The sequence below is a fragment of the Bacillus sp. Hm123 genome, assembly GCF_051842975.2.
Taxonomy (GTDB): Bacteria; Bacillota; Bacilli; order Bacillales; family Domibacillaceae; genus Bacillus_CE.
Map to the genome: position 1 here is coordinate 3,548,538 of NZ_CM200277.1, position 49,568 is coordinate 3,598,105.

The 49,568-nt window shown below is 38.4% G+C and carries 48 protein-coding genes, 4 tRNA genes and 3 pseudogenes (1 of these 55 only partly in view); 7 read left to right on the forward strand and 48 right to left on the reverse strand.

Annotated features, from left to right (window positions below; all coding sequences use genetic code 11):
• Positions 1–393 carry the end of an alkyl hydroperoxide reductase subunit F gene (ahpF, locus tag ACSVDJ_RS18445; RefSeq protein ID WP_439167862.1) on the forward strand. The gene continues 1,137 nt to the left of window position 1, outside the view, so 393 of the gene's 1,530 nt are visible here — the last part of the coding sequence; its start codon lies off the left edge, out of view; the stop codon is at positions 391–393.
• A 92-nt stretch (positions 394–485) separates the two neighbouring features.
• On the opposite strand, the gene ACSVDJ_RS18450 is transcribed toward ahpF, so the two are convergent.
• Entirely contained in the window at positions 486–1,478 is a 993-nt protein-coding gene (locus ACSVDJ_RS18450; RefSeq protein WP_439167863.1) for a hemolysin family protein, read from the reverse strand.
• A gap of 311 nt (positions 1,479–1,789) precedes the next feature.
• Between ACSVDJ_RS18450 and ACSVDJ_RS18455 the strand changes: the two genes are divergently transcribed.
• The 3 genes from ACSVDJ_RS18455 to ACSVDJ_RS18465 all read left to right on the forward strand — a co-directional run bounded on the left by ACSVDJ_RS18455 (position 1,790) and on the right by ACSVDJ_RS18465 (position 4,179).
• Positions 1,790–1,975: a hypothetical protein gene (locus ACSVDJ_RS18455; RefSeq protein ID WP_439167865.1), complete on the forward strand. Its 186-nt coding sequence runs from the start codon at positions 1,790–1,792 to the stop codon at positions 1,973–1,975.
• Between the two features lie 55 nt (positions 1,976–2,030).
• Positions 2,031–2,972, forward strand: coding sequence for a Na/Pi symporter (locus tag ACSVDJ_RS18460; protein WP_439167867.1), 942 nt, complete (start codon positions 2,031–2,033; stop codon positions 2,970–2,972).
• 238 nt (positions 2,973–3,210) lie between these two features.
• The gene (locus ACSVDJ_RS18465) at positions 3,211–4,179 is read left to right on the forward strand and encodes a Na/Pi symporter (RefSeq protein WP_439167869.1); all 969 of its coding nucleotides are present in this window, start codon (positions 3,211–3,213) and stop codon (positions 4,177–4,179) included.
• Between the two features lie 87 nt (positions 4,180–4,266).
• Here ACSVDJ_RS18465 and ACSVDJ_RS18470 read toward each other — a convergent pair whose 3' ends face one another.
• Positions 4,267–4,509 (reverse strand): hypothetical protein, encoded by a 243-nt coding sequence (locus tag ACSVDJ_RS18470; RefSeq protein WP_439167871.1) that lies wholly within the window; start codon positions 4,507–4,509, stop codon positions 4,267–4,269.
• A 249-nt stretch (positions 4,510–4,758) separates the two neighbouring features.
• Between ACSVDJ_RS18470 and ACSVDJ_RS18475 the strand changes: the two genes are divergently transcribed.
• The gene (locus tag ACSVDJ_RS18475; protein WP_439167872.1) at positions 4,759–5,820 is read left to right on the forward strand and encodes an endonuclease/exonuclease/phosphatase family protein; all 1,062 of its coding nucleotides are present in this window, start codon (positions 4,759–4,761) and stop codon (positions 5,818–5,820) included.
• A gap of 135 nt (positions 5,821–5,955) precedes the next feature.
• Here ACSVDJ_RS18475 and ACSVDJ_RS18480 read toward each other — a convergent pair whose 3' ends face one another.
• From ACSVDJ_RS18480 to ACSVDJ_RS18610, 27 genes and pseudogenes are all read right to left on the reverse strand, one after another.
• Positions 5,956–6,426, reverse strand: a complete 471-nt coding sequence (locus tag ACSVDJ_RS18480; RefSeq protein ID WP_439167873.1) for an HAD family hydrolase — start codon at positions 6,424–6,426, stop codon at positions 5,956–5,958.
• A 40-nt stretch (positions 6,427–6,466) separates the two neighbouring features.
• A pseudogene (locus tag ACSVDJ_RS18485) lies at positions 6,467–6,715 on the reverse strand (methylated-DNA--[protein]-cysteine S-methyltransferase); the annotation flags it as partial.
• 250 nt (positions 6,716–6,965) lie between these two features.
• Entirely contained in the window at positions 6,966–8,156 is a 1,191-nt protein-coding gene (locus ACSVDJ_RS18490) for an RNA-guided endonuclease InsQ/TnpB family protein (protein ID WP_439167875.1), read from the reverse strand.
• A 321-nt stretch (positions 8,157–8,477) separates the two neighbouring features.
• On the reverse strand, positions 8,478–9,242 hold the full coding sequence (istB, locus tag ACSVDJ_RS18495; protein WP_439171295.1) for an IS21-like element IS643 family helper ATPase IstB: 765 nt from the start codon (positions 9,240–9,242) through the stop codon (positions 8,478–8,480).
• Positions 9,242–10,786, reverse strand: a complete 1,545-nt coding sequence (istA, locus tag ACSVDJ_RS18500) for an IS21 family transposase (protein ID WP_439171296.1) — start codon at positions 10,784–10,786, stop codon at positions 9,242–9,244. Before istA ends, istB begins: the two co-directional genes overlap by 1 nt.
• 267 nt (positions 10,787–11,053) lie before the next feature.
• Complete coding sequence (locus ACSVDJ_RS18505; protein ID WP_439171294.1) at positions 11,054–11,524, reverse strand: peptide-methionine (S)-S-oxide reductase; 471 nt, start codon at positions 11,522–11,524, stop codon at positions 11,054–11,056.
• A 447-nt stretch (positions 11,525–11,971) separates the two neighbouring features.
• Entirely contained in the window at positions 11,972–13,144 is a 1,173-nt protein-coding gene (locus ACSVDJ_RS18510; RefSeq protein WP_439171293.1) for a DUF262 domain-containing protein, read from the reverse strand.
• Between the two features lie 14 nt (positions 13,145–13,158).
• Positions 13,159–13,350: a hypothetical protein gene (locus ACSVDJ_RS18515; protein ID WP_439171292.1), complete on the reverse strand. Its 192-nt coding sequence runs from the start codon at positions 13,348–13,350 to the stop codon at positions 13,159–13,161.
• A gap of 74 nt (positions 13,351–13,424) precedes the next feature.
• Positions 13,425–14,548, reverse strand: a protein-coding gene (locus ACSVDJ_RS18520; RefSeq protein ID WP_518619624.1) for an IS3 family transposase whose coding sequence is annotated in 2 segments (ribosomal slippage) — positions 13,425–14,269 and positions 14,269–14,548 — 1,125 coding nt in all. Because the reading frame shifts where the segments join, the coding sequence is not laid out codon by codon here.
• Positions 14,549–14,584: 36 nt separating this feature from the next.
• Positions 14,585–15,595: an FRG domain-containing protein gene (locus tag ACSVDJ_RS18525; RefSeq protein WP_439171059.1), complete on the reverse strand. Its 1,011-nt coding sequence runs from the start codon at positions 15,593–15,595 to the stop codon at positions 14,585–14,587.
• Between the two features lie 135 nt (positions 15,596–15,730).
• Positions 15,731–16,210, reverse strand: a complete 480-nt coding sequence (rlmH, locus tag ACSVDJ_RS18530) for a 23S rRNA (pseudouridine(1915)-N(3))-methyltransferase RlmH (RefSeq protein ID WP_100401307.1) — start codon at positions 16,208–16,210, stop codon at positions 15,731–15,733.
• A 519-nt stretch (positions 16,211–16,729) separates the two neighbouring features.
• Entirely contained in the window at positions 16,730–16,888 is a 159-nt protein-coding gene (locus tag ACSVDJ_RS18535) for a CxxH/CxxC protein (protein WP_094834694.1), read from the reverse strand.
• A gap of 69 nt (positions 16,889–16,957) precedes the next feature.
• Complete coding sequence (locus tag ACSVDJ_RS18540) at positions 16,958–18,154, reverse strand: S1C family serine protease (RefSeq protein WP_439171057.1); 1,197 nt, start codon at positions 18,152–18,154, stop codon at positions 16,958–16,960.
• 137 nt (positions 18,155–18,291) lie between these two features.
• On the reverse strand, positions 18,292–19,083 hold the full coding sequence (gene yycJ / locus ACSVDJ_RS18545; protein WP_100401305.1) for an exodeoxyribonuclease YycJ: 792 nt from the start codon (positions 19,081–19,083) through the stop codon (positions 18,292–18,294).
• 20 nt (positions 19,084–19,103) lie between these two features.
• Entirely contained in the window at positions 19,104–19,892 is a 789-nt protein-coding gene (locus tag ACSVDJ_RS18550) for a two-component system regulatory protein YycI (protein ID WP_439171056.1), read from the reverse strand.
• The gene (locus ACSVDJ_RS18555; RefSeq protein WP_439171054.1) at positions 19,879–21,204 is read right to left on the reverse strand and encodes a YycH family regulatory protein; all 1,326 of its coding nucleotides are present in this window, start codon (positions 21,202–21,204) and stop codon (positions 19,879–19,881) included. The genes ACSVDJ_RS18550 and ACSVDJ_RS18555 overlap by 14 nt, the downstream gene beginning before the upstream one ends.
• Entirely contained in the window at positions 21,201–23,024 is a 1,824-nt protein-coding gene (walK, locus tag ACSVDJ_RS18560; RefSeq protein ID WP_439171053.1) for a cell wall metabolism sensor histidine kinase WalK, read from the reverse strand. The genes ACSVDJ_RS18555 and walK overlap by 4 nt, the downstream gene beginning before the upstream one ends.
• Before the next feature lie 6 nt (positions 23,025–23,030).
• Positions 23,031–23,741: a cell wall metabolism response regulator VicR gene (vicR, locus tag ACSVDJ_RS18565; protein WP_439171051.1), complete on the reverse strand. Its 711-nt coding sequence runs from the start codon at positions 23,739–23,741 to the stop codon at positions 23,031–23,033.
• Between the two features lie 391 nt (positions 23,742–24,132).
• Positions 24,133–24,205: transfer RNA gene (locus ACSVDJ_RS18570), tRNA-Phe, on the reverse strand.
• Positions 24,206–24,329: 124 nt separating this feature from the next.
• Positions 24,330–24,406 (reverse strand) — tRNA-Asp (locus tag ACSVDJ_RS18575).
• 32 nt (positions 24,407–24,438) lie between these two features.
• A tRNA-Glu gene (locus ACSVDJ_RS18580) sits at positions 24,439–24,513 on the reverse strand.
• A gap of 12 nt (positions 24,514–24,525) precedes the next feature.
• Positions 24,526–24,601: transfer RNA gene (locus ACSVDJ_RS18585), tRNA-Lys, on the reverse strand.
• A 263-nt stretch (positions 24,602–24,864) separates the two neighbouring features.
• Entirely contained in the window at positions 24,865–26,157 is a 1,293-nt protein-coding gene (locus tag ACSVDJ_RS18590) for an adenylosuccinate synthase (RefSeq protein ID WP_439171050.1), read from the reverse strand.
• A 182-nt stretch (positions 26,158–26,339) separates the two neighbouring features.
• Positions 26,340–27,689, reverse strand: coding sequence for a replicative DNA helicase (dnaB, locus tag ACSVDJ_RS18595; protein ID WP_439171049.1), 1,350 nt, complete (start codon positions 27,687–27,689; stop codon positions 26,340–26,342).
• A 99-nt stretch (positions 27,690–27,788) separates the two neighbouring features.
• Positions 27,789–28,238, reverse strand: coding sequence for a 50S ribosomal protein L9 (gene rplI, locus ACSVDJ_RS18600; protein ID WP_439171047.1), 450 nt, complete (start codon positions 28,236–28,238; stop codon positions 27,789–27,791).
• The gene (locus tag ACSVDJ_RS18605; protein WP_439171067.1) at positions 28,235–30,205 is read right to left on the reverse strand and encodes a DHH family phosphoesterase; all 1,971 of its coding nucleotides are present in this window, start codon (positions 30,203–30,205) and stop codon (positions 28,235–28,237) included. Before ACSVDJ_RS18605 ends, rplI begins: the two co-directional genes overlap by 4 nt.
• Positions 30,206–30,241: 36 nt before the next feature.
• Positions 30,242–31,183, reverse strand: a complete 942-nt coding sequence (locus tag ACSVDJ_RS18610; protein ID WP_439171046.1) for a YybS family protein — start codon at positions 31,181–31,183, stop codon at positions 30,242–30,244.
• 255 nt (positions 31,184–31,438) lie between these two features.
• Between ACSVDJ_RS18610 and ACSVDJ_RS18615 the strand changes: the two genes are divergently transcribed.
• Positions 31,439–31,606, forward strand: coding sequence for a hypothetical protein (locus ACSVDJ_RS18615; RefSeq protein WP_439171043.1), 168 nt, complete (start codon positions 31,439–31,441; stop codon positions 31,604–31,606).
• 68 nt (positions 31,607–31,674) lie between these two features.
• On the opposite strand, the gene ACSVDJ_RS18620 is transcribed toward ACSVDJ_RS18615, so the two are convergent.
• The 10 genes and pseudogenes from ACSVDJ_RS18620 to ACSVDJ_RS18665 all read right to left on the reverse strand — a co-directional run bounded on the left by ACSVDJ_RS18620 (position 31,675) and on the right by ACSVDJ_RS18665 (position 39,607).
• Positions 31,675–32,649 (reverse strand): methyl-accepting chemotaxis protein, encoded by a 975-nt coding sequence (locus ACSVDJ_RS18620; RefSeq protein WP_518620712.1) that lies wholly within the window; start codon positions 32,647–32,649, stop codon positions 31,675–31,677.
• Positions 32,644–33,702, reverse strand: a pseudogene (locus ACSVDJ_RS18625) (cache domain-containing protein); the annotation flags it as partial. The pseudogene ACSVDJ_RS18625 and the gene ACSVDJ_RS18620, both read right to left, overlap by 6 nt.
• Before the next feature lie 131 nt (positions 33,703–33,833).
• On the reverse strand, positions 33,834–34,784 hold the full coding sequence (locus ACSVDJ_RS18630; protein WP_518620714.1) for a methyl-accepting chemotaxis protein: 951 nt from the start codon (positions 34,782–34,784) through the stop codon (positions 33,834–33,836).
• Positions 34,782–35,804 (reverse strand): annotated as a pseudogene (locus tag ACSVDJ_RS18635) (cache domain-containing protein); the annotation flags it as partial. The pseudogene ACSVDJ_RS18635 and the gene ACSVDJ_RS18630, both read right to left, overlap by 3 nt.
• Positions 35,805–36,030: 226 nt before the next feature.
• On the reverse strand, positions 36,031–36,267 hold the full coding sequence (gene rpsR / locus ACSVDJ_RS18640; protein ID WP_095480132.1) for a 30S ribosomal protein S18: 237 nt from the start codon (positions 36,265–36,267) through the stop codon (positions 36,031–36,033).
• A gap of 26 nt (positions 36,268–36,293) precedes the next feature.
• Positions 36,294–36,824: a single-stranded DNA-binding protein gene (gene ssb / locus ACSVDJ_RS18645; RefSeq protein ID WP_439171042.1), complete on the reverse strand. Its 531-nt coding sequence runs from the start codon at positions 36,822–36,824 to the stop codon at positions 36,294–36,296.
• Between the two features lie 69 nt (positions 36,825–36,893).
• The gene (gene rpsF / locus ACSVDJ_RS18650; protein WP_439171041.1) at positions 36,894–37,184 is read right to left on the reverse strand and encodes a 30S ribosomal protein S6; all 291 of its coding nucleotides are present in this window, start codon (positions 37,182–37,184) and stop codon (positions 36,894–36,896) included.
• Positions 37,185–37,300: 116 nt separating this feature from the next.
• A complete protein-coding gene (ychF, locus tag ACSVDJ_RS18655; protein ID WP_439171040.1) occupies positions 37,301–38,401 on the reverse strand; it encodes a redox-regulated ATPase YchF in 1,101 nt (366 codons plus the stop codon).
• A 101-nt stretch (positions 38,402–38,502) separates the two neighbouring features.
• The gene (locus ACSVDJ_RS18660; RefSeq protein WP_439171039.1) at positions 38,503–38,706 is read right to left on the reverse strand and encodes a DUF951 domain-containing protein; all 204 of its coding nucleotides are present in this window, start codon (positions 38,704–38,706) and stop codon (positions 38,503–38,505) included.
• Between the two features lie 4 nt (positions 38,707–38,710).
• A complete protein-coding gene (locus tag ACSVDJ_RS18665) occupies positions 38,711–39,607 on the reverse strand; it encodes a mechanosensitive ion channel family protein (protein ID WP_439171063.1) in 897 nt (298 codons plus the stop codon).
• A 171-nt stretch (positions 39,608–39,778) separates the two neighbouring features.
• On the opposite strand from ACSVDJ_RS18665, the gene yyaC reads away from it, so the two are divergent.
• The gene (gene yyaC / locus ACSVDJ_RS18670; RefSeq protein ID WP_439171038.1) at positions 39,779–40,414 is read left to right on the forward strand and encodes a spore protease YyaC; all 636 of its coding nucleotides are present in this window, start codon (positions 39,779–39,781) and stop codon (positions 40,412–40,414) included.
• A 33-nt stretch (positions 40,415–40,447) separates the two neighbouring features.
• Here the strand turns inward: yyaC and ACSVDJ_RS18675 are convergent, their stop codons facing one another.
• The 9 genes from ACSVDJ_RS18675 to rpmH all read right to left on the reverse strand — a co-directional run bounded on the left by ACSVDJ_RS18675 (position 40,448) and on the right by rpmH (position 48,921).
• Positions 40,448–41,296 carry a ParB/RepB/Spo0J family partition protein gene (locus ACSVDJ_RS18675; protein ID WP_439171037.1) on the reverse strand — a complete coding sequence of 283 codons (849 nt, stop codon included), beginning with the start codon at positions 41,294–41,296 and terminating at the stop codon, positions 40,448–40,450.
• Complete coding sequence (locus tag ACSVDJ_RS18680; RefSeq protein WP_439171036.1) at positions 41,289–42,050, reverse strand: ParA family protein; 762 nt, start codon at positions 42,048–42,050, stop codon at positions 41,289–41,291. The genes ACSVDJ_RS18675 and ACSVDJ_RS18680 overlap by 8 nt, the downstream gene beginning before the upstream one ends.
• A 137-nt stretch (positions 42,051–42,187) precedes the next feature.
• On the reverse strand, positions 42,188–43,051 hold the full coding sequence (gene noc, locus ACSVDJ_RS18685; RefSeq protein ID WP_439171035.1) for a nucleoid occlusion protein: 864 nt from the start codon (positions 43,049–43,051) through the stop codon (positions 42,188–42,190).
• A 119-nt stretch (positions 43,052–43,170) separates the two neighbouring features.
• Positions 43,171–43,887, reverse strand: a complete 717-nt coding sequence (gene rsmG / locus ACSVDJ_RS18690; RefSeq protein ID WP_439171033.1) for a 16S rRNA (guanine(527)-N(7))-methyltransferase RsmG — start codon at positions 43,885–43,887, stop codon at positions 43,171–43,173.
• A 24-nt stretch (positions 43,888–43,911) separates the two neighbouring features.
• Positions 43,912–45,801 (reverse strand): tRNA uridine-5-carboxymethylaminomethyl(34) synthesis enzyme MnmG, encoded by a 1,890-nt coding sequence (gene mnmG, locus ACSVDJ_RS18695; RefSeq protein ID WP_439171032.1) that lies wholly within the window; start codon positions 45,799–45,801, stop codon positions 43,912–43,914.
• 18 nt (positions 45,802–45,819) lie between these two features.
• Positions 45,820–47,205: a tRNA uridine-5-carboxymethylaminomethyl(34) synthesis GTPase MnmE gene (gene mnmE / locus ACSVDJ_RS18700; protein WP_439171031.1), complete on the reverse strand. Its 1,386-nt coding sequence runs from the start codon at positions 47,203–47,205 to the stop codon at positions 45,820–45,822.
• Positions 47,206–47,551: 346 nt separating this feature from the next.
• The gene (gene spoIIIJ, locus ACSVDJ_RS18705) at positions 47,552–48,310 is read right to left on the reverse strand and encodes a YidC family membrane integrase SpoIIIJ (RefSeq protein WP_439171029.1); all 759 of its coding nucleotides are present in this window, start codon (positions 48,308–48,310) and stop codon (positions 47,552–47,554) included.
• 26 nt (positions 48,311–48,336) lie between these two features.
• The gene (rnpA, locus tag ACSVDJ_RS18710; RefSeq protein ID WP_439171027.1) at positions 48,337–48,708 is read right to left on the reverse strand and encodes a ribonuclease P protein component; all 372 of its coding nucleotides are present in this window, start codon (positions 48,706–48,708) and stop codon (positions 48,337–48,339) included.
• A gap of 78 nt (positions 48,709–48,786) precedes the next feature.
• On the reverse strand, positions 48,787–48,921 hold the full coding sequence (gene rpmH, locus ACSVDJ_RS18715) for a 50S ribosomal protein L34 (RefSeq protein WP_100401286.1): 135 nt from the start codon (positions 48,919–48,921) through the stop codon (positions 48,787–48,789).
• Between the last annotated feature and the right edge of the window lie 647 nt (positions 48,922–49,568).

Consider the following 49,568-nt stretch of genomic DNA (forward strand, 5'->3'; position numbering starts at 1 on the left):
CCGGAATTAAAAGCTGATCAAGTCTTACAAGAGCGCCTTTACAGCCTACCGAACGTAACCGTATTAAAGAACGTTCAAACAAAAGAAATTACCGGTACTGACAAAGTAAACGGCATTTCTTACATCGACCGTGAAACAGAAGAAGTTCACCACGTTGAATTAGAAGGTGTCTTCGTTCAAATTGGTCTCGTCCCTAACACAGACTGGTTAGGTGAAGATTTTGAACGTACGCGCATGGGTGAACTCATCATCGACAAACACGGCGCAACAAACATCCCTGGCGTCTTCGCTGCTGGTGACTGTACAGACAATGCTTATAAACAAATCATTATCTCTATGGGATCTGGAGCAACTGCCGCTTTAGGAGCGTTTGATTACTTAATTCGAAATTAATAAAGTAATAGAAAGAAGCCACTGTGGGATCTGCAGTGGCTTCTTTTACGCTTCGGTTTCAGAAATTGGACGATAAGCATTTAATCATTTTTTTAGACACCATCATGTTCGTCCCAAATCTCCCCTACCAATATTTCGAGAATATCTTCAAGAGTGATTAACCCTAAAGTTTTTCCGGTTTCATCAACAACGATAGCCATTTTCGTTTTCTTTCTTTGAAGTTTAGAAAGTAGAGAAGCAATACTCATTGCCTCTGTCACAAACAAGGTCTGTTTCAATAGGTTCATAATATCAGGTTCATGATCTTCGATAAGCCAAGCCAGGAATTCACGCTCCGTTATATAGCCGATAATATGATCGATATTTTCTTTGTAAACGGGAAGCTTCGCATATCTCTCTTGTAAAAAAACTTTTTTAATTTCTTCTCTTGTCCTATTTACTTCTACAGCAACCATACTAGTAACAGGAATATACATTTCACCCACCTTCATTTCCTTTAATTCGAGCGAACGATGAATCAAATCTCTCTCAGCTTTGTCAATCCCGCCCTCTGTTTCACTAATGTCCGCCAATATTTTTATTTCTTCCTCTGTAATCGAAGGAAGTTGCTGTTCATTCTCGTATGCTTTAGAAACATATTCTTTCAACTTTCGGCTCAGGTAATTAAACGGCGTTAAAAGCTTTATATTCAAGAATAAAATATCAGCGTACTTTAACGATAACTTCTCAGCATTCTCCTTTGCTATCGATTTGGGCAAAATTTCGGCAAATATTAAAATAATAAGTGTCATGATAAATGTACTGACAACAAGTCCAGTTCCTGTGCCGAAAGTTTGCGTTGCCACAGTTGTCGCAACGCTAGTAGCAGCTATATTTGTAATGTTATTCCCTACTAATATAGTAGATATAGCATCATCGAAATTTTCAGAAATATATAAAGCTTTTTTGCTGCCTGGTTTGTTTTTAGTAACATAATATCTTAACCTAAGTTTATTAACACTTGAATAAACCGTTTCTGCCCCTGAATAGAAAGCAGATAAATAAAGGAGAATCACGAGAAAAAGAATTGAACCGACAATCGTCACTTTATAACACTCCTTTCAATTAAATTAATTTATTTTTCACAGAACCTCTCTATTTCAATATATGAATAAATCAGAAAGGGGATTGTACTTATAGGGGAAATCAGAAGTTTTGTTCACCAAAAAGAACAATTAATTTGGAGATACCTAGGTTTCCTTTGTGACAAAATTAATCTCAATCAGTGAGGGTCTTACAGCCCGTTAATGCGGGATAACACCTTCCTGAGCGATGCCGCACATTTTTTCAACAGTAATTGTTTGCCTAAACATTTTAAAGGTTGAAACATATATTAATTGCAAAAGGAGGTGATCTCATGCTAGAAATGATCGGGTATATTTTGCTAGTTGGATTATTTGTTCTTGAAATAACTCTACTAAGAATAGTTTTTGCCCGCCAATCCAAGAAAGAACTTAATACCTTTGTGGAAGGCTGGGACTCTACTCAAAAGCAACATGAAACTGTAAAATCAAAAGCTACAAATCTTGTTATCAATAAATAAAGCAACGCATATGTGATAAGAGGATCAATAAATTAATTGCAAAGGAGGTGAGGGATTGCTCAGTTTTTTTCTATTATTAACCTTCCTAGGAATCTTTATTTCTGGAATGCTGTTATTAAGATCTGGACTATTTAACCTGTCAGCAGATTCTCTTCAAAAATGGCTTGTTACATTTACAGACGCTCCATGGAAAGGCTTGCTTACTGGGACTATCATTACAGCTATTCTGCAGAGTAGTTCTGCTGTAACAGTTATTACCATCGGTCTAATATCGGCCGGAATACTAACTTTCCGACAATCTATTGGGATCATACTAGGGACTAACATCGGTACGACGGTCACCGTCGAAATTATTGCGATCGATATTGATTCACTCATTATTCCAATAGCAGTTGTTGGCGGAGTCTTGGCGTTAATGAAAAACAAAAACTTTCGTAATTCAGGGTTCGCAATACTTGGCTTAGCCGCTGTTTTTGGAGGAATGTGGGGATTTGAATATGTAGCAGCTCCATTGAAGGAAATGGAAGCAGCCTATCAAACCCTTCAATCTATAGATGATAATCATTTCTATGGGATTTTAGTTGGAACGATAATTACAGCCATTGTTCAATCAAGCAGTGCTGCTACTGGAATGGTAATGGGATTTCTTTCCGCAGGTTCCATGGACTTATCTACAGGAATTGCACTTGCACTAGGGGCAAATATAGGTACTTGTGTAACTGCATTATTCGCTGCACTAGTCTCACATGGAAAGGCAGAACGACTTACCGCCTATGCTCATATTTGGGTAAATATAATCGGAGTCGCAATATTCTTCCCTTTAATCGGGCTCCTTGCTACGATTGGACAACAATTAGCCACACACCCAGATGTACAGCTCGCACATATTAGCGTTATCTTTAATGTTGTTACTTCACTTCTTTTCCTTCCATTTGCAAACAAATTCGGAAATTTACTTTTGAAAATCCACGATCGCAAAAAAGAAATTCCATCATAAAATTCACTTTATCCTGCAGCATATTCTCCATTGGAAAAGAAATATCCAGTAACTATTAGCAACCACTTACCCTTATTACTTCTAATAAAAAAATAGAGAATTTGTCTTCTTCAAGGTTTAGAATTTCCCGATGAAGAAGACAAATTCTCATTTTATTACTTCTATATAAGTTATTCATTTATTCGTCTAATCATCTGTTGTAATTAGGACATATACTAGTGACAAAGGGGGTGATGGCATGCTCCAGTTATTATTATTTTATGAGGAAATTTACCATTTTTTAATATTTTTTATTTTTATAGGATTATTTATTTATGGAATGGCGATTTTGCGGTCTGGACTATTTAACTTGGCTGAAGAATCTCTTAAAAAACGGTTAGTTACATTACTAGATTGCCCTTGGAAAGGTTTTATAACAGGTATTTTGATGACAGCTGTTCTACAAAGCAGTTCTGCCGTAATGATCATGATAATCGGTTTAATTTCAGCTAGATTACTGACATTTCCTCAATCTATTGGGATTATACTTGGGACTAATATCGGTAAAAATATAACAAATGAGATCATTACGATAAATATTGACTTTCTAATTATTCCGCTCGCCGTTATTGGAGGCATTCTTGTATTTATAAAAAAGGAAAACGTCTATAACACCGGTCGTATATTGCTTGGATTGGCTGCCATTTTTGCTGCTATGTGGGGGTTTGAATACTCAGCAGGCATATGGAAAAACATGGACATAATTAAACAACTCCTTCTAGCTATAGATAAAAGTCATGTTTATGCTCTTTTAGCTGGGATGATAACTACAGGGACGATCCAATCAAGTAGTGCTACTATAGGAATCATCATGGGGTTCCTTTCAGCAGGGGCTATGAAGTTAGATACAGGAATTGCAATGATGCTAGGCGCAATGATGGGTACATGTGCAAATGTATTATTTACGGGTTTTGTCTCAGGTGGAAAGGAAGAAAAACTCGCTGCCTATGCTTATACTTGGGTTAATGTAGTAGGAGTTGCAGCGTTTTATCCTTTAATTGGATTTCTCACTACTATTGTACAACAAATTTCCGCTCATCCAGACGTTCAGCTCGCACATGCAGGAGTTATCTTGCATATAGTCACTTCAACTATTTTTTTACTATTTGCAAATCAATTCGGAAGATTGATTTTAAAGATTCATGGCGGCAGTAACAACCGTGCCTAAAGACGATTATTTCATAAATAAACTACCTTTCTCCAATTGGTTCTGGAAAAAGGTAGTTTATTTGTTATCTGTTCATATTACTAGAGCTTATCCTCTATCTTCTTGTTCTTCTTGCTCTTCAGCCGCAAACTCAAACTCAATCATGTCAATCCTTTCAGCTATCGCCACAAAAACACTATTCGATTTATTAGTGAAAAAAGCTAAACCTGTAATTCTATCATATTTCACAAATTCTTCTACAGTTGATATATCTTCACCATTCATCATTAGTTCTCTTATAGCTGTACCAGGAGGAGTTTCCTCCAATAGTCGACAGATATGATTAGACAAATTGATGCCCCCTTTACATTAAGTTACTACAATATATTCCATTTATTTAGAATTTGTTTGTGCGTTTTTTAGAGGATTAAAAAATATGTATTTGACATTACTTTCACTGATCGTGAGACAGGCGAAGAAGCTCTTTTTTGTTGTTTTATTCATTTATTTTATCCTCGTACTCAGCTTGAATGCAGGCCTTTTATCATATACTATGAAACATGCACTAAATTTAATTAAAACATTACAGGAGCTTACAAAATGAAAAAATTACTAAAAGTATTCCTTATTTTAATAGGAATTATTGTAGGAGGATTAGGCGGATTTTTAGCCTATATGACGGTTACCAATAAGAAGCATGAAAACGTTGAAAAAGTGCAAGTAACAGCCAATACAGAAAAAGTATTACCGGTTGGAGAACCGTTTAAAACGACCACCTTTAATATTGGCTACGCTGGCTTAGATAAAGATCAAGATTTCTTTATGGACGGCGGCAAAGGCTCCCGTTCTAGCAGCAAAGAGCAAACTGAAGAGAATTTAAAGCATATGCTTCAATTCATGCAAACAGAGAAATCAGATTTCCTGTTGCTTCAAGAAGTAGATACAAAGGCTCTACGTTCCTATAATATTAATCAACTAGATTATATGGAAAAGGGCTTAAAAGGGTATGCATCGACATTTGCATTCAATTACAATTCTCAATGGGTACCCGTCCCGATTCAAAAGCCGATGGGGTCTGTGGAAGCTGGTTTAAGTTCTTTTTCCACTTATAAGATAGAGGAAGCAACGAGATTTCAACTGCCAGGCCAAGAGCCGTGGCCAAAGCGATTATTTGAATTAGATCGTTGTATCGTTGAGCTTAAAATCCCTGTAGAAAATGGAAAGTTTTTGAGATTAGTTAACCTTCATTTATCTGCTTACGATAAAGGTGGAAAAATTAGAGGCCAACAAGTCGAGTTTTTAAAGTCTTATATGAATAAGCATTATAAAAATGGCGATTACGTCGTTCTTGGTGGAGATTGGAACCAGCTTTTATCCGATGTACAATTAAAGGACCCAGAATTTAAAAAGAACTGGCCCGAGTGGTTAGTACAGCTACCGAAGAATTTCAATGAAGGCGGATTCCAATGGGCCGTCGATCCAACTGTATGGACAGTTCGTGACGATGTGAAGAAGTATGTAGAGGGAGAAAACTTTGTCACCATTATTGATGGATTTATCGTTTCCCCTAACGTAGAAATTGTGAACGTTCAAGGCCATGATTTGAAATTTGAACATAGCGATCATAATCCTGTAAGTACAACGCTTCGATTAAAAGAGTAACAAGATAAACAAAAACAGCAGCGAAAGAGCTTGTTAATCTCTTTCGCTGCATTTTTTTATGACATTAAAATTTTTGTATTTTAGAAAAGTCTGAACTAGTACTACTACGCTGTCTAGCTATTATTGAGAATATTTTTATCCTCTTAAAGTTGCAATGATTCTATTTGGTTTCAATATCAACTCAAAAGCTTCTTCAATATTCTTACATACAATGTCAGCTTTCATTAAAGATTTTGCGGAACATCCTTCTTCTCCGATTACTATAATTGATATGCCGCAAGCTTCAAACATTTGTCCGTCATTAAACCCATTCCCAATACATATACATTGTTCTGCTCCAAGTTTTTCTGCAATTTCTCTTTTATTTTCTGCAGCATTTGAGTTATCAAATACCTGTATTTCAATAGGCATATTAACACATTGACTTCTTGCAGTACCATGAGTATCAGCAGTTACTAACTGTACTCTTATTCCTTTTTTATTAATAGCCTCTATTTTCTCTTTTACTGAAGGAATAACTTTACCATCACAAGCTATAGTTCCATTATAGTCTAATAAAAGATTTTTAATTTTTATAAGTCCTCTTCCTGGTATATTAATCTCCACTATAAACCTCTCCTTATCCTTAGTTTATACATCCACACTATTAGTCATAGGCGTTTCTTTGGTGTGCATTTTTATTTTTAATAGATTTCTCATGCTGAAGCAGCCATTCCTTTCTCCATAGACCACCTGCATAACCAGTTAATTTTCCTGTGGAACCAATAACTCGATGACAAGGAATGACAATGCTTAACTTATTTCTACCATTCGAACTCCCTACGGCTCTAACCGCTTTTTCATTTCCGATAAAAGTAGCTATGTCCATATAAGATACAGTTTGAGCATAAGGTATTTTGGATGAACCTCCCCCACCTATCGCTTCGCACTTGAGGTAGGGGTTTCTTGTCGATCCCCTTGATATCAGAAGCTGGACAATGTCCATAGGTGTACACGACACCCTCGTCTTTCTCAGGGACTGACGCTCCCATACGGAAGCAGTGGTCTTGACGCAAGATATCTCTCGACAGCTTGCTGCCACCGTAAGCAACAGAGAGAGAATCGAAGACACGGTCATCTCTCTCTGGGGCGGTTCTACCCATCTACTACGCCTGTACAGGACGTAGATACGTGATGTCAGTTAGCATCACTTCTCGAAACTTCCCGTGCAAATACTGGGATAAGATATTCCCTGCACCGTGGACATCCCGATGCCGTTCATAGCCGCAAGAGCATTGATAGTTTCGTGAACGGACTTTGTTTCGTTTTCCACAAGCAGGACATGCTTGCGTCGTGTAGGCTTCGTTTTCTTTTGATAAGGAGACACCGGCCGCCTCTAATTTATAAACCAACTGTTTTGCGAGTTTCCCAAAACTCCAGTTGCTGAGTTTTTGGTTCATTTGTTTGGAGCGGAGGCGTTTTCGTTTTTTGTTTCGCTTGCTTGTGTGTCGCTGGACGCCTTCCACATCGCCAAGAGCGACATGCCCGACCTTTTGTTCCACGCACCAGTTCACAAAAGCACGAGTCGTCTTATGCAGGAGATCCCCTAGCTGTCGTTCACTTTTGGAGAGAATGTACTTTTTTGCTCGATTGTATTGGCGCCATTTTCTCGATCCTTTTTGACACCGACTCATGAGAATTTGTAGTTCTCTCACTTTTTTGTTTCGCAACCGGTGAATGCTACGCATCTTTCTGCCCGAAATCACTAGCGCTTGTCCGCTCGTACTGACGGCGGCAATCGTATGAATCTCACCTGGATCAATCGCGGCTGTATGACCGTCTTGAATCGATACAGGGTTAATGCCGTCTTCATACGACAAACAGGCATGCCATCGACCGTCGTAGACGAGTTCTACTTCTTTGACTAGACCATTAGGGACGGACGAAAGCTTCAACACGAGCGGTGTCTGTTGTTTTCCTTGCCATCTTCCTAAGCTAAGTATCAGTTTCCGTCCTTCTAACACGAAGGATTTGTCGACCCATTTAGGATGAAACACGAATTTTTCTTTGTATGGATATCGGATGGACTTGTTCGTTTTACGAGCTTGACGAACCCCTTCTCGGGCACGCAAAAACTTGTGGCACACCGCTTGAATTGTCTGACTATGAAGAGAATACAAGCCTTTGAGTTCAGCTTGAAGGTCACTTTTGTTAATCCACTTGCCGTGAATCCGGTAATAATACCGAGCCAGCTGCACACAGTCATTCCAAATCGTTCCGCAGATCCGACGTATATGAAACAACTGTTGAAGCGTGGACTGTGGCGCTGAAAAGCCCGTTTTCAACGTTCGATACATGAGATCCCCTCCCTTGTCATCATTATAAAACGAATGTATGTTCCTATCAAGAACAAATGGAAACTTTCATCCTTTTTTCTTTCGACAAAGTTCGGGAGGTCCTCAACGAAACGCTTTTCGGCTGTGCCGAACCGTGATTCATCCCCTCCCTACTCGCTGGGTTATGCCCTTCACGCTCCTTGAGGAAGAGGACTTCTCTCGGATTATGTTAAACTCATTAAAAAACCTATCATTCATCGACAAAAATCGAGGAGTGACAGGGAATGAAATAATAAATTGTAGACGTCAAGTCGATTTTTACACTTTTTGCTCGTTTCCTTTTTACACTTCTGCTGAAAAAATGCTTTTCCGATTTTTCATCCGATGACTGTCCTCATCTTCCGCACCACGTATAACTTCCACACGATGAAGTAAGCGATCTAAAATAGCTGTGGTGATTCCTTGATCTCCAATTAAATTACCCCATTCATCTGGACTTTTATTTGAAGTTAGGATAATCGAACTTCGTTCGTATAAATGATTAATCAAATGAAAAAATAAGTTTGCTTCTCGCTGATCCATCGCCATATACATTAAATCATCGATAATCACGAGATCGGCATTCCTAATCCGTTTGAGCTGAACTTTGGATTTATTCAGATATTCTTCTGTCTTTAAAAGCTGCACAAGCTCGCCCATTGTAGCGAAGTAAACATTGAATCCTCTGTATACGGCTTCGAGTCCCAGTCCAATGGCGATATACGTTTTCCCAATGCCAGGAGGACCTAGGAGAATTAAATTGTACTGTTGCTCTAGCCAACTTAATTCTCTAAGTTGAGTAAGTTGACGGGCCGTCAGAACGTTTTGACCTTTCAGTTCGAATTCATCTAATGACTTCACGAAAGGGAAGCGTGCCCATTTCATTCTTTTTTCAAGGCTTTTCGCTTCACGTTTTCCTAATTCATATCGTGTTATAGATGCTAAGAATTCTAAGTAGGTCCACGATGCTTTTTCCGCTTCGCGAAGAAGCTGTGGCAGCTCCTCCGCAGTCTCTGATAAGCGTAACTGACGAAATTGATCTTGTAATTCATGCACAGTCCTGTTCATTATGCCCGACCTCCTAAAATACTGGTATACGCATTTAAAGAACGGGTGGAAGCCTTAATATGAGAATGTTTTGGCGAATTATTATGAAAAGATTGTACTTCTTTCATCGCTTCATCATGCAATGTATCAAGGTGGTGAGCGATATCACGAAAATCATTCGCATTGTATAGTTTCTCTGTCATGCATTTAGTCAACACGGTATCAATTAATACTGGATACTGTTGAATCACCTTCTGGATGATCGCAAACTGGTCTCGACGATACCTCGGGTATCTTTGGCTGATCTTATTAAAATAAGCAGCTGCCTGTGTCGGATCTTCAAAGTAAGAGATTAGACGTTGCTTAAGTTCTTCAATCCCTTTCGAACGATCACGGGTATGATGGCGGTTTTGAATAAGTTTTCCTTTTTCTGAGCTAATAATGTGTTCGGCAATGATTTTACCATTTGCTTCTTTTCGTATCACGAGTGTTTGTTGCTCGTCGCCTATCACTTCAACCCATACAAGATTTTCAGTCATTGTTTGATAAGTCCCAAGTGGGACGGAATAACGGTTTGACTTATAACGAATCGTGTTGTCCTTACTTACACTTCTTGTTATACTTTGTTTGTTGCTACTTTCATATGAAAGTAACGAAGGGACTGGCTGTAAGTGTTGCTTTTCGAGGAGAAACACTTCTACTGGTCTTTTTTTCGTTGTTTGGTGAACCTGATGGTTCCCGGTACGTTGAAGCCACTGTAATGCTCGATCATTCCAATCTTCTATGTTGCTAAACACCCGACTGTCTGCGAAATTGCCTTTTATGTATTTCACTACATTTTCAATCATCCCTTTAGATTCCGGATCGGCTCTTCTGCACAAGTAGATTTTGAATTTTCGTTCATTCACATAACTTTGAAACTCAGCTGTTAAAAGTAGCTGTCCTGCATTTTCACTCACTGTGATTAAATGATCCTGATCATAGACGATTTCTTCTGTTCGTCCTCCGTAAAACTGGAATGCATTTTCATGACATCGAATCGCATCTCTTGTGGTAAATGGACGTGCCTGCCATTCCATATATTTATGCCTGGAATGAGCGAGTACAAAGGCAATAAAGTACAGTTTGATTTCTTTGTTGTCCATTGTCTTCTGTTTTGTTTCGCCCCAGTCTACTTGAAGTTGTTTTCCCATTGGTTGTTCAGGAACTGCTTCATATTGACGTACAATAACCTTTTTCTCAATCTGATAAAATTCACGAATGTCTTTCACATAAGATCTCACAGTACTTCCACCGACCAATAGGTCGGGATATCTCTCCAAAAGCCAATCATGAATTTGAGCACTACTCAGGTGAGGATACTCTTCTAGCCAGGCAAGTATCCAGTCTTTATAGGGATCTAGTTTTTTCTTCTTCCCCAAAAGTTGTTCAGTGTAAACTCTTGCCTCATCAAATGTCATTTCTAAATATTTATAAACAGTTGGTCTTGAGATCTTAAGCTCCTTAGCGATTTGTGCTACTTTAAATTTTCTTCTATGCAGTTCATGAATCTTTATATACAACACTAACTTCTCCTCCAAAACCCTAACCTCCAGTAAAATAGCGTTAACATCTATTTTACTAAAGTAATAGGTTGATAGAGCAAAAGTGTAAAATCCTATCAAGCGAAAACTGTCAACTTTATTCTAGCGTTTACATAAATTTGGATAGACTTTTCTTTTTATCATTTACACATACAGAAATAGTATCGCTACCGCTTTCGTTCGCACTTTCAGCAGTTGCATCAATTCTTGTCGGTTTGTAATGCATAAACCATCTTTTAATATTCTTCCTTACTTATATCTACTTAATATCTCTTTTGGAATATGACAATAATCATTTGGACATCTAGCTAACCTATCTTGGTGTTCTTCTGCACTTCTCACATAGTTTGTAAGAGGTAATACTTCAACAACTATAAGGTCATAATCATTTCTCTCACCAAGAAATGCCTTCGCCTCTGTTAAGTGTTCTGGCTTTTCACTATATACTCCTGTTCTGTATTTCTCTCCAACATCCTGCCCTTGTTTATTCAAACTGTATGGATCAATGATTTCAAATAAATATCCCATTAATTCCTTGATTGTTACAACCGTCGGATCAAATCCTGTTTTTACACATTCGGCATAACCATCATAATCACCCTCAAGTGTATGACTTGTTCCATTAGCTCTTCCCGCTTCTGTAAATTGAACTCCAGGTAAAGTTTTTATAAAAGCTTGTACTCCCCATAAACATCCACCTGCAAAATAAACTACTTCCATATTGTTCTCTCCCTTATACAGCAAAATTGCCCAACAATCCAAGAATGAAGTCCAGTTCTTATTCCAGTTTCGCGCCCTATTGTTAAATTTCCTTCCTAGACCCAATTATCTTTAAAATCATCAATATATTTTCTACTAAAGATAAAGCAGAGATTTCAGCAAGGTCTCTTGTGTCAACAAAGCTTGTTTTTCCCTTGCCTGCTGGAACAAAGATACGATGTTCTTACACAATCTGTCCCGATTGCTGAACAATCTAAAACATTTCCTAAAAAATCAAATAACCTGAGCCCCTATTAATTTGGGAATCAGGCTTCATAATTATGCTTTTTAATTACTGTCTACACTGGTAGTACACAATTTCGAACTGGCATTGTTGTTTTTCCTAAGAAAAAATCTCACTTACTTATGATACGGTTCACCGAGATAGATCTATATGAGGTTTTCATTTCATTTTAGCTTCAAGGATTCAAAATCCCAATTCTTTATATCATTCTTTTCAAATAAATAACTAACCAAATTTTTTGTATTTGTACTAGAGGCATTGTACTCCACATCACCTAACGGGCTTGCTTTAATTATTTGTTGTATTTCGTCTATTAATACTGGACTTTCAATATTAACATCAAAATAGTAAGCTATTGTAGCTAGGACCATTGAGATACCTACATGGTATTTAGACATACGCTTTTCAGTAAGTTTATATATACTGCTCGAGAATGGATATTCTACTTTTTCTGAGATTTTAAGCATCAACAAATTAAATTCCTCAAATTTCTGTTTTAATACCTCTAGATTCTCATTTTCATTATTTTTAAACTGGGCTGCTTTACCTTGTAAAAAGTTATTTGCAATTTCAACCCCATCTTTAGCAGACAAGTCTGGTCCATCTGTTAATATACTCAACAAAATACAAAGTTCTTGATGGTTTTTTTGCTTATCTTTTCTATCTTTTGTAACATTATATATTTTGATTACTCTATCACTTAAAATATCTTTGTCTTTGTTATCCATATGTTTATTCAAAAAGTTAGTAATAAACTGACTTGTACTTGAATAATATGTTGCCATAGCAATTTCATGTTTTTCTAGTGGTTTAGTGTTTCTGTTATATCTTTTAAATAATTCAATTTCTATTTTGTCATCTTCAAAAGGGTAGAATTCCAATATTGATAAGTGGCTACCTAAGATTTTTATCTTATTTTCTCTAGAAAGTTCGGAAAACCTACAATTGGTAAAATCCTCTTTATCTCCTAGTATTTCTAAGTGCTTCAATGGGAATTTGTCTTTAACATACCTATAAATAGCAGTAAGTCGATGTTGGCCATCCATTACATGCCTTAGTTGTATTCCTCTATTACTAGTTCTCACTAAAAATATTTCAGGAATTGGTATTCCTAATATTATAGATTCAATTATTGAAGCCTCTTCAGTCGGAGAAGATCTATATTCTCTTTGATAATCAGGACTTAAAACTATTCCATGCAATACTTCCATTTGTTCCTCATCTGTTAGATTATCAAAACCGTTTTTTATATATTTTTCACCTTTATCTATAAAATTAACTAAATCTTGAACAGAGATTAAGGGTCTTTGATACTCAATTCTTGAATTAATTTTCATAAAATAGCACCTACCTAATCTTCATCATTTAAAAGTTTTATAAACTTAATAGTCTTTACCATATTATCCTTATCAGGATAGATATTCTCAAAAGTAATACCTAAATTAAATAATTCAGATAATATCTTTTGCTTAGATTCTTTATCTATTATTGCAACTTTAGTATAGTTGTTTAACATGGAATCTAATGAATCATTAGGCTCCACCTTCAAAAAGCACCCTTTTTGAAAATGTATTCTTTCATTAGAGTTTGGAATGTCAACACTAACCTGAACAATCTTTATAAGGACTGCTGCTTAAATTCAGTTGGTGTCAGATATCCTAGTGTTTGATGAATTCGAATGTGATTAAACCAGTTCACATAATCCCGTAGTTCAAGATCTAGTTGTTCAAGGGAATGGAAAGTGCGTTGGTACACAAATTCGATCTTAAAGCTCTTGTATGTCGCTTCGGCCACGGCATTATCATACGGACATCCTTTTGCACTAAGTGAACGCTGGATGCCAAATGCTTCTGTTGCTTCGGCCATTAGTTGATTATCGAATTCTGAGCCACGGTCTGTGTGGAATAATTGTACGTTTGTCAGGTTACCTTTAATGTTACTTAAAGCTTGGTAGACAAGTGCTGCGTCTTTACTTGGACCTGCACTGGCACCGACTAATTCACGATTAAAAAGATCGACAAACAAGCACACATAGTGCCATTTTTTCCCGACACGCACGTACGTTAAATCACTAACTAATACCGATAATTCCTTCTCTTGTTGGAATTCACGATTTAATACGTTGGCGATTGCCGTCTCGTTACTTTGTTTCTTTTGTGGTCTGTAATAAGCAACCGTGTAATTCGAGACAAGACCTAAATCCTTCATGATTCCACCTATACGTCGTCTAGAAACCGTCAGGTCTTGTTTCTCTAATTCTTTCTTAATTTTACGTGTCCCATAGTTATTGCGGCTTTGCTTAAAAATCGTATAAATACGCTCTTGTAAGTCTGCTTCCTCCGCTTGTTTTTCGTCATCTTCACGCTTGTGAAGGTGATAGTAGTAAGTACTTCTTGGAATTTGTAGGACGTCACACATGGCTGATACCGAATATTTGTGAGCGTTGTTACGAATCACATCTATTTTCGTCCCATGATCAGCGCGGCTTGCTTTAAAATATCATTTTCCATTCGTAGGCGTTGCACTTCTTTGCGTAGTTCAAGCAATTCTGTTTCTTCTGTCGTACGATTGTCTTCTGCCTTGAAAGATCCTGTTTCCTGATGATTTTTAATCCAACGATCTAATGAAGAAGGCGTAATCTCATATTCTCTCGCAATATCCGCTCGCGATTTTCCGTTTTCATAGAGCTTCACCATTTGCCGTTTAAATTCGGCTGTAAACGTTCGACGTTCTCTTCTCATTTTGACCCGCTCCTTAAGGTTAGTCCTTTTAGTGTACTACCCCTTATAAGAGTTGTCTAACTTAGTGTAGCCTATCCAGTTCCCCACCCTTATAAAATAAGACTTATCTGAGTATGTTCTCTCTTTAGTAGCCTTTAATTCCTTATCTGAGAAATCAACCAATTTAATATCATCTTTAATTACTTCTCTATTATAGGAAAGTGCATCAATGAAATATACTATTGAATGGTTTTCTAAGTAATCAAACTCTTCTACCGCAAATAATAAAGATATGAGATGCGCCTCTGTAAAATCTAGGTAATTGGTAGGTAACCCAAAATGTTGTGCATAAGCTCGAATCTCTTCTTCATCTTTTTTTTCAATAGTATTATCATAAAATGCAACTTTTTGTTTAAAAAAAGATTCATACTTTGAAGAATGACTTTTGAAACTATCTTTATGCATTCTATGCAATGAAGGTAGTAAAGTATAGCTACAATCTTTTTGTCCTCTCGAGACGTAATTTAAATTTTCGAAAGATGTAATGAAATCTATGTATGAAGAAACACTGTTAATTAATACACAGTTCTCTGGTGGAATCTTATTTTTTTTTGATACAGTTTCTATAACGTGTTCCTTTTCCCATGATTCAATTTTTTTCATTTCATTCTTTAGTTTACTATCATCTTCATATACATATTCGATAATAACCTTCCTATCCTGAAATGTAATTGAATCAGGCTCAATCAATTTAGAGAATACTTTCTTTATTTTTAATTCATCTTGTACAATTTGCTCTTTTTCATTACTATGGTCAATAATGTCTACAGAAAAATCTAGTTTGATTAACTTAATCACATCGAACCATTTACTATGGTTATCTGGAGTGGGAAATTCTTCTTTTAGAAAATCCTCTATTTCCTGATCGCTTATACTAGAGATTTCTTTATATTTTATTTTTTCTCTAATAAACACCTCTTTGAACTGTTTAAATTCTGCGGTTTCTAAGTCTATATCCTGAATATCAATATCCTTATTAACTTCTTCTATTATTTCTTTAAGAATCATATTGATTCCCCCTATTCAATTACGGACTCTATAATACCTTTTAGTAATGTTTTACCAATATATTTATTATCTATTTAATATAAAAAAAAGTAAACAGACTTATCTTCTGTTTACTTAGAAACTGAAAAACCGCACTTACTTATGATACGGTTCCCCTCTATTAATCCGAAAACTCCGATAAACCTGCTCCACCAAGATCAACCGCATCAACTGATGAGGAAACGTCATTTTAGAAAATGATAACGTATCATTCGCCCGCTGCATAACATCTTTCCCTAATCCTAGCGATCCCCCAATCACAAAAGCAATTTTACTCTTGCCATAGGTCGCGAGCTGGTCGAGTTGTTTCGCTAGTTCTTCGGATGTTTTCATTTTGCCTTCGATGGCGAGGGCGATGACGTGGGCATCTGGGCTGATTTTGGCGAGGATGCGTTCGCCTTCTTTGTTTTTGACTTGTTCCATTTCGGTTGGGCTTAGTTCTTCTGGCGCTTTTTCGTCGGCGACTTCAATGATTTCAATTTTGGCGTAGGCAGAAAGGCGCTTCGTGTATTCGTCGATTCCTTGCTTTAAATATTTTTCTTTTAATTTTCCAACTGTAATAATTGAGATATTCACAGGTTTCCCTCTCTTTACAAACAATTTACAAACAGGATATCCACAGAAGTTATCCACATATCAACAAAATAATCTGTTTTTTCTTTATTTATCCACTGTTAGTTATTTTAGATTATCATAACATACTGTTGCAACTGGCTTCTATTTATGTACCGAATTCAATCCGAAGATTATCTATATTATCGAATGGCGATTCGTCGTGGAACAGCGGTGCAATTTGACAATATAAAAGTGCGTTCCTTCCGAGAGTATTTAAACTCTAATTCAACTAAAAAATCAGAATGAAAAAGAAGTATTAAAAGGGGGTTTTTCAGGTGTAATACTGTAAATAAAGATCATTAATTTGTGCCTTCCTCAAAAGATGAGGAAGGCTTTTTTTTAAGAGAAAGTCCCCTCTCATAAAAAACCGATCCCCACTAGAAATCGGCCTTTTTTCTAACTATTCACAATGTTAACAACTAATCTAAAGTAGTTTATCCACATATCCACAATACCTATCCACATATAGTGGGGCGAATATTAGTTTGCTACTACATATTCCGCGTTGTTTTGACAATATTCACAGGTTGTGGACAGCTTTTTGTCGTCGTCTAGTTTTTCGATCGTTGGTGACGTTTCGTATTCATCGACAATGACGTCTAATGCAAGTTCGGCATGTTCTTTGCAGCAATAAATCATGGTGTTCAGCTCCTTTTTGTTTTCGAAAAGAAACGCAGAACGGCTTTTGGCGATTCTGCGTACTCTCATTTACATCATTCCTTCTGTCGTCAGTACAACAGTCATTGTTTTCTTTTGGCCATTTCGATAGAAGGTCACTTCCATCTTATCGCCCACTTTTTTATGTGTATACATATATTTGCGAAGCTCTAAAATATCATTGATTTCTTCGTTATCTAGTTTCACAATTACGTCTAGCTCTTGCAAGCCAGCTTTCGATGCTGGTGTGTCTGGATAAACTTGTTCAATCATTGCCCCATCTATTACACCTTCAGGCAGTTTTAATGTTTGTTGTTGATGATAAGCCGGAATTTCGTTGACGTTTCGCAGTTGCACACCCATTGATGGACGTTTCACTTTTCCGTATTTCTCTAAGCTATCAATGATTGGCATTGCATAATTGATTGGAATCGATAATCCGATACCTTCAACCGCTTGCTGAGCAATTTTCATCGAGTTGATGCCGACAACTTGACCGGAAATGTTGACGAGCGCGCCACCACTGTTTCCCGGGTTGATCGCTGCATCTGTTTGCAATACTTCTGCTTGCCAGTCAATCATACCATCTCCGTTAATATCAACGGGAATCGCTCGTTCTAATCCAGAAACAATTCCTTGTGTTACTGAACCAGAGAATTCTAAACCGAGCGGATTTCCGATCGCCATGACAGGTTCACCAATTTTCAATGCTTCCGAATCTCCAAATTCCGCTACGTCTTTCACTTTTTTGCCATCGATTTCGATGACGGCTAAATCAGTCCAAATATCACTTCCACTAATGGTTGCAGGTACTTTAGTTCCATCTGCTAGGGACACTTCTAGCTTTTCGGCCCCTTCTACGACGTGATTATTCGTCACAATGAAGGCTTTGCCTCCCGCTTTTTTATAGATAACGCCAGATCCTGTTCCTGCTGGTTGAGCTGTTCCACCTTCCCAAAAGTTCCCGGATTGAATGTTCGTAATACCGACAACGGCGTTCTCCACTTGATCCACCGCTTTTGTCACATCCGTCGTGACATCCAATGAAACATTTTTCGTTTTTGTTGATGGTTGTGTCGTTTCTTGATTGTCTTCATTTAGCTTGAAAGTATCGGTCATGTTTGAAAAAACGAAGGTAACTAGTAAGGCACCTATAATCATACCAGCCAAACTGGCTAGAAAGTAACCACTTTTTTTAGGGCCGTTCTGATTTCTTCCCGTTCTTCCATGATCGTCGTAATAACCCAAGTATCTCACCCTTTACTGTTAATGTTGTGATTATTTTCCCCATTTAAAAAAATTATAACGCTTCCCATCAAAAATTCAATTAATATGCAAAGCGAAGGAAAAAGACCGCCTTCAAGAATGAAAAGCGGTCTCTCTACTTACAATTCAGTTAAAATTGTTGGTGTTTTCGGATCGGTGTCAAGCAATTCAAACTGCTCACCGACCGGCATATCTTTCATTTCGAGTGTTTGGGTCACACTCATTTTCGCCAAATCCTTCATATTATTGTCTTGACTTAAGTGAGCAAGGTAAATGCGTTTCGTTCGGTCACCGATGACATCACACATCGCCAGTGCTGCATCCTCGTTGGAGACATGGCCGAAATCACCTAATATTCGGCGTTTAATACTCCATGGATAGCGACCCATTCGCAGCATTTGGACATCGTGATTGCTTTCAAATACGTAGGCATCCGCATCTTTAATAATGCCTTTCATCCGATCACTGACGTAGCCTGTGTCTGTGATCAGCACGATTTTTTTTCCTTGATAGTGAAATACATAAAACATCGGCTCGGCGGCATCATGAGAAACGCCGAAGGATTCAATGCTTAAGCCGTTAAAGCTTTTGACTGTTTCCATCTCAAAGATGAACTTTTGTTCCGTATCCACTTTCCCGATAAGGCCGTCCATTGCTTGCCACGTTTTTTCATTCGCGTAGATCGGTAGCTGATATTTTCTCGCTAATACTCCGATTCCTTTAATGTGGTCACTATGTTCATGGGTGACTAATATCCCCGATAAATTTTTGATATCCCGATCAATAGAGGAGAATAAGGATTCCATTTGTTTGCCACTTAAACCGGCATCTACTAAAAAGGAATGTCCATCAGCCTCTACGTAAAACGCATTTCCTGTGCTTCCACTCGCTAGCACGCTAAAATGCAACATCTTGTTCACTCCACTTATTTTTAACTATCTGTTTCATTTGTATAAATCGTTCCATCTAACGCATTGACGTAAATTCTTTCGACTTTGTCGTTACTTTTTATTTTAAAGTACCAAGTAGGGAAGAGTACTTGTGCCTCTGTTACTTTAACGACCGTATAGTAACCAAGCTCGGTATTCGCTATTTCGCTGTTTGGCTTAATGAAACCATTTTTGTAGAGGCTTTGAACTGCTTGAAAGGCTGGAATAATCGTTTCCTTTTGATCATTCTCCTTTACTTGTCCTAAAAGCCTTTGCTCATACTTGATAATGTCTCCATTATCATTCAGTTCAATTTCAAGCCGTCCATTGATGTTTTCAAACAGCTTTTTACTATTAACATGCTGATAGAAAACTGCTTTTTTCTTCTTTTCATCCATGCCCCAATAACGATATTCTTTTCCGTAAACGACATGGTCGTCCACAAAAGAGCGGATGTCTTGGACTTTATTCTCTCCTAATTTCACCGGCTTTTGTAATTTACTATAAACAATCATTTGACTGTCGGAAAGCTGGATTTGCTGATTTTTTAGCTTAGTGAATTCCTTTTTATCGAAGTTTTTCGACTTGGCCGTAATAATGGTTGCCTCAGTAATATCATTAGGTAAGTCTTCATATTCAATATTGTATTCTTTTAGCTTTTCTTCAACTGGCTCCTCTTTCATCGTTGCGTATTGATTGGCGTGATCTTTGTTAAAAAACATGATAAGTAGAAAGATATTTAAAGTTAGAAAAACAGCAATAAAGATTGTTTTTGTTTTACTCCAATCCATGACCACTGTCCTCCATTTCTTCATTCCATAGCAGTTCTTTCCAACGACCATCGTATTTATAAAACCAAGCTGGCTCAAGAACGAGAATTTTATCTGTTTGCAAATCATGGCGCATATGATAGCCAACTGCCATATCTTCTAATAGAGAAATATCAAAATTAGACTGTTGTTTCACTTGATTAAATGCTGTCAAGCTATCCTGCAATTTCACCTCATCCGCTTCAGAGGGAATCGAAATATTTAATGTGAAGTACGGTCGAACATATTTATAAATTTGTTCTTTTCCCCAAACTTGCATGATTTCTGCCATGCCCTGCTCGTTAAACACTGGCTGACCATTAATAAACAACCGATAACTAATTTGCGGAGAGGCTGGGATGGCCTCAAACAATCGATATTGATCCGTCCAACCGCTATGCTCATTAACGAAATTAATGCTTTTATCAATTAAAGTATGCAGCGCTCCACTGCGAACCGCTTCCTGAGCTGGATTGACGTATTCTATCTTCTTGTTATCATGAAGCACTTTCATTAAGCTTGAGCCGTCTGTATACTCTTCTCCGTTCGTTTTTGTTCCTTTTTTCACAATGCTTGGGTCTGTAAATAGGGCGTCTTTAAATTTCAACGTATCAATGTCATCTGGATAATATTTATATCTCATTAAAGACGGGGAACCTTCTGGTAAAAATAGACGACGGTTATCCTCTAACTGCTTGGACAAATAAACATCCCACTCGAGAGCCTGATTGGAATAATTTTTTTTAAATGCACCTAATGTAGCTGACGCAACTTGACTTTCAAATACGAGACGTTCATTCGTTGAGACAAAATAAACGGATGTTTTTTTATCTCTTGTATTCATTCGACTAATCACTATGCGATCGAAAACTGCATTAGGTACGTTCTGATTATTAAATGACCATAATGTATTGATTGTATAAAACGGAATGAACGTCGGGAATACCAATTCCATTTTATTACTTCCATATACTAAACGATCAAATTCTTTATCAGTGGTCGTATCTGAAATGTTTTTCGGTTCATTAAACGTCCATCCTTGTAGTTCTTTCAATATGTTATTGATCTCATTTTCATTTGTTGTACCAAAATGACGGCCTCCATCATGGAATAACACTTTAGATGGTTTAATGAGATCAGCAATTTCCCTCATTTCACCAATAGATACTTCATGAACATAATCATCTTCAATCGTTTCTAAATGCGGCTGATAGTTCCAAGTGCTTAATGTCAAAAGAATGCTAGTAAAAACAAGTACGACTAAAACAATACTTTTGATGTGTTCATAGTTCATAGCCAATCATCCTCTTGAGATAACTCGTATGGCAGCGTAAAGAAAATAGTCGTTCCTTTCCCTTCCACGCTATTCGCCCAAATATCGCCACCATGTGCGGTAACAATTTCTTTAGCAATCGCAAGCCCTAATCCCGTACCACCCATTTTTCGAGTTCTAGCACGATCCACTCGATAAAAGCGTTCAAAAATCCGCTCAAGATTTTTCTTCGGAATCCCCATACCTTGGTCACGGACACTGACGATAATGGCATTGGCTTGTTCCTCCACCTTAAATGTAAGCTTGCCTCCTTGTGGAGAATACTTCAAGGCGTTGGAAATAATATTATCCAGCACTTGTGTCAATTTATCAGTATCGATCTCAACATACATCGGATAGTTAGGTAACTGTCTCTTAAATGTGACATCTTGAGATTTCGTCATTTCAAACCGATCAATAATTCGGTTATAGAATCTCGTGAAATTAATTTCTTTTTTTGTAAGCTGAAAATCACGGCTATCAAATTTAGATAGCTGCAATAAATCATTCACTAGTCGGATCATTCGCTCGGTTTCTGTTTGGGTCACTTCTAGAAAATGAGGCGCAATATCGACATCTTGCCAAGCACCATCCGCTAATGCCTCTAAATAACTCCTCATCGTCGTCAATGGCGTTCTCAATTCATGAGAAACATTCGCCACAAACTCACGACGATCCGCTTCAATTTTTTCTTGCTCCGTAATGTCATGAAGCACAGTAATTAACCCATTCACAAACCCCGTGTCTTTTTGAATAACGGAAAAGTTAGCACGTAAAATATACGGCCCATCTTCATTACTGTAATCTAATATGACCGAATCTTGCTCATTCAGTAAATCTTCAAATGAATACTCTTCCTCTAGACCAAGCACGGACGTAATCGGCTTCGAAATCAATGTTTCACGTGAAACATTTAATAGTTTAGCTCCTGGTTCATTAATGAGAATAACACGGCCTCTTCGGTCGGTTGCAATCACCCCATCCGTCATATAAGACAAAACCGAGGATAACTTTCTTCGCTCTCCCTCCGTCGTGGCTTGAGCTTCTTGAAGTCGCTTCGTTAAATTATTAAACGTGGCCGCTAGCTCACCGATCTCATCTTGCCCGTACACTTTCACCTTTCGAGAAAAGTTTCCTTTTCCAAGTGCGACGGCTTGACGACGCATATCTGTAATCGGTCGGGTAATGGTACGGGCTAACACGACACCTAGAATAGCTGTTACCCCTAGAGCAAGGGCGGTTGCTGAGAATAGGATTTCATTAATCTGATCCATTTGTCCGAATACATTTTCAATCTTTCCAACTAAATAAACCGCACCAATCACTTCTCGATTCGAAATGATGGGGGATGTTAACACCCAAAAACGCTTATTCGTTTGCTTATCGACATACATCTTGTCTTCTTCAGCTCCAACGGACAACGTCCTCTTCACTGAAATTTCCGTTGTTCTTTGACCAAGCGTTCCTTGTTTCGTCGGATCAGATGTACCAATAATTCGGCTACGTGCGTCAATAACCCGCACTTCCGAAATATCAGGACCCGAAAAATCCTCTAATATTTTTTGGATATCCTGCTCCAGCGTCGGCGTATCCTCGGTTCGCTCTTTCAACATCTCTTCCCTTAAATTATATTCCAGCAAATTCACACGTTGCTGCAAAGAGCTTTTAAAATTTGTGACAAGCTTCTTCTCTAATTCATTAACAAAATAAACGCCAATAATTTGCATAGCAAATAAAATAAGTAGCACATAAATTAATACAAACTTTAATTGTATCGAACGGAAAAAACTCACTTTTTTCATTTATGATTACTCCTGTTCAGGATTACGCAAGTAGTAGCCTACTCCTCTTCTCGTTACAATCCAGGATGGGTGACTCGGATTATCCTCAATTTTTTCACGTAAGCGACGAACGGTTACATCGACCGTGCGAACATCACCATAATAATCATAGCCCCAAACGGTTTGCAACAAATGCTCCCTCGTCATCACTTGACCAATATGTTTTGCTAAATAATGAAGCAATTCAAATTCACGATGAGTCAGCTCAATCGTTTCTCCACGCTTAGATACCATGTAAGCATCAGGCAAAATCGTCAATGTACCTACCGTAATTTCATTCGATTCTTCTTCTTCCTCCACCGGCGCAGGGGCCGCTTGATGACGACGTAAATTCGCCTTCACCCGAGCAATCAATTCTCTTGTACTAAATGGCTTTGTCACATAATCATCCGCACCAAGTTCAAGCCCAAGCACTTTATCAATCTCCGAATCTTTAGCCGTTAGCATGACAATGGGCATTTCATATTTTTTTCTTACTTCACGACACACTTCCATACCATCCCGTCCAGGAAGCATAATATCTAATAGAATCAAGTCCGGCTGCACTTCTTCTACCATCTCAACAGCCCGATCTCCATCGTATGCACAATGAACTTCATAACCTTCTTTTTTTAAGTTAAATTGTAGAATATCTGCAATAGGCCTTTCATCATCTACAACTAATATCTTTTTTTGCATCCTGCTCTCCTCTTTTCTTCAAAAGTCAAAAAATATTTACAATCAAATTGTTTAGTGAAGAGGTTATTCCTTTATTTTATCATAAGAAAACACCGATTTCTTCCACTTTTTATTTACTCTCAATCAAGCAAAAAAAGACTGACTCTAAACAATAATATCTACTATTTAAAAGGAGAAAATCCTTTTCATTGAGATATTCTTATGGCTGTCAGCCCTCTCAAAGCGGTCTTCTCAACATAAATACCGCATCTATTAACTGTATCACGAACAGCAACCTTTTTCATCCTTTAATAGGGAATATGAATATATACCCAAATGTTCCTCTCTTGGATCTTTTTCTTTCACAAAAAAAAACACCGCGAGAGTTATAATCATCGCGATGCTTCTTTGATGGCTCAGGACGGAATCGAACCGCCGACACATGGATTTTCAGTCCATTGCTCTACCAACTGAGCTACTGAGCCAAATCAATATGTATTTAACAAAAAAACTGAGCGGCCAACAAAGAGGTTGCTCTTAGAAGTCATGGCCGACTAATGAAAAAATAGGATTCATTAAGTAAACGATAAAAAGTAAATGATTCATTTATGGCGGTCCGGACGGGACTCGAACCCGCGACCTCCTGCGTGACAGGCAGGCATTCTAACCAACTGAACTACCGGACCATAACTATTGATTACTTTTTTTAAATAAAACTTGGTGACCCGTACGGGATTCGAACCCGTGTTACCGCCGTGAAAGGGCGGTGTCTTAACCGCTTGACCAACGGGCCATTCAATAAGAATGGTGAGCCATGAAGGACTCGAACCTTCGACCCTCTGATTAAAAGTCAGATGCTCTACCAACTGAGCTAATGGCTCGAAACAGTGTTTGTTCTTAGCAACGTTGTTAATGTTATCACAAGGTATTTAAGCTGACAATAGATTTTTAAAAAAAATGTCGAAAAAAATTTGACATTAGAAATAGCGTGAGTTGGACAAATTTTAAAAAGAATGGTATAGCCGTATGACTTAAAAACCAAAGAAACACTTCGTAAAGTTGAAGAACCGAGCGGAACACCGAAGAAACAACCAATACACAAAAGCACCGGCTTCCTCGAAAGGAGAAGCCGGTGCTTTTTATCTTAACCTTGTGCCCAAACACTGCGAACAATGTTCGTTTGATTGCGGTCTGGTCCTACTGAGAATGTAGATAACGGAATGCCTGTTAATTGAGAAACACGCTCTACGTAGTGACGAGCATTAACCGGGAGGTCGCTTAATGTTTTGCAACTAGTGACATCTTCTGTCCAACCTGGAAGCTCTTCATAAATTGGCGTACATTCAGCTAAAATATTTAAGTTTGCTGGATACTCTTCAATCACTTGATCGTTGTAACGGTAAGCGACACAGATTTTCACTGTTTCAATACCTGTCAGTACATCGATTGAGTTAAGAGAAAGATCCGTTAAACCGCTGACGCGACGAGCGTGGCGAACAACGACGCTATCGAACCAACCAACGCGACGTGGACGACCAGTTGTCGTACCGTACTCACGACCTACTTCACGAATTTGCTGACCAATTTCATCATGAAGCTCTGTCGGGAACGGGCCATCTCCTACACGGCTAGTGTATGCTTTCGCTACACCAACAACGCTATTGATCTTTGTTGGGCCTACACCAGAACCAATCGTTACCCCACCTGCTACCGGGTTAGAAGATGTTACGAATGGGTACGTACCTTGGTCAATATCTAACATAACGCCTTGAGCGCCTTCAAATAATACGCGACGACCTTCATCTAATGCATCGTTTAACACAACAGATGTATCGCAAACGTATTGTTTAATTTGTTGACCATACTCATAGTACTCATCAAGAATATCTTCAATCTTGAAGCCTTCTGTTTCATAGAAGCGCTCAAGTAAACGGTTTTTCTCTTCTAAGTTGCGAGTTAATTTCTCTTCAAATGCCTTGCGATCTAAAAGGTCGGCCATGCGGATACCGATACGTGCTGCTTTATCCATGTAAGCTGGTCCGATTCCTTTTTTCGTTGTGCCAATTTTGTTGTCGCCTTTACGTGCTTCTTCTACTTCATCAATTTTTAAATGATAAGGAAGAATTACATGGGCACGGTTACTAATGCGCAAGTTATCTGTTGACACATTTTGATCTTGTAAATACTTTAATTCTTGAATTAATGCTTTAGGATCTACTACCATCCCATTGCCGATCACACAAATTTTCTCTTTATAAAAGATACCTGATGGAATTAAATGCAATTTGTATGTCACGCCGTTAAATTTAATCGTGTGTCCCGCATTATTACCACCTTGGTAACGAGCTACTACTTCTGCGTTTTCTGAAAGGAAGTCAGTGATTTTACCTTTTCCTTCATCGCCCCATTGTGTTCCTACTACTACTACTGACGACATGTATAAGCACCTCCGAAGGGTCCCTAAATTTCTTTGTTATGTCAAGCACTTTTTATTTTAACAGGTTAAAGTAAAAGAAGTCAAACTGAAAATACGAACATTTAGTTATTTTGTTGTAAATTTGTTCGTAAAATAGCAAATACCAGCAGTTTTTACCTTTCACTGCTGGTATATCATGTATATTATCCTGTTTCATCGAACCGTCGCTCTAAATTAACAAACTTATTATACTCTTTCACAAAAGCAAGTGAAACCGTGCCTACAGGACCATTACGCTGTTTGGCAATAATGATTTCGATAATATTTTTGTTCTCAGATTCTTTATCATAATAATCGTCTCGATATAAAAAGGCAACAATATCTGCATCCTGCTCAATCGATCCCGATTCCCGAATATCAGACATCATTGGACGCTTATCCTGCCGTTGCTCTACACCACGAGATAGCTGTGACAGAGCAATCACTGGCACTTCAAGTTCACGAGCAAGCGCCTTTAATGACCGAGAAATTTCCGATACTTCCTGCTGACGGTTCTCACCTGAGCGACCACTACCTTGGATAAGCTGCAAGTAATCAATTAAAATCATGCCTAGCCCATGCTCTTGCTTTAAGCGGCGGCACTTGGAGCGAATTTCACCAATACGTACACCTGGCGTATCATCAATAAAAATCCCAGAGTTAGACAAACTTCCCATCGCCATCGTCAACTTGCGCCAATCTTCATCAGTGAGGGAACCCGTCCGCAAATTTTGAGCGTTAATATTCCCCTCGGCACAAAGCATACGCATTACGAGCTGTTCAGCCCCCATCTCCAAGCTGAAGATCGCCACATTTTCATCTGTTTTCGTGGCCACGTTTTGGGCAATATTTAAGGCAAAGGCTGTTTTACCAACAGAGGGACGGGCAGCTACAATGATTAAATCATTGCGCTGGAAACCAGCCGTCATGCTATCAAGCTCGGCAAATCCAGTTGGAATTCCTGTGACATCGCCTTTGCGGTTATGAAGCATTTCAATGTTGTCGTACGTACGCACGAGCACATCTTTAATATTATGAAACGCACTCGTATTTTTCCGTTGTGCTACTTCCATAATGCTTTTTTCGGCTTCACTTAGTAACGATTCTACTTCATCTTCCCGACTATAGCCTTCTTGAGCAATATGAGTCGCTGTGCGAATTAATCGACGTAAAAGTGATTTTTCCTCAACAATTCGAGCATAATATTCGATATTGGCCGCTGTCGGGACTGACTCAGCCAATTCAGTTAAATAGACGACGCCGCCGACATCTTCTAAATCTTTAATAGCTGCTAGCTCTTCTGTCACGGTCACGACGTCAACCGCTTTGCCGTGATCGTTCAGCTTCAGCATATGATTATATATCTTTTGATGGGCGGTACGGTAGAAATCTTCTGGTATCAAAATCTCAGAAGCAACCGTTAAAGCGGATGGCTCTAAGAAAATGGCTCCAAGAACAGCCTGTTCCGCTTCAATACTCTGTGGCGGAATTCGATCTGTCATAACATCGCTCATCGCTTACCTCTCCCTTAAAAACAATCTCATTGATAAAAAAATGTGACCAGAAACATCCGATCACATTTTTTCAACCTTATTATTTTAGCATGAAACGAATTATTTTTCTTCCGTTACATGAACTTTTAATGTGGCAAATACTTCATTGTGAAGTTTCACTGGTACATTTGTGTAGCCTAGAGCGCGAATGCCATCCGATAGATCCATTTTGCGCTTATCAATGGTAATGCTATGTGTTTTCTTCAATTCATCCGCAATTTGCTTCGTTGTGACAGAACCGAATAAGCGACCGCCTTCTCCTGTTTTTGTAGCAATTTCCACTGTTAAAGCTTCTACAACTTCTTTTAATTTTTTCGCTTCTTCTAGCTCTTGCTGAGCCAGCTCCGCTTGTTTTCTTTTTTGAGCATCTAATGTTTTTTTGTTTCCAGCTGTCGCTTCTACAGCTAATCCGTTTTTGATTAGAAAGTTATGAGCGTAACCATCCGCTACATTTTTAACTTCCCCTTTTTTCCCTTTTCCTTTTACGTCTTGTAAGAAAATAACTTTCATTCTTCATGTCCTCCTTCAAAAAATTCATCGATTGCTTTTTGCAGCTGAATTTCTGCATCGGGAATGGTAGTGTCTTTCATCTGGGTAGCCGCATTCGATAAATGACCTCCGCCGTTCAATTGCTCCATGATGACTTGAACATTGACATCACCGAGGGAACGTGCGCTAATTCCAATCGTATTTTGTTCACGATAAGCAATTACGAATGAAGCCTGTACCCCATCCATTGTAAGAAGAGTATCAGCCGCTTGTGCAATCATAACAGCATCATACACAGAGTAGTTGTTTCCTTTGGCAATAGCAATACCATCCCGGTAAAAATAAACCGTTTCAATAATTTGTGATCGTTGAATATACGTATCAATATCCTCTTTCAAAAACTTTTGAACAAGTATCGTATCTGCTCCATGAGCCCGTAAATAAGAGGCGGCATCGAACGTTCTTGAACCAGTTCGAAGGGAGAAACTTTTCGTATCAACTACAATTCCCGCCAATAAAGCCGTTGCTTCTAGCCTATTAATCTTATGCACTTTCGGTTGATATTCAAGTAACTCTGTAATTAATTCAGCCGTCGATGAAGCGTAAGGCTCCATATAAACGAGCAGTGGATTTTTAATAAATTCTTCCCCGCGACGATGATGATCAATGACCACGACCTTCTCAACCTTATTCAGAAGCTTTTCTTCAATGACTAGTGAAGGCTTATGAGTGTCCACAATGACCAGTAACGTATCATCCGTTGCGATATCCAAAGCTTCTTCTGGTGTAATGACACGAGAAGATAAATCTGTACTATCCTTAACTTCCGTCATTAAACGCTTAACGGATGTATCAATTTCTGAAGCATTCAAAACAATATACCCTTCACGGTCATTCATTTCAGCGACGCGTCGAATCCCCATAGACGCTCCAATAGCGTCCATATCAGGATATTTATGTCCCATCACAATTACTTTATCGCTTTCAGTGACTAATTCTTTTAAAGCATGAGAAATCACCCGAGCTCTGACGCGCGTTCTCTTTTCCATAGGGTTTGTCTTTCCACCATAAAACTTTACTTTCCCATTTAATTGCTTGATGGCTACTTGATCGCCACCGCGACCGAGGGCTAAGTCTAAGCTTGATTGCGCTAGATCTCCAAGCTCTGGCAACGATATGTCTCCTTGTCCTACACCGATGCTTAACGTTAAAGAAGCAGCTTGTTTCGCTGTTTTTTCTCGCACCTCGTCCAAAATGGAGAACTTCCTATCTTCTAGCTTCTGTAATATCCTCTGATTAAGTATGGCAAAGAAGCGCTCGGAAGAAACCCTCTTCAAAAAAACACCATATTCTTTTGCCCAATTATTTAATATAGAAGTCACCATACTATTTAAATGGCTACGGGTCTGATCATCCATCCCCTGCGTTAAATCGTCATAGTTATCTAAGTAAATAATCGACACCACTGTTTGTTCTTCCTCTTGTTTCCTAGCAACCTTCATTTGCTCTGAAATGTCGATAAAGTAAAGTAGCTTTTCTTTCGGCTTGATCACCACATTAAATTCCCGTTCATTCAATTGAATGATATCGCCTTTTTCATTTTTAATAATGGGGATAACCGCTTCTGCAAGCTCATATAGAGAATTTCCTGCCAATGTCTCCTTTTGAAAACAGGACAAAAGAAAAGAATTTGCCCATTCTATGTAGTAATCTTCATTATACAAAAGGATCCCTATTGGTAGTTCCATTGTAGCTTCTTCTCCAATTAGCTTCACCTTTTTGGAAAGCGTTGTTACATAAAGCCTAATTTCCTCATGAATCTTTCTCTCCGTCTGAAGCAGGAGAAAAAAAACAATGGTACCTACCGCTAAACCAACTAATGCTATAAACCAGTTGTAAAAAGCAAGTACAACTAATGAGAGAAATAAAACCAACATGATTCCATATAGCAGAAGTTGAATCTTCTGCCGACTGTAGTAAGAAAGCATCATTTCAGCTCCTAAAATTAAAAATAAAGCCACAAATTATGGTTTTTGTTGAAGGCGCTGTCGCAAATCAAAACCTAAGTCAATTATACCTAATAATCTTACAAGATAAAGGAGCGGAAGGAAGACAATTGATAAAATTGTTAAAATGATGGGCACAATTTTTGGCCATTTCTTTACATCAGCAAAGAAATAGAAAAAAGATAAACCTTGTATAATTAAACAAAATTGTAGCATAAACATCAAATTAACATAGGCTGAATACCACAAACTTCCTACTTCTAGGATTGCAACAAAGCTTAAAAGCAACAAAATTAAATAATACCATAAGATGCTTTTAGGCATCCTCCACATCCGAAATGGTTGAAAATGAGGGACATCAATCTTTAACTTTTTTAATATAGGAAAGTTCACAAGCGTAAATAAAAATACTGCTGTCAAAGCAAATAAAACAAATAAGCTAGGCGTCAAAGTATTAAAAAAAGCAAACCCTTCTTGGAATTGTTTCACCGCTTCTTCCGGCAATGGTTGACCTAACTCCTCCATCAAACCTATCGACTCTTGAAAAGAACGCTTAAACGATTCGTTCATTTCTGTTACTACATTAACTCCAGTAAGCAAAATCGTCGATACGTATAACAGGATAATATTCAACAAAAACGTCAAACTTCCTGCTATAAATATAGACAGTTTATCAAGTTTTTTGTACACCATACTTCCCATTACAATACCGGTAGAACCAAACATAAATGCTAACGGTACCGCACCCAATCCTCCGACGACACTAGCTACCAATAAACTAATCAATCCAAACATCACTGATGATTTTAATGAATATTTAGCACTAAACACTAGAAAGGGAAGGACGAGAAATAAACTAGATAACGTAGATACTACTGGAACATAAATCGATACTAACAAAAGCACAACAAAAAGCGCTAGCATCCATATTCCTTCATTTAATACTTTTTTCTTTTCCACTCAAACACCTCATTAAATAATAAGCTGACACACTTTCCAAACTATCTACCCTAAACGAAAAGTGACCATCATCCTACTATTTTATCCTCCTTTCCCCCTTCCTTCAACTAAAGAAGAGCGGAAGCAGCCGTTTAGACTCGGCAGACATAAGATGGACCGCCGTAGTGGCGTTCTTTGCCACATAGGCGTGACAGCTTATGTCCGAGAGTCTGGCTGCTGGAGCTGGACAATAAGAAGAGCGGAAGGCGCTGGTCAGTGACGTATGGACTGGAACATTCCGCACGAGATAAAGGAAACACGATGAACGACAGTGAATCGATGTTGACTTATCGCAAGGAGGAATGTGGAAGTCCACTAGCCGCTAGCGCTTGGAGCTGGACAATAAAAAAAGCGCAAGACACTGGTCAGCGACGTATGGACTAATCTACAGGCAACAAACTCGCCAACCTATAAAAGCAGGTGGCGAGTTTGAAAATAATGCCCGTATCATTCTAATCCGCTAATCGATCCCCTTCATCCTGAAAATGAAAGCGCTCAATCGATTGTTGTAGTTCTTGGTTCAATCCATTCAACTGCTCAGTTGCAACGGTCACTGATTGAACAGCGCTTAATTGCTCATCTGTATGATTATTTACTTTTTCACAAGCTACTGCTGTCTGCTGAGAAAGTGCGGCCATATAGCTAGATAAATCAAGCAATTCATCTTTTTTAAATGCCACTTGCTGCATATCAAGGTGCAGTGAGTCTATTAACTCTTTCATATTATTCATCAGCGCCGAATTGGTTTCAAAAATTTGATTCGCTTGCTTAACCGCCTTTGTTTGTTCAGTGAAATTCTCTTTCGTCTGAACAATTTGATTCACTGCCTTATGTGATCCCCGTAAAATCATTTCGATCATCTCTTGAATTTCCTGTGCCGCTCGGTTCGATTGTTCCGCAAGCTTGCGAACTTCGTGAGCAACAACGGAAAAGCCTTTTCCATAAGTGCCTGCTCGGGCAGCTTCAATACTCGCATTCAATGCTAACAAATTCGTTTGCGCTGAAATATCAGTAATCGTATGAATGATCTTTTCAATTTGTTGAATTTCCGTTCCCAATTCAGTGATCACTTGCTCAGTTGAATCGATAAATTGCTTCGAGGTTTCATTCGACTGCTGTAAAGATTGAATATGATGTACACCTTGCTGATTGGCACGATCCGCATCTAATGCAAAAGCAGACATCTTCTCCGTTTTAGCAGAAACCCCGTTAATAATCTCACTTAAGCCTTCAGATTGTTCTTTCGCTGATCTGGCTTTGTCCGCAGAACTAGCTGATTCAACGGCAATTTCGTTAATTTCAACGACTGTACGTTCACTCGAAGTGGCCGATACTTGTGCCATTGCGTTTAATTCAGTGATTGATTCTTTTACATTTTGAGCTGATTGCGAAACTACTGTAATAATATTTTTCATATTATCAATCATATGGTTGAAACTACGACCAAGTTGAGCCACTTCATCCCGACCTTTAATTGTCACTTTCGTATGTAAATTGCCTTTTGCGACTTCACTCACCGACTGATTTAGCTGCTCAATCGGTTTCGAGATTTTCGCTGATAAATAATAAATGACGACAATCATAATCATCAAAATGGACAGAGCCGTCATTGACAATATTTTTCTAATCTCTTGTGATACGCTGATTAGCTCTGCTTCATTGAACACCGCTCCTACGGTCCAATTCGTCTCTTTTACCCTCTCATAAATAAATAATTGTTCCGCTCCTTGATCAAATGATATTCCATTATCTTTCTCGCTAGATACCGCCTTTTTAAATAAAGGTTGCTCCGTTAAATAATTTCCTTTTTCTTTCGGATGAACAATGGCAGCCCCATTTTCCGCCATAATGACAGGGTATCCTTTATATCCAATATCTAAGTCATTAATATGATTCGTCAAACTCGTTAAATTAATATCTGCTCCTACGACCCCGACTAAATTCTTTCCGCTATACAATGCTTTCGACACAGTAATCACATATGTTCCTGAATCATTTTCATACGGTTCACTCCATACAGCTGATTTTTTATTATCAACTGCTAATTTAAACCAACTTTGACTAGTTGGATCATAATTATTGGATAAATTCGTAGCAGGAACCATTTTAAATTGCTTATTCGGTGCAGCGAAATAGACATTTAATACATCTTTATATAAACGAGTATATTGATTGAAAATCTCTTGAAGGTCTCTTTCAGCCAAGCTTTTTGCTTCTGCAGAAGTGTTTATCGATTGACCATATATTTTGACTTGTTGACTTTCTGATAATAGCTGAATACTCTCATCATATTTTTGCAAAAATTGTTGAGAAGAGTGCTCCAATTCCTTCACTATTCCTTTAGTCTGCTCTAATACATCTGCTTTTGTTTTCTCTTCTACTTTCCATCCTGTAAAAACAATGATAAAAGCAAAGGAAACCAACAGTAAAATCGCAATAGGTACTATGAACTTTAATCGAATAGACTTCAGTTTATACACGCCCTTCTATAGCATCACTGTTGTTTATTATAGTATCTTTTACCTAGTAATTGTATAGGGTTATTGTAAAGATTTTGTTTATTTTTACAGCTCAAACAGCACATCGGCTAGTTACCGATGTGCTGTTTGAATCAATTCAATTTAAACCGCTCGACAGCATGCTTCAATTCCACACTTAATTCCATCAAGCTTTCTGATGACTTCGTTACGGATTCAATCGCTCGAAGCTGTTCATCAGTAGAAGCGCTAATTTCTTCACTAGCAGCGGCGGATTGTTCAGCTGCTGCTGCAATACCTTCCATCACTTGCAGCACTTCATTTTTTGACTCGGCTGCTTCAAAAATTTCGCTATTAATTGTGGTAATGGCGCTTTCCATCTCCTCTACTAAAGAAGATAAGCGAGTAAAGATTTGCTCTGTTGCTTCTACAACAGCCGTCTGTTGATCAAAGTTTTCTTTCGTTTTCATCATTTGGTTGACCGCTTGATGTGATCCACCTTGTATGTCGGTGATGATTTCTTTCACTTGATCAGTCGCCTGTCCTGATTGCTCAGCTAGCTTTCGAACCTCATCCGCGACTACTGCAAAGCCTTTTCCGTGTTCCCCAGCACGTGCTGCTTCAATCGAAGCATTTAACGCTAATAAATTGGTTTGAGCAGAAATATCCGTGATCGTTTGAATAACAAGCTCAATCGACTTGATTTTTGTCTCTAAAGCTGTAATCACTTTCTCCATCTCATCAATATACCGCTTCGATTCCACACTTGATTGAGCTAACTCCTGGATTTGATCCAGACCTACTTTATTCGCTTCCTCTGCTTTTTTCGCGGCATTTGCCATATCTGATGCTTGATTCGTAACAACGTTCATCTGATCACCGAGATGATGCGCTCTCTCTGTTGCTTCAGCAGATTCTTCCGCCGACTTAGCTGCACCTTTGGCGATTTCATTAATAGCAGCTGCAATTTGTTCACTTGATGCATTTGTTTCTTCTGATACGGAACTTAAATTCTCTGCTGCTTCTGTCACACTTGACGCTGAATGATTCACCGTCGAAATGATTTCTTTCATACTGCTCGTCATTTCATTAAAGGAAGAAGCAAGCTGTCCGACCTCATCCCGAGTAGTGACTGCTACTTGTATGCTTAAATCACCCGTTGCTACTTTCCTAGCAGATTGTTGAAGCTCATTAATCGGCTGTGTAATGTTAACTGAAAGTACCCAAATCGCTGCAATCATTAGCACTAAAACAAAGATCCCGGTAAAGATTAATATCTTTTGAATCGTTTTTGACAAACTTAGCATATCCTGTTGTTTATAGGACGCTCCAATCTTCCATGTGGTATTTTCAACTGTATCATAAACAAATAGCCGTTCCTCACCTTTAAATAGATAAGTACTAACACCATCTGATGAAGAAGCATTTAATATTTGCTGAACAAAGTCATATTTCCTTAAATCTTTTCCTTTTTCCGTCGGATGAACGATTCCCAATCCTTGCTCTGAAAAGATAACGGGATATCCCTTATAGCTGATTTTCATATCGCTAATTTTTTCGGTTAATGTTGTTAAGTTAATATCTACTCCAAGTACACCAACGGTTCCGTTTTGATATTTTACTAATTTCGAAAGAGTGACGACATATTCACCAGTTGCTGAATCAATATACGGCTCACTCCAGATCATTTCTCCATCTGCCGCCGAAGCCTGTTTATACCAATCACGCGTTAACGGATTATAGTCTGCCGGCAGTGAATTCGGATAAATGTCGATCGTTCCTTTTGGTGTAGCAAAAAAAACATTTTCGACATCACCATATGAATCCAAATAATCTCTTAAAGTCTTTTCTAAAGCAGCTTTTTGTTTGCTGTTGCCTGAATGAACAATCTCATTTCCATAATTTAATACGACAGGGTGATCTGATAACAGATCGATGCTTTTTTCATGTTGCTCTAAAAATAGCGAAGTTGCCTGGTTCATTTTCTCAACCATTGTTTTTGTCTGATTGATGATTTCCTTCGTCATTCTTTTTTCTGTTTGATTATTAGTAAAGATAATAATAATAGAAAAAGATAAGACAAGTAATATAATCAAAGGAATCATTAACTTAGTTTTAATTGACTTCAAAGCTTCCACCACCTGATGTTTATATAATATTCCCTTTATGTCTTTATCGGCGTTTTCTAAAGAAAATATATATACCTATTAAGTTTTTATATTAAGCAAGGTGCGCATCTTTGCAATTACAACCTGTTCTTACAAGCTGATAATTCCCTAAAATAGAAAAAGCAACAAGGATTGTGTCCTTGTTGCTCGAATGGTCTTTTTATTATTCTCCAGATACGAATGGAAGAAGAGCCATCATACGAGCGCGTTTAATTGCGATAGTTAAACGGCGTTGGTATTTAGCACTTGTTCCAGTTACGCGACGTGGAAGAATCTTTCCACGCTCAGAGATAAACTTTTTCAAAAGATCAATATCTTTGTAATCGATGTGTGTGATATTGTTTGAAGTGAAGAAACACACTTTTCTACGTTTACGTCCGCCTCTGCGTCCACCTGCCATGTTCATTTCCCTCCTTTGCTTATCAATTAGAACGGAAGATCGTCGTCTGAAATATCGATCGGCTGACCATCATTTGCAAACGGATCTTCATTCATACGTGTATAACCTTGGTTGTTATTGTTATTATTATTATTGCTTCGTTGTTGATTCTGTTGCTCAAACGGGAAGTCTTGTTTCTTTTGTCCACCACCGTACATCCCATTGTCACCGCCGCGCTGCTCATAGTTAGAGGAAGCGCTTTTCGGCTCAAGAAATTGTACACTTTCGGCAAGAACTTCAGTTACATATACTCGACGACCATCTTGTCCCTCGTAGTTGCGAGTTTGAAGGCGACCATCTACTCCTGCTAAACTACCCTTTTTCAAAAAGTTTGCTACGTTCTCTGCTGGACGACGCCAAACAACACAGTTAATGAAGTCGGCTTCACGTTCGCCCTGCTGATTCGTAAACGCACGATTAACAGCTAATGTAAATGTAGCAACAGCAACTCCATTTGGCGTATAACGAAGGTCCGGATCTTTAGTTAAACGACCAACTAAAATGACTCGGTTCATCATCAGAATCAACTCCTTTTGTTCTAAATGTTTCACGTGAAACATTTAAAACGTGTAGTTTATTTAAACGGATTATTTTTCTTCTTCACGAACAACGATATGGCGAATAATGTCGTCGCTGATTTTTGCTAAACGGTCAAACTCTTCAACCGCAGCAGCTTCTGCGTTAGCGTGTACCAATTGGTAGAAACCTTCACGGAAATCGTTAATTTCATACGCTAAACGACGTTTACCCCAATCTTTAGATTCGATGATCTCCGCACCGTTAGAAGTTAAAATGCCGTCAAAACGCTCAACAACAGCTTTTTTTGCTTCCTCATCAACAGTTGGACGGATAATGTACATGAATTCGTACTTTTTCATCTTTCTTTCACCTCCTCATGGACTATACGGCTCTTTTCCTTTCGAAAAGAGCAAGGAGTAAGTATTTCATTACTCACAATATAGAATTATAACACAACCACTTTCAGGATGCAACGTTATACATTAAATCTAAAATGAACAACGTCCCCATCTTTCATAATATATTCTTTACCTTCTAAACGAACTTTCCCAGCTTCTTTCGCCGCCGTCATCGAGCCAGTTTCTACAAGATCATCATAGGAAACTGTTTCTGCGCGAATGAAACCACGTTCAAAGTCGGTGTGAATGACACCAGCACATTGAGGAGCTTTCATTCCTTTACGGAACGTCCAAGCGCGAACTTCTTGAACACCCGCTGTGAAATAAGTTGCTAGTCCTAATAAAGAATAAGCGGCACGAATCAATTGGTCTAAACCAGACTCTTCAATACCTAGTTCTTGTAAAAACATAGCTTTTTCTTCTTCATCAAGCTCAGCGATTTCCTCTTCAATTTTGGCACAAACGACGATCACTTCTGCATTGTCCTCCGCAGCAAATTCACGTACTTTTTGCAAATATTCATTGCCTGATGGGTCCGCAATTTCATCTTCACCCACGTTCGCTACATATAACATCGGCTTTCTTGTTAATAGATGAAGTTGTTTGACGGTTTTTTCTTGCTCTTCCGAAAATTCCACTGTACGAGCAGGTTTATTTTCTTCTAATGCCGCTTTTAATTTAACTAAAATCTCGTTTTCAATTACAGCTTCTTTATCTTTTTGCTTCGCTAACTTAGCTACGCGCACTAAGCGCTTTTCTACCGATTCAAGGTCAGCTAAAATTAACTCCAAGTTAATGACTTCAATATCATCAATCGGGTCCACTTTTCCAGATACGTGAGTGATGTTATCATCAGCAAAGCAACGAACTACTTGGCAAATCGCATCGACTTCACGAATGTGAGCCAAAAATTTATTACCAAGTCCTTCTCCTTTGCTCGCTCCCTTTACAATTCCTGCAATATCTGTAAACTCAAATGCTGTTGGTACCGTTTTTTTCGGTTCCACCATTTCTGTTAACTTATTTAAACGCTCATCAGGTACTTCAACGATTCCTACGTTCGGATCAATCGTACAGAACGGATAATTCGCTGATTCTGCCCCCGCTTTTGTAATCGCATTAAATAATGTTGATTTACCTACGTTCGGCAATCCAACAATCCCTGCCGTTAATGCCATTTCATTCACTCCTCTATTTAAAATCAAAAGATAGATTTCCCTACCCTAAAACCTTTTCCAATTATAGCAGAAGGCTTTAAACAAGAAAACAGCAGCGTTTTTCATTCGCTACTGTTTTCGATCGGACCTAACACTTTTTTTATTTTTTTCGTAAACTCTCTCCGTGGAAGAATGACACTATGGCCACAACCTTCGCATTTAATACGGATATCCATCCCTAGACGGATAATTTTCCAACGATTTGTGCCGCACGGATGTGGTTTTTTCATTTCTACAATATCATTTAATTCGAAAACCTTTTCCATTTAATCATCCCTCTTCTCTTTGCTTCGCTACAGCTTCTGCCTGTTCATCCCGAGAATACATGACAAGACGCGGAAATGGAATCTCTATTCCATGCTGATCCAAGTGTTCTTTCACTTCTTTGCGTATATGCCTTGCGACAATAAAATGATTCATCGGAGTTGTTTCTGCAATAATTCTCATGACAACATCGGAAGCTGCTAACATTTGCACACCTAACAGCTGGGGCGGCGCAACAATTTGTTCATACCTGTCAGGTAATGTTTCTATTAATTCATTTAATACTTTTTCCGCTTTATTAATATTTTCCTCGTAGGCGATACTCACATCAACGACTGCCACACTATTATGGACTGAGAAGTTCGTCACCTCTGTAATCGAACCATTCGGCAAAATATGTAGTTCTCCTGTCCAGTTTTTGATTTTCGTTGTACGAAGACCGATTTCTTCGACCGTTCCTTCGAATTGACCAATGCGAACGAAATCGCCGACTGAAAATTGATCTTCAAATATAATAAAAAACCCGGTAATGATATCTTTTACAAGGCTTTGTGCACCAAAACCTATCGCTAAACCAACAACCCCTGCACCGGCAATTAACCCTTTAATATCGAATGATAAAATAGACAAAATATTAATTAATGCGATGAAATAGACCACATAAGAAATAATATTCTCTATTAACTTTAAAAGTGTATTTTCTCGACGTTCAGAAAAATCAAGCGGTGACTTAGAACGAAGATAGAAGAACTTTCGTACGCCTACTTTAGCAAACTTCACTAATAGACCTGACAAAATCATAATTAATACTATTTTCAGTGTTCCTCCACCGATCGAAAGCCATAGTGATTCATCCGTTAGTTTTTCCCACAATTTATCCGTTAGTTTTTGGAGCGTATCCATCATTTTTTCCTCCTCTTCATCAATCGAAGAATCTTTTTTCATTTTATCAAGAACCAGCATGAATTTGTAGCTATGTCTATTTTAGATAAAATTCTGACTTTTTGCACGATACGATGTATAGAAAATCGTGGATTTCCGTATACTCTTACTATAATCTGCAGGAGGTGTGATATGAATCTTAAAAAAGTGTTTGATCGAAAACCTGACGTATTAACTATTCATTATAAAGAACAACAAGCTTCATCCATCGTGGCCGAACATTTACTTTCTTTATTACCGCCACCCAGTACTCGTCCTATCGTTTTTGCCTTTATCGGAACGGACCGATCCACCGGTGATTCACTCGGTCCATTAATTGGCACGTTGCTTTCCGAAAAACTATTGCCTGGCTTCCATGTGTACGGAACACTTGAGCATCCTGTTCATGCAGTAAACCTTTCTGACAAACTATCTCTTATTCAAAAGCAGCATCAGCATCCTTTTATAATTGGAATAGACGCTTGCTTAGGTACATTGAAAAACATCGGAAATATTCAACTAGGGAATGGACCAGTGAAACCGGGAGCAGGCGTTAAGAAAGAACTCCCTGCGGTCGGTGATGCTCACATTACAGGAACAGTCAATGTGAGTGGATTTATGGAGTTTTTCGTTTTACAAAATACTCGGCTGCATTTAGTAATGAGTATGGCTAAAATTATCGCAAACGGTATCGTAAAGGCGGGCATTCATTATCAACTCTCGACTGATGATCCATTAATTGAGCCTAACTACTATCAGCCTTCTTTGTTAAAAGCCGAAGACTCATGAAAAGATAAAAAATAGCTGCCGGCTATTGGCAGCTCATTCATTAAGCAAATCAAGGATGCGATTTAAATCGTCTACAGATAAAAACTCAATTTCAATCTTTCCTTTTTGCTTATCTTTCATTTGTTTAATGTGAACAGCTGTACCAAATCGTTCTCGCAACACTTCTTCTCTTTCTTTCAATAAAGGATGCTTTTCTTGTTTCGAAGACAATGTTTCACGTGGAACATTTTCATTCATTTGTTGAATGAGTTTTTCTAATTGACGAACGTTTAAATGCTCTTTCACCGTTTGGTCAGCCACTTGACTTATTTTTTCTTTGTTTTTTAATCCGACGAGTGCTCGCCCATGGCCCATCGATAGTTTTCCATCCATAATGTATTGCTGAACTTGTTCTGGTAGCGTCAATAAACGAATATAGTTGGCGATATGTGAGCGACTTTTTCCCATTCGTTTCGCTAATTGTTCTTGAGTAAAGTCCAGTCTTTCCATTAATGTTTGATAGGCGGTTGCTTCCTCTATTGTTGTTAAATCTTCCCGTTGAAGATTTTCTAACAGAGCCATCTCCATCATTTGTTGATCTGATAGTTTGCGAACAACAACAGGAACTTTGTCTAGTTCAGCCGCCTTTGCTGCTCGGAAGCGCCTTTCTCCAACGACAATCTCATAGCCTTTAATGCTTTGCCGAACGATTATAGGCTGCAAAATTCCGTGTTCAATAATCGATGCCTTTAATTCTTCAATCGCTTCTTCATTAAATACTTTTCGCGGTTGATAAGGATTGGGACGTAACTCTTTTAGTCTTACTTCCTTCACAGCTTCTTCGTTTTCAGGCTCTAAGTCTTTGAAGATAGCATTGATTCCTTTTCCTAACCCTTTAGCCACTAGCAGCTACCTCCTTTGCAAAATCTGTATACATTTCTGCTCCTCTTGAACGTGCATCGTATAAAATGACAGGTTGGCCATGGCTAGGTGCTTCACTGAGGCGGATATTGCGAGGAATAACCGTCCGATATACTCGATCTTGAAAGTATTTTTTCACTTCTTCAATCACTTGAAGCCCTAAGTTTGTACGAGCATCTAACATCGTCAAGAGTACACCTTCAATATATAGCTCTTGATTCAAATGCTTTTGAACAAGTCGCACCGTGTTCAAAAGCTGACTTAAACCTTCAAGTGCATAGTATTCACATTGCACAGGAATAATAACTGAGTCCGCTGCTGTTAATGCATTAATCGTCAGCAATCCGAGGGAGGGAGGACAATCAATAATGATGTAATCGTACTCATCACGGATTTCTTCTAATGCGCGTTTTAAACGAACCTCTCTCGAAATGGTTGGTACAAGTTCAATTTCTGCGCCAGCAAGTGCAATGGTGGCTGGCACAACAAAAAAATGTTCAATTTCCGTTGGCTTAATCGTATCGGCTAATTCTACATCATCGACTAATACATCATAAATACAATGTTCGAGTTCCCCTTTTTCGATGCCGGAACCACTTGTCGCATTTCCTTGGGGATCAATATCAATTAACAACACTTTCTTGTTTAAAAAGGCTAAACAAGCTCCTAAGTTCACACATGTTGTTGTTTTACCTACTCCGCCTTTTTGATTAGCAATAGCAATGACTTTTCCCATTTGAACCACCTACCTTCTCTTATCCCTTGAAACTATGTTTTCTCTATTTTAACAAATATCACCTCTTTCGTTATCATTCCACGAATAAATTCTTTTGTTTTGCATAGATAAAAAGGGTGAACTCCATCTCTGGCCATTCACCCTTGCGATTTTTTCTTTGGTATTTTAATAGTAATTTGATAAAAGTCCTCAAATTCTTCTTCTTGCGATTTCAAGTCAATGCCGCTGTCTGACACCATTGATAATGATTGCCGAATCGTGTTCACTGCAATTCGAACATCTTTACTAAAGGATTTTCGACGCGGTTTCGGCGCTTCATTCGATGCGGTTAACCATTGAACAACTCGATCCTCTACTTGCTTGACATTTAAATGCTTTTCGATGATCTCATTCATTAGCTGAATTTGTTTTTCTTCATCCTTCAACGGAATGAGCGCTCTAGCATGGCGTTCAGTTATTTGCTTTTGCATGACCGCCTCTTGTATTAGTTGAGGGAGCTTTAATAGACGCAACTTGTTCGCTACCGTTGATTGCCCTTTTCCAAGCCGCTGAGCTAAAGCTTCTTGTGTTAATTGATGAAGCTCTAGTAATTTTGCATAAGCTAGTGCTTCTTCAATCGCTGAAAGCTCTTCTCTTTGTAAATTCTCTATTAAGGCCACAGATGCTGTCTCTTTATCGTCCATATTATTGATAATTGCAGGGACTTCTTCCCAATTCAATGTTTGGACTGCTCGCCAGCGACGCTCACCAGCAATTAACTCATAGCGACCATCTTCCATTTCACGGACGACGATCGGTTGAATAATTCCGTGTATATGAATGGTTCGAGCTAATTCTTCTATTTTCTGATCATCAAATATTGTTCTTGGCTGAAAACGATTGGGCACTATTTCGGAAACTGGAATCTTTTTTATATTTTCTCCCTCGGCTACTGGTTCTCCAGGCTGCTCTTCAGCTGTTTTTCCCCCTATGTTAAAAAAACGAGAGAAAGGATGCTTCATGATCCCCTACACCACCTTTAACAAACTCCCTGTATACGTATTCTCTCTATACTTCTCATGTTCCTTCTTCATTTTACACCATGCTTATGCTGAGTAAATTTATCCACATGTGGACAAATTTACTCAATTGGTGATTTGTTTGGTGTACCCGGTTTTCGTGGATATTTTTTTGGTGTTTCTTTTGTTTTTTGGATCACCATAATTGTGCGATCGCTTTCCTCCATTGGTAGCGTAAAAGAATGTGTTTCTTGTACTTTACCGCCAAGAGTGGTGATCGCCTTCTTCCCATTTTGTAATTCTTCTTCCGCACTCGCTGCTTTCATCGCCAGAAAAACACCGCCTTTTTTCACAAGCGGCAAGCATAATTCACTTAATACAGACATTCTTGCTACCGCTCGCGCCATCACAATATCATATTGTTCGCGGTGTTCTGAAAGCCGACCAAATGTTTCAGCACGATCATGGAAAAAATGAACATGTTCTAATTTTAATTCATTCGCTAAATGGTTCAAAAATGTAATACGTTTGTTTAACGAATCAACAATCGTTACACGTAAGTTCGGAAAAGCAATCTTTAATGGAATGCTCGGAAATCCCGCTCCTGCTCCAACATCGCAAACCGTTAATTCACCAGAAAAGTCATAGTGAAAAGCGGCGGATAATGAATCATAAAAATGTTTTAAATACACTTCTTCTTTTTCTGTAATCGCCGTTAAATTCATTTTTTCATTCCATTCAACGAGCAGCTCATAATATAAGTCAAATTGTTCAAGCTGGGAAGGAGAAAGGTGAACGCCCTTCTCCTCAAGCAGCTTTAGGAATTGGTCCTTATTCATGCTTCATTCATCCCCTCACTAAAGTTAACTTCCTATACGAGCAATCCGGCCTTGTTCAATATAAACAAGAAGAATCGAAATATCGGCTGGATTGACCCCTGAGATCCGGGAAGCTTGAGCAATGGACAGCGGTCGAACTTCAATTAATTTTTGGCGAGCTTCTGTCGCTAAGCCACTAATCGCTTCATAATCAATATCTTCAGGAATTTTTTTATTTTCCATTTTTTTCAACTTCTCTACTTGCTGAAGTGATTTTTCAATGTAGCCTTCGTATTTAATTTGAATTTCTACTTGTTCTTCTATTTCAGCATCGATTTCTACATCCGCAGGGACAAGCTGCTTAATATGCCCATAAGTCATTTCTGGACGCTTCAGTAAATCAGATGCCCGAATACCATCCTTCAATTCACTTCCGCCCGCTTCACGAATTAATGCTTGCGTAGCTTCATTCGGTTTAATAATGATCGATTTCAATCGCTCTATTTCCCCGGCAATATCCGCTTTCTTCTGCGTGAAACGATCATAACGATCCTGTGAAATCAAGCCGATTTGATGGCCAATTTCTGTTAAACGAAGATCAGCATTATCATGACGTAGCAGAAGACGATACTCAGCACGTGACGTCAGCAAACGATACGGCTCATTGGTTCCTTTCGTAATTAAATCGTCAATTAAAACACCGACATAAGCGTCCGAACGACTTAAAATCACTTCTTCCTTCTCAAGCACGCGGCACGCGGCATTAATTCCGGCCATTAATCCTTGACCAGCTGCTTCTTCATAACCAGATGTCCCGTTAATTTGACCAGCTGTATAAAGGTTTTTCATTTTTTTCGTTTCTAATGTCGGCCAAAGTTGTGTGGGAACCATCGCATCGTATTCAATCGCATAGCCAGCACGCATTAACTGCGCTTTTTCTAAACCTGGGATTGTTTTCAGCATGCGGTATTGCACATCTTCCGGCAAGCTTGAAGAAAGCCCTTGAACATACACTTCCTCTGTATTTCTGCCTTCTGGTTCAAGGAAGATTTGATGACGCGGTTTATCGTTAAACCGAACGACTTTATCTTCAATCGATGGACAATAACGTGGCCCTCTTCCTTTAATCATTCCAGAAAACATTGGGGAACGATGAAGGTTTTCACCGATAATCGCATGTGTTTCCTCATTCGTGTAAGTTAACCAGCATGGTAGCTGATCCGTAATGAACTTGGTTGTTTCATAACTAAATGCCCTCGGCTCATCATCACCAGGTTGAATTTCTGTTTTACTATAATCAATTGTCCGGCTATTGACACGCGGCGGTGTTCCTGTTTTAAAGCGAACAAGATCAAATCCAAGCTCTTTTAAATGATCCGATAGTTGAATCGATGGTTGTTGATTGTTCGGTCCACTAGAATACTTTAAATCGCCGATAATGATTTCTCCACGTAAAAATGTACCTGTTGTAATGATCACAGCTTTTGAAGAATACACGGCGCCTGTTTGCGTGACAACTCCTCGACATTCTCCATCTTCCACAACTAGGCGTTCAACCATGCCCTGAATTAACGTTAAGTTCTCTTCATTTTCGATTGTTTTTTTCATTTCTTGCTGGTAAAGGATTTTATCTGCTTGTGCTCTTAACGCACGCACAGCTGGTCCTTTTGCCGTATTCAGCATCCGCATTTGAATATGGGTTTTATCAATATTCTTACCCATTTCTCCGCCTAATGCATCAATTTCACGAACGACAATGCCTTTTGCTGGTCCACCAATGGATGGGTTACATGGCATATAGGCAATCATATCAAGGTTGATCGTGATCATTAATGTTTTCGCGCCCATGCGAGCTGCAGCCAAACCTGCTTCGACTCCGGCATGACCCGCTCCAACAACGACCACATCATATTGGCCGGCTTCATATTGTGCCATAATCATTTCCTCCTTTATTTATTTTCCTAAGCAAAATTGTGAGAACAACTGATCAATTAAGCTTTCATGAACGCTTTCACCAATGATTTCTCCTAACAATTCCCACGTTCTCGTTAAATCAATTTGAACAATATCAATCGGTGTACCCATTTCTGTATTTTCAATTGCATCGGTAATCGATGTCAGCGCCTGATGTAATAAAGCAATATGACGAGAGTTAGATACATACGTCATGTCGCTTGCTTCAATTGAGCCTGAAAAGAACAGGGAGGAGATGGATTCTTCTAATTCATCAATTCCTTGCTCTTCTAATAACGATGTCGTTACAAGCTGCTTATCGTGCGCTAACGCTCTTACGCGGTCCATATCAATTTTTTGTTCTAAGTCCGTTTTGTTGACGATGACAATGACATCCATACCAGATACTGCTTCAAACAAATTCTCATCTTCCATTGTTAACAGATCAGAGTAATTTAACACGAGTAAAATCAAGTCTGCTTCTTTTAATACTTGACGAGAACGCTCAACTCCGATTCGTTCAACGATATCTTCCGTTTCGCGAATCCCTGCTGTATCGACTAGTCGAAGAGGTACTCCACGAACATTCACGTACTCTTCAATGACATCTCGAGTCGTGCCTGGAATATCGGTGACAATTGCTTTATTTTCATGCACAAGCGCATTTAGCAGGGAGGACTTTCCGACATTCGGACGTCCGATAATGACGGTAGACAATCCTTCACGCAAAATTTTTCCTTGCTCAGACGTACGTAGCAATTTATCGATTTCACTTTTTACGTGTGTTGATTTTTCAAGTAATACGCGATGCGTCATTTCCTCGACATCATCATATTCTGGATAATCAATATTCACCTCTACATGGGCGAGAATTTCTAGAATCTCTTGACGAAGCTTGCGTATCAGCTTAGAAAGGCGTCCTTCCATTTGATTCAAAGCCACATTCATCGCTCGATCCGTTTTCGCTCGAATTAAGTCCATCACCGCTTCCGCTTGTGATAAATCAATCCGTCCATTTAAAAAAGCCCGTTTTGTAAATTCTCCAGGCTCGGCTAGACGTGCTCCTTGATTAAGAACTAGCTGCAGCCCGCGATTGACCGACACTAGACCACCGTGACAATTAATCTCTACCACATCTTCACGCGTAAATGTTTTTGGGCCTTTCATTAAAGATAACATCACTTCTTCAACAACTTGACCTGTTTTAGGATCGATTAAATGTCCATAATGAATCGTATGGCTATCTACTTCCGTTAAACGTTTTCCATTTGGACTTTTAAACACTTGATCGGCAATAGCAATTGCCTCATCTCCGCTCAAACGTACAATCGCAATCGCACCTTCCCCCATCGGAGTGGAAATAGCTGCTATCGTATCAAACTCCATGTTCTTCACCTCTTTCTTATATGTTCATCTATATCAACCATAAACTTTTATCTTGAAACCATTAGAATAACATAGGAAAAGTGTTTTAAAAAGAAGGTTATTTATCCACAACCTTCTTTTTAACCGTTACTATTTTAACTTATTCACGTGTGGATAACAATAAAATGTGAAAGTTATGAATTTGGGTATAATTGCTTTTTTATAAATATCCACCTATTAATTAATTTACGGATAAATAAACCGTTTTTTATTAGTACAAAAAAGAGGTATCCCAATGATTATACATCGAGGTACCTCTTTCTTTTTCCCATAATTATGAACTTTCTCCTTCACTTCACACCATTCCTTATTTGTTGGCTGAAGTGGATTTGCTTGTACTAGGTTTATTGATAATCAACGTTTGAATAATCATAAAGATATTACCTACTACCCAGTATAAGGATAAAGCCGCTGGTAAATTGACAGCAAAGACGATAATCATAATCGGCATGAGCCAAAGCATCATCGCCATTTGTGGATTTTGATTCGCCATTCCGGCCATCATTATCTTTTGCTGAAGGAATGTTGTTACTCCTGCAACAAGCGGAAGAATAAACAACGGATCTGGAGCACCGAGATCGAACCAGAGGAAACTATCGTGTTTAATCGCTTCTGTTCTCATAATCGCTTGGTAGAAACCAAAAATGATTGGCATTTGAACGAGTAATGGAAAACAACCAGCAAGCGGATTAACACCCTGCTTTTGAAACAGCTCCATCGTTTCCTGCTGCATTTTCTGCTGAGAAACGGCGTCTTTTGACTTATATTTCTCTTTAATTTTTTGCATTTCTGGTTGAATTTCTTGCATCGCTTTCGTATTTTTCGTTTGCTTAATCATTAATGGCAAAATGATTAGACGAATAATGATCGTCACAATGACAATTGCCCATCCAAAACTGTCTACCGCTTCTGCTGTCTTTATGATGACTTGAGAGAGCGGGTAAACAACAAATTCATTCCAAAAACCTTCACTTTCTGGTGTAATTTCTTTATTTACTTCCGTACAACCAGCTAACAACATCATCGTTGCCACTAAGAAGGCTAGGGTGAAAGTCTTCCGTCTCAAACTATTATTCCCCCTGTCAACTTTCTTTACGAATCTTCGCTTTTAGGTTTATGATGATTCATTTTTATTGCTTTCGCTCTTTTTAACACATGAATCATACTTTGTTTGACTTCGGGACAAGTCATGTCAGCTGCTGGCTTTCTAGCAATAACGACATAATCAAAGCCCGGTTGAATTTGTTCCTTTAATTCTGTAAAGCTCTGTCTAATATAGCGTTTAATTCGATTGCGTGTGACCGCATTACCGATCTTTTTACTTACAGATAATCCGATCCGAAAAGGAACCTTTTGATCGGCTTTGTACATATATACAACAAATTGTCGATTGGCAAATGACTTTCCGCCATTAAATACGGATTGAAATTCATTGTTCTTCTTAATCCGAAATGTCTTTTTCATCAGTCTCGCCACCCGCTCAAACATGTATTAAATAAATTGATTCATTAGAAAAAAAGACCACTGAGATTTTTCAGTGGCCTATGCAGATAATACTTTTCTTCCTTTAGCACGACGACGAGCTAGTACACGACGGCCGTTTTTAGAACTCATGCGGTTACGGAAACCGTGAACTTTACTTCTTTTACGCTTATTTGGTTGGTAAGTTCTTTTCATTATAAAACACCTCCCTAAAGGATCGGTAAAATTTAATCGTTAAGACAGTCTTTTTGATTATAAAGATGAAGTTTTATTCTGTCAACCACTTCTCTAAACTTTTCATTCTTATACAGCAAAACTTCAATACAATTCCACGTGTTCTTCATTCCCTACTAAACAACTTCACTTCTTTTACCATAATCAACATATGCTCAAAAATGTTTCTTTTCATCCATCTTAGCCACTTCATTTTGTATACGTTATATAGCTGTGGATAATTTCCGCCGTCATTTTTCATTATCCACAACCGTTACATACAGGTTTTTCACAAATACACCTCTGTGGAAAACTTTTTTTCACAGCTGGATATAACTGTGGATAATTTTCGAAATCCATTGCAACGACTTTAATTATCTGCTATTATTATTTTGTTTTCACTCTGAATGAGTTATTATTGGTTTATAGTTATCCACAATCTGTGAATAGTTTGTGGAAAAGATATTCACGCCCTGTGAAAAAGCTTATCCACAATCTGTGAACTCTGTCGAAAAACTATTTCTTTCTTTATTATATACTTACCCACAATCAAATAGTTGCATAAATATGAATTTACGCTTAGTTGACCTTAAACAAAGGTTGTACAAACCAGCAAAAGGAGGGGAACA

Bases quoted from the DNA above. Each gene is read 5' to 3' on its own strand.
- ACSVDJ_RS18455 (WP_439167865.1), top strand. From the start codon at position 1,790: ATGCTAGAAATGATCGGGTATATTTTGCTAGTTGGATTATTTGTTCTT.
- ACSVDJ_RS18465 (WP_439167869.1), top strand. From the start codon at position 3,211: ATGCTCCAGTTATTATTATTTTATGAGGAAATTTACCATTTTTTAATA.
- ACSVDJ_RS18475 (WP_439167872.1), top strand. From the start codon at position 4,759: ATGAAAAAATTACTAAAAGTATTCCTTATTTTAATAGGAATTATTGTA.
- ACSVDJ_RS18490 (WP_439167875.1), bottom strand. From the start codon at position 8,156: ATGTATCGAACGTTGAAAACGGGCTTTTCAGCGCCACAGTCCACGCTT.
- istB (WP_439171295.1), bottom strand. From the start codon at position 9,242: ATGAACAGGACTGTGCATGAATTACAAGATCAATTTCGTCAGTTACGC.
- ACSVDJ_RS18505 (WP_439171294.1), bottom strand. From the start codon at position 11,524: ATGGAAGTAGTTTATTTTGCAGGTGGATGTTTATGGGGAGTACAAGCT.
- ACSVDJ_RS18510 (WP_439171293.1), bottom strand. From the start codon at position 13,144: ATGAAAATTAATTCAAGAATTGAGTATCAAAGACCCTTAATCTCTGTT.
- ACSVDJ_RS18525 (WP_439171059.1), bottom strand. From the start codon at position 15,595: ATGATTCTTAAAGAAATAATAGAAGAAGTTAATAAGGATATTGATATT.
- ACSVDJ_RS18535 (WP_094834694.1), bottom strand. From the start codon at position 16,888: ATGATTTATTGCTGCAAAGAACATGCCGAACTTGCATTAGACGTCATT.
- yycJ (WP_100401305.1), bottom strand. From the start codon at position 19,083: ATGTTGCATTTTAGCGTGCTAGCGAGTGGAAGCACAGGAAATGCGTTT.
- ACSVDJ_RS18550 (WP_439171056.1), bottom strand. From the start codon at position 19,892: ATGGATTGGAGTAAAACAAAAACAATCTTTATTGCTGTTTTTCTAACT.
- ACSVDJ_RS18555 (WP_439171054.1), bottom strand. From the start codon at position 21,204: ATGAACTATGAACACATCAAAAGTATTGTTTTAGTCGTACTTGTTTTT.
- walK (WP_439171053.1), bottom strand. From the start codon at position 23,024: ATGAAAAAAGTGAGTTTTTTCCGTTCGATACAATTAAAGTTTGTATTA.
- vicR (WP_439171051.1), bottom strand. From the start codon at position 23,741: ATGCAAAAAAAGATATTAGTTGTAGATGATGAAAGGCCTATTGCAGAT.
- ACSVDJ_RS18590 (WP_439171050.1), bottom strand. From the start codon at position 26,157: ATGTCGTCAGTAGTAGTAGTAGGAACACAATGGGGCGATGAAGGAAAA.
- dnaB (WP_439171049.1), bottom strand. From the start codon at position 27,689: ATGAGCGATGTTATGACAGATCGAATTCCGCCACAGAGTATTGAAGCG.
- rplI (WP_439171047.1), bottom strand. From the start codon at position 28,238: ATGAAAGTTATTTTCTTACAAGACGTAAAAGGAAAAGGGAAAAAAGGG.
- ACSVDJ_RS18605 (WP_439171067.1), bottom strand. From the start codon at position 30,205: ATGCTTTCTTACTACAGTCGGCAGAAGATTCAACTTCTGCTATATGGA.
- ACSVDJ_RS18620 (WP_518620712.1), bottom strand. From the start codon at position 32,649: ATGATTGATAATATGAAAAATATTATTACAGTAGTTTCGCAATCAGCT.
- ACSVDJ_RS18630 (WP_518620714.1), bottom strand. From the start codon at position 34,784: ATGACGAGCAGTATGAAAGAAATCATTTCGACGGTGAATCATTCAGCG.
- rpsR (WP_095480132.1), bottom strand. From the start codon at position 36,267: ATGGCAGGTGGACGCAGAGGCGGACGTAAACGTAGAAAAGTGTGTTTC.
- ssb (WP_439171042.1), bottom strand. From the start codon at position 36,824: ATGATGAACCGAGTCATTTTAGTTGGTCGTTTAACTAAAGATCCGGAC.
- rpsF (WP_439171041.1), bottom strand. From the start codon at position 37,184: ATGAAAAAGTACGAATTCATGTACATTATCCGTCCAACTGTTGATGAG.
- ychF (WP_439171040.1), bottom strand. From the start codon at position 38,401: ATGGCATTAACGGCAGGGATTGTTGGATTGCCGAACGTAGGTAAATCA.
- ACSVDJ_RS18660 (WP_439171039.1), bottom strand. From the start codon at position 38,706: ATGGAAAAGGTTTTCGAATTAAATGATATTGTAGAAATGAAAAAACCA.
- ACSVDJ_RS18665 (WP_439171063.1), bottom strand. From the start codon at position 39,607: ATGGATACGCTCCAAAAACTAACGGATAAATTGTGGGAAAAACTAACG.
- yyaC (WP_439171038.1), top strand. From the start codon at position 39,779: ATGAATCTTAAAAAAGTGTTTGATCGAAAACCTGACGTATTAACTATT.
- ACSVDJ_RS18680 (WP_439171036.1), bottom strand. From the start codon at position 42,050: ATGGGAAAAGTCATTGCTATTGCTAATCAAAAAGGCGGAGTAGGTAAA.
- noc (WP_439171035.1), bottom strand. From the start codon at position 43,051: ATGAAGCATCCTTTCTCTCGTTTTTTTAACATAGGGGGAAAAACAGCT.
- rsmG (WP_439171033.1), bottom strand. From the start codon at position 43,887: ATGAATAAGGACCAATTCCTAAAGCTGCTTGAGGAGAAGGGCGTTCAC.
- mnmG (WP_439171032.1), bottom strand. From the start codon at position 45,801: ATGGCACAATATGAAGCCGGCCAATATGATGTGGTCGTTGTTGGAGCG.
- mnmE (WP_439171031.1), bottom strand. From the start codon at position 47,205: ATGGAGTTTGATACGATAGCAGCTATTTCCACTCCGATGGGGGAAGGT.
- rnpA (WP_439171027.1), bottom strand. From the start codon at position 48,708: ATGAAAAAGACATTTCGGATTAAGAAGAACAATGAATTTCAATCCGTA.
- rpmH (WP_100401286.1), bottom strand. From the start codon at position 48,921: ATGAAAAGAACTTACCAACCAAATAAGCGTAAAAGAAGTAAAGTTCAC.